Consider the following 54684-nt stretch of genomic DNA (forward strand, 5'->3'; position numbering starts at 1 on the left):
TGTTCACCATTGCCTGACCAGTGCTTCTGATGGCTGCCCCCTTGATACGTGTGGTAGCCCGGAGGGAGGTCGGTGGGATGACACGAAACCCGCACCAACAACGGACCCGGACACATGACCGGGTAGTCGGGGTCATCCTGCTGATCTGCCCGTCCGGCGAGGACATGCTTTTAAGCTTTTGATCTTTGAAGCCCGCATCCTCAAACACCAAACGCCGGTGGCCCCAAGTACAGGGACCACCGGCGTCAGAGGTTCGCAGAAGTCAGAGTCAGTCAGCGTCGACCAACCAGCGTGTCAACCAACCAGCGAGTCAACTAACCAGTCAGTCGTCATCCAGAGCGGTCAACACCCAGGGACCGTCATCAGTGATGGCCACCGAGTGCTCCCAGTGCGCGGCCCGCGAGCCGTCAGTCGTGATGACGGTCCAGCCGTCGTCCAGCTCCACCGTCCGCTCACTGCCGAGCGTGAGCATCGGCTCGATGGCGATCGCCATCCCGGGCTTGAGGCGTGGCCCCTTGCCGGGCTTGCCGTGGTTCGGCAGGAACGGGTCCATGTGCATCTTCGTGCCGATGCCGTGGCCGCCGTAGCCCTCGACGATGCCGTACTCGATCCCGTGTTCCTCGCCGGCCAGGATGGTGGCCGACTCGATCGCGAACGAGATGTCGCTCAGCCGACTGCCGGCGACCGCCGCCTCGATGCCGGCGACCATGGAAGCGCGGGTCGCCTCGGACAGCTTCAGCTCGGCGTCCGTCACCGCGCCGACCGGCAGGGTGATCGCCGAGTCGCCGTGCCAGCCGTCGAGGATGGCGCCGCAGTCGATCGAGATCAAGTCACCCTCGGCCAGCACCTGGGTGCGGCTGGGGATGCCGTGGACCACCTGCTCGTTCACCGACGCGCAGATGGACGCCGGGAAGCCGTGGTAGCCCTTGAACGACGGGATGGCGCCGGCGTCGCGGATGCTCTGCTCGGCCAACTCGTCCAGCTCGGCGGTGCTGACGCCGGCCTTCGTGTGCGACGCCAGCAGCGCCAAGGTGCGCGCCACGACCAGCCCGGCAGCCCTCATGGCTTCGAGCTGGCCGCGGCTCTTGATCTCGATCATGCGGTCCCGACCGGGGACGACCCGACGCAGCGCATCGACAAGTCCACCGCTCACTTCAGGTCGCGCAACGCGCGGAGGGCGCGCTCGCTGATCTCGTCGACCTCGCCGACCGCGTCGATGCTCACGACGATGTCGGAGTAGTAGTCGAGCAGCGGCGCGGTCTCCGTCCGGTACACCTGCTGGCGGTGCCGGATCACGTCTTCCTTGTCGTCCGTGCGACCGCGGGCGAGCAGGCGCTCGACCACGACGTCCTCGTCGATCCGGAACTCGAGCACGGCGTCCAGCGCGTGGCCGTCCGCCGCCAGCATCTCGCCGAGCACGCCCGCCTGGGCGGTGTTGCGCGGGAAGCCGTCGAGCAGGAAGCCGTTGGTGGCGTCCGGCTGCGAGAGCCGGACGCGCACCATCTCGTTGGTCACCTCGTCCGGCACCAACTCGCCCGAGTCCAGGTACTCCTGGACTTCCTTGCCCAGATCGGTCTGCTCGCTGATGTGGGCGCGGAACAGGTCCCCGGTGGAGATGTGCGGCACGCCGAGCTCGCGGCTGAGCGTTTTGGCCTGGGTGCCCTTGCCCGCACCGGGCGGGCCGACGAGAACGAGTCGCACTAGCGGAGGAACCCTTCGTAGTTGCGCTGCATGAGCTGGCTCTCGATCTGCTTCACGGTGTCGAGACCGACACCGACCATGATCAGCACCGCCGTGCCGCCGAACGGGAAGTTCTGGTTCTGGCCCTGACCGGTGAGGTCGAGGAACAGGTTCGGCAGGATGGCGACGATGCCCAGGTAGAGCGAGCCCGGCAGCGTGATCCGCCCCAACACGAAGCGGAGGTACTCGGCGGTGGGACGGCCCGGCCTGATGCCCGGGATGAACCCACCGAACTTCTTCATCTCGTCAGCACGCTCGTCCGGGTTGAACGTGATGCCGACGTAGAAGTACGTGAAGAAGACGATCAGCAGGAAGTACAGCGCGATGTGCACCGGGCTGGACTGGCTCACCAGGTGCGTCGCGACGAAGCTTTCCCACCAGTTCGGCGCCCCTCCGTCGGTGGAGGCGGTCAGGCGCGAGATGAGGTCGGGCAGGTACAGCAGCGACGAGGCGAAGATGACCGGGATGACACCGGCCTGGTTCACCTTCAGCGGCAGGTAGGTCGACGTGCCGCCGTACATCCGGCGGCCGATCATGCGCTTCGCGTACTGGACCGGGATGCGGCGCTGGGCCTGCTCCACGTAGATGACGCTCGCGATGATCAGCAGGGCCGCGACGCAGACCAGGAAGAACGTCAGGCCACCGCGGTCGAGGATGATCTTGCCCTCGATCGGGATGCGGGCCGCGATGCCGGTGAAGATCAGCAGCGACATGCCGTTGCCGATCCCCTTCTCGGTGATGATCTCACCGAGCCACATGATCACGCTGGTGCCCGCGGTCATCACGACCACGAGGACGACCAGGTTGAAGATGCTCTCGTCGGGGATGACCGGCACTTCGCAGTTCTGGAACAGCTGGTCGCGCACGGCCAGGGCGATGATGCCCGTGGACTGCAGGACCGCCAGCGCGATGGTCAGGTAGCGGGTGTACTGGGTCAGCTTGCCCTGACCCGCCTGCCCTTCCTTCTTCAGCTGCTCGAACCGCGGAATCACCACGGTGAGCAACTGGATGATGATGCTCGCCGTGATGTACGGCATGATGCCGAGCGCGAAGATCGACAAGTTCAGCAGCGCGCCACCGCTGAACAGGTTGATCAGGGAGTAGATCCCCTGCTGGTCGACCGACTCGACACACTGTTTGACGTTCTTGAAGGAGACGCCCGGCGCGGGCATGGTGGCGCCCAACCGGTACACCACGACGATCCCGAGTGTGAAGAGGATCTTCTTGCGTAGGTCCGGCGTCGCGAGAGCCGAGCGGAATGCGCCGAGCACGCGAACCTCCATCAGCGTTGCCGCCCCACTGGGGTCGGCATCCTGCGGTGCCGGCTGTGTTGCCGGCACAGTCTTGCGGACATGCCGTCGACCATCGCCGACGGTGGCGGAAGCGACGGATAGCCGCGACCGACCCGGAGGGCATCCGGGTTCAGCCCGCGACTTTAACAGTCGCTTGGCCGATCGCCGTAGTCAGTCTTCCCTCACACTTCGTACCCGATCGACCACGACCGCCGGCAAGCCCCCGAATGGATCAAGTTCGGCTGGTCGCCAGCACGCCCGCCATGCCGAGCAGGACGGCCGCCGTGCCCTTGTCCAGCCGGGCCTTGGCACGCCGCGTCAGCCCTGCCTTGCGGATGCCCGCGCCCAGCGCCACGTAAGCCGTCCCCGCCAACGCCTCCGCGGCCAGGTAGACCGCGCCGAGGGTGGCCAGCTGCCACGGGATCGGGCCGCGGTCCGGGTCGACGAACTGCGGCACGAACGCGGTGAAGATCAGCAGCGCCTTGGGGTTGGTGATCGCCACCAGGAACTCCTTGCGCAGCGGAGTGCCCCTGCGCACCGGGGTCTCGACGTTCTCCCTGGTAGTCAGGATGCGCACGGCCAGGTAGACGAGGTACGCGACACCGGCCCACTTGATCACAGTCAGGGCGGTGTGGCTGGCGGCCAGGACGGGACCGAGCCCCGCGACGACCGCGCCGACCATCAGGGAGAAGGCCGCAAGGCGGCCCAGGAGCGCCGTGGCGGCCCGCAACGGGCCGTGGTGGACCCCGTGGTGCATGCCCAGGAGGTTGTTGGCGCCAGGGGTCAGTGCGACCAGGACCGAGGCGCCGAAGAAGACCGCGAGCCACATGCCTGCACGCTAACCCGCCCGCCAACCCGTTTTACGCCCTGCGCGAACGCCCGTCTCAGCAGCCCCGGGCACGCCTCCCGCACGGCGGGACACCCCCGTCGAACCGCCGGCAACCGTCAAAAACCCGCGGACGCGAAACGGCCCCGGAGCGGGAGGCTCCGGGGCCGTTCGGCAGTGCTGTCGTGCGTCAGAGCACGGTGGTGGTGCCACCGGCGGCGGCGATCTTCTCGACCGCGCTGCCGGAGAACTTGTTCGCCACGACGTCGAGCTTGACGCCGTCCAGGTCACCGTTGCCGAGGACCTTCACGAGCTCGTTCTTGCGCACCAGGCCCGCGTGGATGAGAGCGTCCACGTCCACCCGACCACCCTCCGGGAACACCCGGGCGAGGTCGCCCACGTTCACCACCTGGTACTCGGTGCGGAACGGGTTGCGGAAGCCCTTCAGCTTCGGCAGGCGCATGTGCAGCGGCATCTGGCCACCTTCGAAGCGCGGGGAAACGTTCTTCCGCGCGCCGGTGCCCTTCGTGCCGCGACCGGCCGTCTTGCCCTTGGAGCCCTCACCGCGACCGACACGGGTCTTCGCGGTCTTGGCGCCGGGGGCCGGACGCAGGTCATGGATCTTGATGGTCACGACTGGACCTCCTCGACGACCACCAGGTGGCGCACGGTGTGGATCAAACCGCGCACCTGCGGCGTGTCCTCGCGGACCACCGACTGGCGGATCTTGCGCAGACCGAGGGTCCGGAGGGACTCGCGGTGGTTGCGCTTGGTACCGATGCTGCTCTTGACCTGCGTCACCTTGAGCTCAGCCATGGTCACACCGCCCCTGCACGGGCACGGAGCATGCCGGCGGGAGCCACATCCTCGAGCGGCAGACCGCGACGGGCGGCCACCTCCTCGGGACGCTGGAGACCCTTCAGGGCCGCCACGGTGGCGTGCACGATGTTGATGGCGTTGTCGGAGCCCAGCGACTTGCTCAGCACGTCGTGGACGCCGGCGCACTCCAGCACCGCGCGGACCGCACCACCGGCGATGACACCGGTACCGGCCGAGGCCGGGCGCAGCAGCACGACACCGGCCGCCTTCTCGCCCTGCACCGGGTGGGGGATCGTGCCCGCGATGCGAGGGACGCGGAAGAAGTTCTTCTTCGCCTCCTCGACACCCTTGGCGATCGCCGCCGGGACTTCCTTGGCCTTGCCGTAGCCGACACCGACCATGCCGTCACCGTCGCCGACCACGACCAGCGCGGTGAAGCTGAAGCGACGACCACCCTTCACGACCTTGGAGACGCGGTTGATCGCAACCACGCGCTCCAGGTGCGGGGTCTTCTCCTGGGCCGCTCCGCCGCGGCCACCGTCACGGCGGTCGCGGCGCTCTCCGCGCTCGCCCCCGCCGCCTTCGCGACGCGTGCGTCCTGGCATCAGGCGTCCCTCTCAATTCGGTTCATGTGCATTGTCAGAACTCCAGCCCCGCCTCGCGAGCGGCATCGGCCAGAGCGGCGATCCGACCGTGGTAGGCGTTGCCGCCGCGGTCGAAGACCACCTTGGTGATCCCGGCGTCCTTGGCACGGGCGGCGGCCAGCTGGCCGACCTTCGCCGCACGGGCCTTCTTGTCGCCGTCGATCGACCGGACGTCCGCCTCGACGGAGGACGCCGCGGCCAGGGTGTGGCCGGCGAGGTCGTCGATGATCTGCACGGTGATGTGCTTCGACGAGCGGTGCACGACCAGGCGCGGGCGCTCCGCCGTGCCGCTGACCTTCTTGCGGAGGCGGAAGTGACGGCGCGTCTTGGCGATGCGGCGAGTGGTCGAGATGTCCTTGCCCACCGGCTTGCGCTTCGTTGCAGTCTCGCTCATGTCACTTACCCGTCTTTCCGACCTTGCGGCGGATCTTCTCGCCCGCGTACCGCACGCCCTTGCCCTTGTACGGGTCGGGCTTGCGGAGCTTGCGGATGTTGGCGGCGACCTCGCCCACGAGCTGCTTGTCGATGCCGGCCACGGAGAACCGGGTCGGGGTCTCCACCGCGAAGGTGATGCCCTCGGGGGCCTCCACCTTCACCGGGTGGCTGTAGCCCAGCGCGAACTCCAGGTCGGAACCCTTCAGCGCCACGCGGTAACCGACGCCGTGGATTTCCATCTTCTTCTCGTAGCCCTGGGTCACGCCCACGACCATGTTCTGCACCAAGGTGCGCGACAGGCCGTGCAGCGAACGGCTGCGACGCTCGTCGTTCGGGCGCTTCACCTCGAGGGTGCCGTCGTCGGCCTTCTCGATGATGATCGGCTCAGCGATGTTGAGCGACAAGGTGCCCTTGGGCCCCTTCACGCTCACAGCCTGGCCGTCGATGTTCACGTCGACCCCGGAGGGGACGGTGATCGGCAGTTTTCCGATGCGCGACATTGCCTAGTCCCCCTTCCTCACCAGACGTAGGCGAGGACTTCTCCGCCCACGCCCGACTTGTTGGCCTGGCGGTCGGTCATCAGACCGCCAGAGGTCGAAATGATCGCGACGCCCAGACCGCCCAGCACCTTCGGCAGGTTGGTCGACTTCGCGTACACGCGCAGGCCCGGCTTCGACACGCGGCGGAGGCCGGCGATGCTGCGCTCCCGGTTCGGGCCGTACTTCAGCTCGATCACCAGGTTCTTGGCCACGTCGCCCTGCTCATCGCGGTAGCTCGCGATGTAACCCTCGCGCTTGAGGATCTCGGCGATGTTGGCCTTCAACTTCGAGTGCGGCATCACGACCTTGTCGTGGTAAGCCGAGTTCGCGTTCCGCAGACGCGTCAACATGTCTGCGATCGGGTCGGTCATCGTCATGGTGACCTGGTCAACCTTTCTCGCTGCGGTTCCCCAGCCAGGGTCCGAGCCGGCCTTGCGGCCGGCTGGTCGTGGACGGGCCTACAGCGAAGTGATGAGTCTAGAAAAACCTGCCGCCGAGCCGGACTTACCAGCTGGACTTGCTCACACCGGGCAGCTCGCCCCGGTGCGCCATCTCGCGGAGGCAGATGCGGCAGAGGCCGAACTTGCGGAACACCGAGTGCGGGCGACCGCAACGCTGGCAGCGGGTGTAACCCCGCACCTTGAACTTCGGCTTGGCCGCGGCCTTGTTGATCAGAGCCTTCTTGGCCATGGTCAGTTCTCCTTGAACGGGAAGCCCAGGAGCTTCAGCAGCGCCCGACCCTCGTCGTCGTTGGTCGCGGTCGTCACCACGGTGATGTCCATGCCGCGGGGACGGTCGATCGCGTCCGGGTCGATCTCGTGGAACATCGACTGCTCGTTGAGGCCGAACGTGTAGTTCCCGTTGCCGTCGAACTGCTTGCCCGAGAGGCCGCGGAAGTCGCGGATACGCGGCAGCGCGATCGTCAGCAGGCGGTCCAGGAACTCCCACATCCGGTCGCCGCGCAGGGTGACCCGCGCGCCGATCGGCATGCCCTCGCGCAGCTTGAACTGCGCGATGGACTTGCGGGCCCGACGGACCTCGGGCCGCTGGCCCGTGATGATCGACAGGTCCTTGACGGCGCCCTCGATCAGCTTGCCGTCGCGGGCGGCGTCGCCGACACCCATGTTGACGACGACCTTCACCACGCCCGGGATCTGCATGACGTTGGCGTACTCGAACTGCTCGCGCAGCGAGGCGACGATCTCCTCGCGGTAGCGAACCTTCAGCCGCGGCAGCGTCTTCTCAACGGTGGTCATCAGATGTCCTTCCCGTTACGACGGGAAATGCGGACCCGCTTGCCCTCGTCGTTCGTCCGGTAGCCCACGCGGGTCGGCTTGCCGTCCGAGTCGACCACCATCACGTTGGACACGTGGATGGAGGCCTCCTGCGTCACGATGCCGCCCGACTGAGCGCCGCGCTCGGTCTGCGAGATCCGGGTGTGCTTCTTGATGCGGTTGACGCCCTCGACCAGGACGCGGTTCTCAGCGGGGTAGGCCATGATGACCTTGCCGCGAGCACCCTTGTCCTTGCCGGCGATAACCACGACGGTGTCGCCCTTCTTCACCTTCATGGTCAGAGCACCTCCGGCGCCAACGAGATGATCTTCATGAACTTCTTGTCGCGCAGCTCTCGACCGACCGGGCCGAAGATGCGGGTGCCCCGCGGCTCGTTGTCGTTCTTGATGAGCACCGCGGCGTTCTCGTCGAACCGGATGTAAGAGCCGTCGGGACGGCGCTTCTCCTTCACGGTCCGGACGATGACCGCCTTGACGACGTCGCCCTTCTTGACGCCGGCACCCGGGATGGCCTGCTTCACCGTCGCGACGATGATGTCCCCGATGCCCGCGTAGCGGCGGCCCGAGCCACCGAGAACACGGATGCAGAGGATTTCCTTCGCACCGGTGTTGTCGGCGACGCGCAGCCGCGACTCCTGCTGGATCACTTACCTGCTCCTTGACCATTCCTGGCCCGCCAGATTTCCGACCTGACGGGCTCGGTCGTACGACTGGCTACTTGGCCTTCTCGAGGATCTGGACGAGGCGCCAGCGCTTGGTGGCCGACAGCGGCCGCGTCTCCATCAGCAGGACGCGGTCGCCGATGCCGGCGGTGTTCTGCTCGTCGTGCGCCTTCACCTTGGTGGTGGAGCGCATGACCTTCGAGTACCGGCGGTGCTTCTTGCGGTCTTCGACCGCCACCACGATCGTCTTGTCCATCTTGTCGGACACGACGTAGCCCTCGCGGACCTTGCGGTCGTTGCGAACCTCGGTAGTCACTTCGTTGTTCTCGCTCATGCCGCACCCTCACCAGTGGAAACCGCGTCGGGAGAGGCCGAGAGGCCCAGCTCCCGTTCCCGCATCACGGTGTAGATCCGGGCGATCTCGTGCCGGACCGTGCGCAGGCGGCGGTTGTTGTCGAGCTGCCCGGTGGCCATCTGGAAGCGGAGGTTGAACAGCTCCTCCTTCGCCTCCCTCAGGCGCAGCACGAGCTCTTCCTCGGTGAGCTCACGCAGCTCGGAAGCGGTGGTACCCGCTGCCATCAGAACTCACCACCCTCACGCGTAACGATGCGGCACTTCATCGGGAGCTTGTGGATCGCGCGGCGGAGCGCCTCGCGGGCCACAGCCTCGTTCGGGAAGCTCATCTCGAAGAGCACCCGACCCGGCTTGATGTTGGCCACCCACCACTCCGGCGAACCCTTACCGGAACCCATGCGGGTCTCGGCGGGCTTCTTGGTCAGCGGGCGGTCCGGGAAGATGTTGATCCAGACCTTGCCACCACGGCGGATGTGCCGGGTGATCGCGATACGAGCCGACTCGATCTGCCGGTTGGTCACGTAGGCGGGCTCCAGAGCCTGGATGCCGTACTCGCCGAAGGTGACCCTCGTGCCGCCCTTGGCAGCACCGGACCGTCCGGGGTGGTGCTGCTTGCGGTGCTTAACCCTGCGCGGGATGAGCACGACTCAGCCCTCCGTCTTCTCTTCGGTCGGCGCGGCGGCCTGGTCGCCCGCAGCGGCCCGGCCGGCCTCGGTGCTCGTCGCGGTGGTGCCGCTGGCGCCGGAACGACGTGCCCTGTTCGGGCGGTCGGCGCGGTCGCGGCGCGGTGCGCGGTCGGCCGCCGGAGCGGCGTCACGCTCACGCTTGGCGCTGATGCCACCGACGATGTCGCCCTTGTAGATCCACACCTTCACGCCGATCCGGCCGAACGTGGTGCGGGCCTCGAAGAAGCCGTAGTCGATGTCGGCGCGCAGCGTGTGCAGCGGAACCCGGCCATCGCGGTAGTGCTCGGAACGGGACATCTCGGCACCGCCGAGACGACCGCCGCACTGCACGCGGATGCCCTTCACCTGGGGCGAGCGCATGGCCGACTGGATGGCCTTGCGCATCGCGCGGCGGAACGCCACGCGGTTGGACAGCTGCTCGGCCACGCCCTGCGCGACCAGCTGGGCGTCCGACTCCGGGCTCTTCACCTCGAGGATGTTGAGCTGCACCTGCTTCTTGGTGAGCTTCTCCAGCTCACCGCGGATGCGGTCGGCCTCGGCGCCGCGGCGGCCGATGACGATGCCCGGCCGAGCGGTGTGGATGTCGACGCGGACCCGGTCACGGGTGCGCTCGATCTCCACCTTGGAGATGCCGGCCCGCTCCATGCCCTTCGAGAGCAGCTTGCGGATCTTGACGTCCTCGGCCACGTACTCGGCGTACTGCTTGTCGGCGTACCAGCGGGACTTCCAGTCCGTGGTGATACCAAGTCGGAAGCCGTGCGGGTTGATTTTCTGGCCCACTACCGAGCCCCCTTCCTGTCAGCGCCGGCCTTCGCGCTGGTCTTCTTCGGACGGCTCTCCACCTCGACGGTGATGTGGCTCGTCCGCTTGCGGATCCGGTACGCACGGCCCTGGGCACGCGGGCGGAACCGCTTGAGGGTCGGACCCTCGTCCACGTAGACCTTCGACACCCACAGGGTGTCGGGGTCCAGGGACAGGTTGTTCTCGGCGTTGGCCACGGCGCTCTGCAGCACCTTGCGGACCGGCTCAGATGCCGCCTGCGGCGCGAACTGGAGCACGGCCAGGGCCTCGCTGGCGCTACGACCCCTGATGAGCTCGACGACGCGACGCACCTTCATGGGCGTGTCACGGACGTAGCGAGCCCGAGCCACGGCGCGCGGGAACTCCGGCGCTTCGGCTTCGTTACGGGCGTTCATCGCTGCTTCCCCTTGCTCTTCCTCTAGTTCGTCGCCTAGCGACGGCGCGACTTCCGGTCGTCCTTGATGTGGCCCTTGAACGTGCGGGTCGGGGCGAACTCGCCGAGCTTGTGCCCGACCATCGCCTCCGTCACGAACACCGGCACGTGCTTGCGGCCGTCGTGCACCGCGATCGTGTGGCCCAACATGTCGGGGATGATCGTCGACCGGCGTGACCAGGTCTTGATGACGGTCTTCTTGCCCGACTCGTTGAGGACGTCCACCTTCTTGAGCAGGTGGTCGTCCACGAAGGGGCCCTTCTTAAGGCTGCGAGGCATCCTTCACTCCCTCCCTGCTCAGCGCTTCTTACCGGTGCGACGACGCCGGACGATGAGCTTGTCGCTTGGCTTGTTGCGGCGGCGGGTGCGACCCTCGGGCTTGCCCGCCGGGTTCACCGGGTGGCGACCACCGGAGGTCTTGCCCTCACCACCACCGTGCGGGTGGTCGACCGGGTTCATCGCGACACCACGCACCGTGGGCTTGCGGCCCTTCCAGCGCATGCGGCCTGCCTTGCCCCAGTTGATGTTCTGGTGCTCGGCGTTGCCGACCTCGCCGACCGTGGCGCGGCACCGGACGTCCACGTTGCGGATTTCGCCCGAGGGCATCCGCAGCTGGGCGTAGGGGCCGTCCTTGGCGACGAGCTGCACGCTGGCGCCCGCGGACCGGGCGATCTTCGCGCCGCCGCCGGGGCGGAGCTCGATCGCGTGGATCACGGTGCCGACCGGGATGTTGCGCAGCGGCAGGTTGTTGCCCGGCTTGATGTCAGCCTTCGGGCCGTTCTCCACCATGTCGCCCTGCTGCAACTTCGACGGGGCGATGATGTAGCGCTTCTCGCCGTCGAGGTAGTGCAGCAGCGCGATGCGCGCGGTGCGGTTGGGGTCGTACTCGATGTGAGCGACCTTGGCCGGCACGCCGTCCTTGTCGGTGCGGCGGAAGTCGATGAGGCGGTACGCCCGCTTGTGGCCGCCGCCCTTGTGCCGCGTCGTGATCTTGCCCGAAGCGTTGCGGCCACCGCGGCCGTGCAGCGGACGGATCAGCGACTTCTCCGGCGTCGTCCGAGTGATCTCGGCGAAGTCGGAGACGCTCGCACCGCGACGACCGGGGGTCGTCGGCTTGTACTTGCGAATGCCCATCTCTACGCAGTCCTCGTCGTCATCAGGCGGCCGGGCCGCCGAAGATCTCGATCGGCTTGCTCTCGGCGGACAGCGTCACGATGGCGCGCTTGGTGTCCTTGCGCTTGCCATAACCGGTCCGGGTCCGCTTGCGCTTGCCCTGGCGGTTGAGCGTGTTGACGCTGACGACCTTGACGCCGAAGACCTTCTCCACGGCAATCTTGATCTGGGTCTTGTTCGAGCCGGGAGCCACCACGAAGGTGTACTTGTTCTCCTCGAGCAGCCCGTAGGACTTCTCGGAGATGACCGGCGCGAGCAGGATGTCCCGGTGGTCGGGGATCACTTCGCGGCCTCCTCGTCGGCGTCGGACGACGTCGCGGTGGCCTCGGCGGAACCCTGCCCGTGCTGGGCCTTGCTCGCCAGGAACACGTCGAGCGCGTCCTTGGTGAACACCACGTCGTCGTTGACCAGCACGTCGTAGGTGTTGAGCTGGTCCGGCGCGATGATGTGCACGTGCGGCAGGTTGCGCAGGCTGACCCACGAAACCTCGTCGGTGCGCAGCAGCACGGCCAGCACGCGGCGGGCCTCGGTCACCGACTCCAGCACCTTGCGGGCCGACTTGGTCGACGGCGTGTCGCCCTCGACGAAGCTCGTCACCACGCGCACCTGGCCGGCACGCGCCCGGTCGGAGAGGGCACCGCGCAGGGCGGCGGCCTTCATCTTCTTGGGGGTGCGCTGGCTGTAGTCGCGCGGCTGCGGGCCGTGGACGACGCCACCACCGGCGAACTGGGGCGCGCGGGTCGAGCCCTGACGGGCGCGGCCGGTGCCCTTCTGCCGGTACGGCTTCTTGCCACCGCCGCGGACTTCGCCGCGCGTCTTCGTGGAGTGCGTGCCCTGGCGGGCCGCGGCCAGCTGGGCCACGACGACCTGGTGCAGCAGCGACACGTTCGCCTGCGCGTCGAAGATCGCGGCGGGCAGCTCGACGGAACCGTCGGTCTTGCCCTCCGGGGTGCGGATCTCAACGGAAGTCATGATCAGGCACCACCCTTCGCAGCGGTCTTGATGAACACGGTGCCGCCCTTGGGACCAGGCACGGCGCCCTTGATGAGCAGCAGACCGGACTCGGCGTCCACGCGGTGCACCTTGAGGTTCTGGGTGGTCACCCGCACGTGGCCCATCCGGCCCGCCATCCGCAGGCCCTTGAACACGCGGCCGGGCGTGGCGCAGCCGCCGATGGAACCCGGCGAGCGGTGCTTGCGCTGCGTGCCGTGGCTCGCGCCCAGGCCCTTGAAGCCGTGGCGCTTCATGACACCCGCGGTGCCCTTGCCCTTGCTGGTGCCGACCACGTCGACCACCGTGCCGGCCTCGAAGACCTCGGCGGTGATTTCCTGGCCGACCGTGTACTCGGACGCATCCGTGGTGCGCAGCTCCGCCAGGTGGCGGCGGGGCGTGACGCCCGCCTTGGCGTAGTGGCCCGCGACGGGCTTGTTGACCTTGCGCGGGTCGATCGCGCCGAAGGCCAGCTGCACGGCCGAGTAGCCGTCGTTCTCCTGGGTCCGAACCTGGGTGACCACGTTCGGCTCGGCCTTGACGACGGTAACCGGAACGATCCGGTTGTTCTCGTCGAAGACCTGAGTCATGCCGAGCTTGGTGCCCAGGAGGCCCTTAACCTGCCTGTCAGACATGGGTCTCGTTACTCTCCGCCCCAAATGGGATCAACACTGCCGCGTCCAACGCTTACTGGATGTTGACGTCGACGCTCGCCGGCAGGTCGATGCGCATGAGCGCGTCCACCGTCTTCGGCGTCGGGTCGAGGATGTCGATCAGACGCTTGTGCGTGCGCATCTCGAAGTGCTCGCGCGAGTCCTTGTACTTGTGCGGCGAGCGGATGACGCAGTAAACGTTCTTCTCAGTGGGCAGCGGCACAGGCCCGACGACCCGAGCGCCGGTGCGCGTCACGGTCTCGACGATCTTGCGCGCGGACGCGTCGATCGCCTCGTGGTCGTAGGCCTTGAGCCGGATGCGGATCTTCTGTCCCGCCATGATGGCTTGCCGTTCCTCTGCTTCTAGTACCGCTGCGGTGCGGGCACCTTGCACGAGGTCACGGGACCTCCGGCGCGCTCCGCCCCCTATTCAGGATTGACACCGAGCGGTGTCACGGTGCCCGGTCCACGCGGTCGGGCGTGTCGCGCCCCAACGCACAGACCGGTCCCACTGATGAAACCTGTGGGATTGTCTTGCTCGATCAAACCCCACTCGTGGCGGGGCGGCCGAGTCCAAACTCGAACCGGCCGCCCCGACGAGCAACCCGTCAATGGTCGCACACGCGGGTGCGCAGACCAAATCGGGGGGTGAGAATTAGAGCCAGGTCACTTGATGATCTTGGTGACCGAGCCCGCGCCGACGGTGCGGCCACCCTCGCGGATGGCGAACCGCAGGCCCTCGTCCATGGCGATCGGCTGGATCAGCTTCACGGCCATGGTCGTGGTGTCGCCCGGCATGACCATCTCGGTGCCCTCGGGGAGGGTCACGACGCCGGTCACGTCGGTGGTGCGGAAGTAGAACTGCGGGCGGTAGTTGTTGAAGAACGGCGTGTGCCGGCCACCCTCGTCCTTCGACAGGATGTAGACCTGCGCGTCGAACTCGGTGTGCGGGGTCGTGGTGCCCGGCTTGATGATCACCATGCCGCGCTCCACCTCCTCGCGCTTCACGCCACGCAGCAGCAGCGCGGCGTTGTCGCCCGCGCGGCCCTCGTCGAGGAACTTCTTGAACATCTCGATCGAGGTGACCGTCGTCTTCTTCGAGGTCTCCTTGATGCCGACGATCTCGACCTCTTCGTTGACCTTGACGATGCCGCGCTCGATGCGGCCGGTCACCACGGTGCCACGACCGGTGATGGTGAACACGTCCTCGACCGGCATCAGGAACGGCCGGTCGACCTCGCGCTCGGGCTCCGGGATGTTCTCGTCCACGGCGTCCATCAGACCGATGAGCTTCTCGCCCCACTCGGCGTCGCCCTCCAGCGCCTTCAGCGCGGAGACGCGGACGACCGGCAGGTCGTCACCGGGGAACTCGTACTCGGAGAGCAGCTCGCGGACCTCGAGCTCCACGAGCTCCAGGATCTCCTCGTCGTCCACCATGTCGGCCTTGTTCAGGGCCACCACGATGTACGGCACACCGACCTGGCGGGCCAGGAGCACGTGCTCCTTGGTCTGCGGCATCGGGCCGTCGGTCGCCGCGACCACCAGGATGGCGCCGTCCATCTGCGCCGCACCGGTGATCATGTTCTTGATGTAGTCGGCGTGACCGGGGCAGTCGACGTGCGCGTAGTGGCGCTTGTCGGTCTGGTACTCGATGTGGGCGATCGAGATGGTGATGCCGCGCTGCTTCTCCTCCGGCGCCTTGTCGATCTGGTCGAACGGCGTGAAGGGGTTCAGGTCCGGGTACTTGTCGTGCAGGACCTTGGAGATCGCCGCGGTCAGCGTCGTCTTGCCGTGGTCGATGTGACCGATGGTGCCGATGTTGACGTGCGGCTTCGTCCGCTCGAACTTCGCCTTCGCCACTGGATTGTCCTCCTGGACTTCTATTGCTTAGCCCGGCGGGCGGGTAGCCGCCCGCCGGGCGTCACGTCAGGGTCGGTTGTGCGGACCCCGGGGCATCCCCCCGGAGAGCCCGCGTGGTGCTGCGGTGCTCCGGTTGGGGTTACTCGCCCGTAGCCTTCGCGATGATCTCCTTCGCGACGTTCGCGGGAACCTCGGCGTAGGAGTCAAAGGTCATCGAGTAGTTCGCGCGACCCTGGGTCCTGGACCGCAGGTCGCCGACATACCCGAACATCTCCGACAGCGGGACCAGTGCCTTCACGACACGGGCGCCGCTGCGCTCCTCCATGGCCTGGATCTGGCCACGGCGGGAGTTCAAGTCGCCGATCACGTCGCCCATGTAGTCCTCGGGCGTGGTGACCTCGACCGCCATCAACGGCTCGAGGATCGCCGGGCTCGCCTGGCGAGCGGCTTCCTTGAGCGCCATGGAGCCCGCGATCTTGAACGCCATTTCCGACGAGTCGACCTCGTGGTAGGCGCCGTCGACCAGCGTCAGCTTGACGCCCACCAGCGGGTAGCCCGCCAGCACGCCGTACTGCATCGCGTCCTGTGCGCCCGCGTCCACCGACGGGATGTACTCCCTGGGGATGCGGCCGCCGGTGACCCCGTTGACGAACTCGTAGAGCGCGCCGTCCTCGGTCTTCTCCAGCGGCTCCAGGTCGATGAGGACCTTCGCGAACTGGCCGGAACCACCGGTCTGCTTCTTGTGGGTGTAGGAGTACTTCTCCACCTTGCGGCGGATCGTCTCCCGGTACGCCACCTGCGGCTTGCCGATGTTGGCCTCGACCTTGAACTCGCGGCGCATGCGGTCCACCAGGATGTCCAGGTGGAGCTCGCCCATGCCGGCGATGATCGTCTGGCCGGTCTCCTGGTCCAGGTTGACCCGGAACGTCGGGTCCTCCTCGGCCAGCTTCTGGATCGCGGTGCCCAGCTTCTCCTGGTCGGCCTTCGTCTTCGGCTCGATCGCCACCTGGATGACCGGCTCGGGGAAGGTCATCGACTCCAGCACGATGGGCGCCTGCGGGTCGCAGAGCGTCTCACCGGTGGTGGTGTCCTTCAGACCGATGACGGCGTAGATGTGGCCCGCCATGGCCTCTTCGACCGGGTTCTCCTTGTTGGCGTGCATCTGGAAGATCTTCCCGATGCGCTCCTTGCGGTCCTTGGTCGAGTTGATGACCTGGGTGCCCGCGGCCACCTTGCCCGAGTAGACCCGGATGTAGGTGAGCTTGCCGAAGAACGGGTGCGCGGCGATCTTGAACGCGAGCGCGGCGAACGGCTCCTCGGTGTTCGGCGCGCGGAAGGCCGGCGTCTCGCCGTCCTGCAGCGTGCCCTCGACCGGCGGGAGGTCCAGCGGAGCCGGCAGGTAGTCGATCACCGCGTCGAGCATGGGCTGGACGCCCTTGTTCTTGAACGCCGAGCCGCACAGCACCGGGTAGCCGGCGCGGTTCTTGACGATCGCGCGGATGCCCGTCTTGATCTGCTCGACGGAGAACTCCTCGCCCGCGAGGTACATCTCCATGAGGGCGTCGTCGGTGTCGGCGACGGCCTCGACGAGCGCCTCGCGGTACTCGGCGGCCTTGTCGGCGAGGTCGGCCGGGATCTCCTCGACCGTGTAGTCCTCACCCTTCTGGACCTCGCCGCGCCAGGTCAGCGCACGCATCTCGACCAGGTCGACCACGCCGATGAAGTCGCTCTCCGACCCGATCGGGAGCTGGATCGGCAGCGGCTTCGCGCCGAGGCGCTCCTGGATCGTGCGGACGGTGAAGTAGAAGTCCGCGCCGAGCTTGTCCATCTTGTTGACGAAGCAGATGCGCGGAACGTCGTACTTGGTCGCCTGGCGCCAGACCTGCTCGGACTGGGGCTCGACGCCTTCCTTGCCGTCGAACACGGCAACGGCACCGTCGAGGACGCGGAGGTTGCGCTCCACCTCGACGGTGAAGTCGACGTGGCCCGGCGTGTCGATGATGTTGATCTGGTGGTTCTTCCAGAAGCAGGTCGTCGCGGCCGACGTGATCGTGATGCCGCGCTCCTGCTCCTGCTCCATCCAGTCCATCACCGCGGCGCCGTCGTGGACCTCGCCGATCTTGTAGCTGATCCCGGTGTAGAACAGGATCCGCTCGGTCGTCGTGGTCTTGCCCGCGTCGATGTGGGCCATGATCCCGATGTTGCGGACCTTGGCCAGGTCGGTGAGCACGTCCTGTGCCACGGGTGTCTTCCCCTGTCTTGAGCTAGCTGGTAGCAGGCTCACTAGGGCCGGGAGGCGCTCGGCGGGACAGCTCGGGGCTGCCCCGCCGGGCGGCACGTCACCAGCGGTAGTGGGCGAAGGCCTTGTTCGACTCGGCCATCTTGTGCGTGTCCTCGCGGCGCTTGACGCTCGCGCCCAGGCCGTTGCTCGCGTCGAGCAGCTCGTTCATCAGGCGCTCGATCATGGTCTTCTCACGGCGCTGCCGGGAGAAGGTGATCAGCCAGCGCAGCGCGAGCGTGGTCGAGCGGCCCGGCTTCACCTCGACCGGCACCTGGTAGGTGGCGCCACCGACGCGGCGGGACTTCACCTCGAGCGCGGGCTTGACGTTGTCCAGGGCGCGCTTGAGCGTGACGACCGGGTCGGTGCCCGTCTTGTCTCGGGCGCCTTCGAGGGCGCCGTACACGATCCGCTCGGCCACGGAGCGCTTGCCGTCGACCAGCACCTTGTTGATGAGCTGGGTCACCAGCGGAGAGCTGTAGACCGGGTCGGAGATCAGCGGCCGCTTCGGGGCCGGTCCCTTGCGGGGCATCAGCTCTTCTCCTTCTTCGCGCCGTACCGGCTGCGAGCCTGCTTGCGGTTCTTCACGCCCTGCGTGTCGAGGGAACCGCGAATGATCTTGTAGCGGACACCGGGGAGGTCCTTCACACGACCGCCGCGCACGAGCACCATCGAGTGCTCCTGCAGGTTGTGGCCCTCACCGGGGATGTAAGCCGTGACCTCGATACCGCTCGTCAGCTTCACGCGGGCGACCTTGCGCAGCGCCGAGTTCGGCTTCTTGGGCGTGGTCGTGTAGACGCGGGTGCACACACCGCGCCGCTGCGGGCTGCCCTTGAGCGCCGCGGTCTTCTGCTTGGCGACCTTGTCCTGCCGGCCCTTGCGGACCAGCTGCTGGATCGTTGGCATACGCCGGCTGCTTCTTCCCTTTACGTGCCCGCCGCGTGGGCGACGAGCCCTGTTTACTTGGTCCCTCTCTGCACCCGAGGTCGGGCGTGTCGCCGCTCTCGGCGGTGCCGAAAGTGCTACACAGCGCCCCAGGTCCGCAGGCGACATCCCAGGATGCCCCTACGCGTGGAGGTCACCGCGGCCGGCTTTCCAGCACCACTGGCGCGTAGGCACGCGGAGCGGCCCGACATGGGTCGGGCACGAGTACCAAAGATACCCCGCCTGGTTCCCACGGGTCAAAACGGATCCGCTGCCCACGCCTGATCGAGCGGACACGCGCCGCACGCAGATCAACTACGGGGGTGGATTTGTGACGGCCCTCGCAACCGTTCGCTCGGAAGAGAACCGGCCGCGGAGGCCGAGGAGCGACTCACGGGTTATCAGAACATGAATAGCCGGAAGGCGCAGGTCGGCGTGACGGCCGTTTCACCCGAACGGGTGAATTGGGCGGCCGCGGCGGCCGGGACCGGGCCGGAGCCGACGCAGGTCACACTGGACGGGTGAACTCCGAACTCATCGCGGGCATGGGCGCGCTGGTGGCCGCCGACGCCTCGCCCGAGGTGCTCGCGGTGCGCGGCGACGTCGTGGTGGTCAGGGTCGCGGACGTGGTGCTCAAGGCCCACGAACGGGGCACGGACCTGGGCGTGCTCACCGAGCGGCTCCGGCTGGCCGCCGACCCGCGGCTGGGCGAGCTCCTGCTCGCGCCCCGCTCGGCGCCCGCGGTGGTGCTCGGCCGGGTCGTCACGGCCTGGCCGATGGGCACGCCGGTGCCGCAGAGCGAGCCCGAGGACCTGCCCATGGAGGCGGCGGGGCGGATGCTGGCGGCGCTGCACCGGTTCACCGCGGCGGACTTCGCGCCGCCCGTGCCCCTGGCCGGCGCCCGGCCCCGGATGGAACGGGCGGTGCGCGACCTGGTGCTCGACACGCCGGCGGCCGACCTGGTGCGGCGGGCGTTCGCGACGTTGCCGGAGTTCGAGGACGGCGGCGGCACGCTCATCCACGGCGACTGGCACCTCGGCCAACTGGTGTGGCGGGACGGGTACCGACTGATCGACGTGGACGACCTCGGCGTGGGCGACCCGGCGTGGGACCTGGCGCGGCCGGCCGCCCTGCACGCGGCCGGCGTGCTCGACCCCGACGCCTGGGGACGGCTGCTCGGGTCGTACCTGGACGCCGGTGGCGCGGGCGTGCCGCGGGACGACCCGTGGTCGGTGCTGGACGCGCCCGCGCGCGCTTTGGTCGTGCAGATGGCGGCGCGTGCCCTTTCCGCTGCGCAGCGCGACGGAACGGAGTTGAACGACGCTCAAGAAGCGCTGATCGAGACGTGCGCCCGGATCGTGTCGGCGCACGAACCCATTCGGCGCGGCTAATATCGGATCATCGCGTCAAGAGCAGGAGGCTCACACGATGCAGTGTCCCAAGTGTCATGCGAACATGCGCACCTTCGACCGCATGGGCGTGCACATCGAGCAGTGTGATGGCTGCCGCGGGGTCTTCCTCGACTACGGCGAGCTGGAGGCCATCACCCGGCTCGAGCAGCAGATGGCTCCCCCGCCGCCGCCCGTCGCGCCGCCGCCCGCGCAGGTGCACTACGTCCAGCAGCCGGTCCAGCCGGGCTGGGGCGCCGCGCCCGGTTACGGCCACCACGGGCACCGGAAGCACCGCGGCCTGGGCGGGTTGTTCTTCTCGTCCTGATCTTCGTGGTGGTGGCCCCGCGCCGGTGGTGCGGGGCCACCGTTGTCACTACCGAAAATCCGGGTGATAATCGGTAGTGAACTGAGGAGGCCGTAATGTCCGTCGCCACCGAGGCTGCGCAGATCCGCGACCTGTTCGACCAGATCGAGGAGATCGAAGAGGTCGCGTCGAGCTTGTCGGAGGACGACGAGCGGCGGCGCAAGCTGCACGGCGTGGTGGCGAAGGCACTGCGCAAGGCGCCGCCGGTGCGCCCGGTGGTGGCCGGGGAGCTGCTGGAGCTGACCGAGAAGACGGTCAAGGCGTGGGCGCGCGAGGGCGTGCTGGCCATCCACAGCCAGGAGCCCCGGATGTTGTTGGACGCCGTGCGGCTGCACGAGGTGCTGCACGTCGTGTCGGACCTGAGGCGGGCGGGCAAGAGCCGCGCGTTGCTGGACGAGGTGCACCGGCGGTTGAGCGACGCCGCGCTGCTCGACCGCGCCGACCTCGCCACCAGCCTGGAGCAGCTGCACCGCGGCGAAGGACGCGTAGTTCGCTGATCACCGTCGTCGAAACGCCCGTCGCGGCCGGCCAGGCCGCGGGCCTGCGCGGCGCCGCCAGGGTCGCCTACGACAGGTTCCTGGACGAGCTGGCCCACAGCGGCTGCCTGGCGCTCGGCTACCGCGTCACGGGCCCCGAACCGCTGCCCCGCCTCTGCGTGAAGCACCTCCGCGGCGCCGACCGCGTGGTCGTCGCGTTCCCCTCGCCGCGGACGGCGTGGATCCTGCTCGTCGGCCCGCACGACGACGACCCCGGCCGCGACCTCTACGAAACGCTGTACGAACTGGCCGGCGTCCGCCCGAAGCTGACCGAGAAGCGCACCAAGCCACCGTGCTGCTCGGACGCCACCCCACCACTGGCCGACGCGGACCTGGTCGACGACCTGGTCGCCCGCGCCCGCTCCCTGGCCAAATCCCGCCGCCGCCTTACCTGACCCCCGCGTGTCGAACCTTCACGTCGCGCGTGTCGAACGCTCAGGTACCGCGTGTCGAACGCTCGGGTACCGCGTGTCGAACCTTCGGGTACGGCGAGTTGAACGCTCAGGTCGGTCGAGTCCCTCGCGTGACGCATGCGAAAGGCCCCCGGAGCGGGAGGCTCCGGGGGCCTTTCAGCGGACTAGCTGCTTCAGCGGTAGTCGCGGCCGAAGTCGTAGTCGTCCAGCGGGACGGCTGCGCCCGTGCCCGTGCCGAAGACGTCCGGCGTGTAGTAGCCGTCGTCGTAGCTCGGGATGGCGTACGCCGCCGCACGCGCTTCCTCGGTCGGCTGCACCTGGATGTTCCGGTACCGGTTGATGCCGGTGCCGGCCGGGATCAGCTTGCCGATGATCACGTTCTCCTTCAGGCCGATGAGCTTGTCCGAACGGCCGTTGATGGCGGCGTCCGTCAAAACCCTCGTCGTCTCCTGGAAGGAGGCCGCCGACAGCCACGAGTCCGTGGCCAGCGACGCCTTCGTGATGCCCATCAGCACCGGACGGCCGGCGGCGGGCTCGCCACCCTCGGCCACCACGGCCCGGTTGCCCGACTCGAACTCCGCGCGCTCGACCAGCGAGCCCGGCAGGAACTCGGTCGCACCCGAGTCGATGATCGTCACCCGGCGCAGCATCTGCCGGACGATGACCTCGATGTGCTTGTCGTGGATCGCCACACCCTGGGCCCGGTACACCTTCTGGACCTCACCCACCAGGTGCAGCTGGGCCTCACGCGGGCCCATCACGCGCAGCACCTCGTGCGGGTCGGGCGTGCCTTCCAGCAGCTGCTGGCCGACGCCGACGTGGTCGCCGTCCTGCAACGGGCCGGTGGCCGTGTTCGCGAGCCGCTGACGCTTGGACAGCTTCTCGAAGAGGATCTCCTCGGACCCGTCGTCCGGGATGAGGGTGATCTTCCAGAACCGGTCGCCGTCCTCGATGCGCACCCGGCCGTCGACGTCCGCGATGGGCGCCTTGCCCTTCGGCACGCGAGCCTCGAACAGCTCCTGCACACGGGGCAGACCGGTGGTGATGTCGTCACCGGCCACACCACCCTGGTGGAACGTGCGCATGGTCAGCTGCGTGCCGGGCTCACCGATGGACTGCGCGGCGACGATGCCCACGGCCTCGCCGACGTCGACCAGCTTGCCGGTCGCCATCGAACGGCCGTAGCACGACGCGCACACACCGACCGCGGACTCGCAGGTCAGCACCGAGCGGACCTTGACCCTGGTCACGCCCGCCTCGACGAGCGTCGCCAGCGCCGGGTCGCCGAGGTCGTCACCGCGGTTGAGCACGATGTTGCCACCGGCGTCCGTGATGTCCTCGGCGATGGTCCGCGCGTACACGCTGGTCTGCGCGAACTCGGCCAGCACGACCTTGTCGCCCAGCCGCTCGCCGACCGTCATGTTCACGCCGCGCGTGGTGCCGCAGTCGACCTCGCGGATGATGACGTCCTGCGAGACGTCCACCAGACGACGGGTCAGGTAACCCGAGTCGGCGGTGCGCAGCGCGGTGTCGGCCAGACCCTTGCGGGCGCCGTGCGTGGCGATGAAGTACTCCAGCACCGACAAGCCCTCGCGGAACGAGCTCTTGATCGGCCGCGGGATGTACTCGCCCTTCGGGTTGGTCACCAGACCACGCATGCCCGCCAGCGAGCGGACCTGGGTCATGTTGCCCGCCGCGCCCGACATCACGATCATGCGGATCGAGTTGTCCTCGGGGAAGTTGGCCTCCATGACCTCGGCGACCTCTTCGGTGGCCTTGGTCCACACCTTGACCAGCTCGTTGTTGCGCTCCGTGTGGGAGAGCTGACCGCGCTGGTAGCGCTTCTCGACCGCGTCCGCGAGCTTCTCGTACTCGTCCAGGATGCCCTGCTTGGCCTCCGGCACGAGCACGTCGGAGATCGCGACCGTGACACCCGACCGGGTGGCCCAGTAGAAACCGGCGTCCTTCAGCTTGTCCAGCGTCCGGGCGACGGTGACCATCGGGTACCGCTCGGCCAGGTCGTTGATGATCGTCGCCTGCCGCTTCTTGGGCATGACGTCGTTGATGAACGGGTAGTCCGGCGGCAGGACCTCGTTGAACAGCACGCGGCCGAGGGTGGTCTCGGCGAGCCACGCCTGACCGGGCTCCCAGCCCTCGGGCTCCTGGCCCTTCGGCGGGTTCTTGTCCGTGATCCGGATCTTGACCATGGACTGCAGGCCAAGGACCTTGCGGTCGAACGCCATCAGCGCCTCGGCGGGCGAGGAGTAGGCCTGGCCTTCGCCGAGGTCACCCTTCTTGTGCCGGGTCAGGTGGTACAGGCCGGTCACCATGTCCAGACGCGGCATGGCCAGCGGCTTGCCCGACGCGGGCGAGAGGATGTTGTTCGACGACAGCATCAGCACGCGCGCCTCGGCCTGCGCCTCGGCGGACAGCGGCAGGTGGACCGCCATCTGGTCACCGTCGAAGTCGGCGTTGAACGCTTCACAGACCAGCGGGTGCAGCTGGATGGCCTTGCCCTCGACCAGCTGCGGCTCGAAGGCCTGGATGCCCAGCCGGTGCAGCGTGGGCGCGCGGTTCAGCAGCACGGGGTGCTCGGTGATGACCTCTTCCAGCACGTCCCACACGGCGGGGCGCGCGCGCTCCACCATCCGCTTGGCGGACTTGATGTTCTGCGCGTGGTTGAGGTCGACCAGCCGCTTCATCACGAACGGCTTGAACAGCTCGAGCGCCATCTGCTTGGGCAGGCCGCACTGGTGCAGCTTCAGCTGCGGGCCGACCACGATGACCGAACGGCCCGAGTAGTCGACGCGCTTGCCGAGCAGGTTCTGGCGGAACCGGCCCTGCTTGCCCTTGAGCAGGTCGGACAGCGACTTGAGCGGCCGGTTGCCCGGGCCCGTCACCGGCCGGCCGCGGCGGCCGTTGTCGAACAGCGCGTCGACGGCCTCCTGCAGCATCCGCTTCTCGTTGTTGACGATGATCTCGGGCGCGCCGAGGTCGATCAGTCGCTTGAGGCGGTTGTTGCGGTTGATGACGCGGCGGTACAGGTCGTTCAGGTCGGACGTGGCGAAGCGGCCACCGTCGAGCTGCACCATCGGGCGCAGGTCCGGCGGGATGACCGGGACGCAGTCCAGCACCATGCCCTGCGGGTTGTTGCGGGTCGCCTGGAAGGCGGCCACGACCTTCAACCGCTTGAGGGCGCGCAGCTTCTTCTGGCCCTTGCCGCTGCGGATGGTCTCGCGCAGCACGTCGGCCTCGGCGTCGACGTCGTAGTCACCCAGCAGCCGCTGGATGGCCTCCGCGCCCATGGCGCCGGTGAAGTAGTCGCCGTAGCGGTCGTACAGCTCGCGGTAGAGCAGCTCGTCCGCGATCAGCTGGGCGCGCTCGAGCTTGGTGAAGGTGGACCAGATCTCGTCGAGCCGGTCCAGCTCGCGCTGGGCGCGGTCGCGGAGCTGGCGCATCTCGCGCTCGCCGCCCTCCTTGACCTTGCGGCGGACGTCGGACTTGGCGCCCTCCGCCTCCAGCTCGGCCAGGTCGGCTTCCAGCTTCTGCGCGCGGGCCTCGACGTCGGCGTCACGCCGGTTCTCGACCCGCTTGCGCTCGACCTGCATCTCGTTCTCGAGTGTGGGCAGGTCGTTGTGGCGCAGCTCGGTGTTCACGCCCACGATGACGTAGGCCGCGAAGTAGATGATCTTCTCGAGGTCCTTGGGAGCCAGGTCGAGCAGGTAGCCCAACCGGCTGGGGACGCCCTTGAAGTACCAGATGTGCGTGACGGGCGCGGCCAGTTCGATGTGGCCCATCCGCTCACGGCGCACCTTGGCGCGGGTCACCTCGACGCCGCAGCGCTCACAGATGATGCCCTTGAAGCGGACGCGCTTGTACTTGCCGCAGTAGCACTCCCAGTCCCGGGTGGGACCGAAGATCTTCTCGCAGAACAAGCCGTCCTTCTCCGGCTTGAGCGTGCGGTAGTTGATGGTCTCGGGCTTCTTGACCTCGCCGTAGGACCACTGGCGGATGTCGTCGGCGGTCGCGAGACCGATGCGAAGCTCATCGAAGAAGTTGACGTCGAGCACGTCTACTCTCTTCCCCTTTTTGGTTCGGTGCTGCTTGGGGTGCTGGTGGCTGGGTCACCGGGAGCACGCGGGGTGCTCCCGGTGACCGGCGAGCGTCAGTTGACGACGTCGTCCACGGACGGCGACTCGGTCCTCGACAGGTTGATGCCGAGGTTCGCGGCCGCGCGTTCGAGGTCTTCGTCGTCGCCGTCGCGCATCTCGATCGCGGCGCCGTCCGAAGACAGCACCTCGACGTTGAGGCACAGCGACTGGAGCTCCTTGAGCAGCACCTTGAAGGACTCCGGGATACCCGGCTCCGGGATGTTCTCGCCCTTGACGATGGCCTCGTAGACCTTCACGCGGCCGAGCACGTCGTCGGACTTGATCGTGAGCAGTTCCTGGAGCGTGTACGCGGCGCCGTACGCCTGCATCGCCCAGCACTCCATCTCACCGAACCGCTGACCACCGAACTGCGCCTTACCACCCAGCGGCTGCTGCGTGATCATCGAGTACGGGCCGGTCGAGCGGGCGTGGATCTTGTCGTCGACCAGGTGCAGCAGCTTCAGGATGTACATGTAGCCGACGGACACCGGGAAGGGGTACGGCTCGCCGCTGCGCCCGTCGAGGAGCACCGCCTTGCCGTTCTCCTTGACCATCCGCTCGCCGTCGCGGTTCGGGATCGTCGAGCCGAGCAGGCCCGTGATCTCGTCCTCCTTGGCGCCGTCGAAGACGGGCGTGGCGGTCTTGGTGCCGGGTTCGACGTCGTACAGCTCCGCCGGCAGGTTCTTCGCCCAGTCCGGGTCGCCGTTGATGCTCCAGCCCTGCTTGGCGATCCACCCGAGGTGGGTCTCCAACACCTGGCCGATGTTCATACGACGCGGCACGCCGTGCGTGTTCAGCACGATGTCGACCGGGGTGCCGTCCTCGAGGAACGGCATGTCCTCGACCGGGAGGATCTTGCCGATGACGCCCTTGTTGCCGTGCCGGCCGGCGAGCTTGTCGCCGTCCTGGATCTTGCGCTTCTGGGCCACGTACACGCGGACCAGCTCGTTCACGCCGGGGGGCAGCTCGTCGTCGTCCTCGCGGCTGAACACGCGGATGCCGATGACCTTGCCGTACTCGCCGTGGGGCACCTTCAGCGACGTGTCGCGCACCTCGCGCGCCTTCTCGCCGAAGATCGCGCGGAGCAGGCGCTCCTCCGGGGTCAGCTCGGTCTCGCCCTTGGGCGTGACCTTGCCGACCAGGATGTCGCCGGGCTGGACCTCGGCGCCGATGCGGATGATGCCGCGCTCGTCGAGGTCGGCCAGGACCTCCTCGGAGACGTTCGGGATGTCCCGGGTGATCTCCTCGGCGCCCAGCTTGGTGTCCCGCGCGTCGATCTCGTGCTCCTCGATGTGGATCGAGGTCAGGACGTCGTCCTGCACGAGGCGCTGCGACAGGATGATCGCGTCCTCGTAGTTGTGGCCCTCCCACGGCATGATCGCGACGAGCAGGTTCTTGCCCAGCGCCATCTCGCCGTTCTCGGTGCACGGGCCGTCGGCCAGCACCTGGCCCTCGTGCACCCGGTCGCCCTCGTTCACGATGGGCTTCTGGTTGATGCACGTGCCCTGGTTCGACCGGCGGAACTTGTGCAGGCCGTAGGTCTGCCGCGAGCCGTCGTCGGCCATGACCGTGACGTAGTCGGCGGAGATCTCCTCGACCGCACCGGTCTTCTTGGCCACCACGACGTCACCGGCGTCGACCGCGGCGCGCAGCTCCATGCCGGTGCCGACCAGCGGGGACTCGCTGCGCAGCAGCGGCACCGCCTGGCGCTGCATGTTCGCGCCCATCAGGGCGCGGTTCGCGTCGTCGTGCTCGAGGAACGGGATCATCGCGGTCGCGGCCGACACCATCTGCCGCGGCGAGACGTCCATGTAGTCCACGTCGGACGGGTCGATCTGCTCGACCTCGCCGCCCTTCTTGCGGACCAGGACCTTCTCCTCGAGGAAGTTGCCCTCGTCGTCGATCTTGGCGTTCGCCTGCGCCTTGACGTAGCGGTCCTCTTCGTCGGCCGTCAGGTAGTCGATCTGGTCGGTGACCCGGCCGTCGACGACCTTGCGGTACGGCGTCTCGATGAAGCCGAACGGGTTGACCCGCCCGTAGGAGGACAGCGAGCCGATCAGGCCGATGTTCGGGCCTTCCGGCGTCTCGATCGGGCACATGCGGCCGTAGTGCGACGGGTGGACGTCGCGGACCTCCATGCCGGCGCGCTCACGGGACAGACCACCCGGGCCGAGCGCGGACAGGCGCCGCTTGTGGGTCAGGCCCGCGAGCGGGTTCGTCTGGTCCATGAACTGCGACAGCTGGGACGTGCCGAAGAACTCCTTGATCGCCGCCACCACCGGGCGGATGTTGATCAGGGTCTGCGGCGTGATGGCCTCGACGTCCTGGGTCGTCATGCGCTCGCGGACGACGCGCTCCATGCGGGACAGGCCGACCCGGATCTGGTTCTGGATCAGCTCGCCGACGGTGCGCAGGCGGCGGTTGCCGAAGTGGTCGATGTCGTCGACCTCGACGGGCACCTCGGTGTCGCCGGGCTTCATCGACGTCTCACCGGCGTGCAGGCGGACCAGGTACTCGATCGTCGTGACGATGTCGTCCTCGGTCAGCACGCCCGTGGAGATCGGGGAGGCCAGGCCCAGCTTCTTGTTGATCTTGTACCGGCCGACCTTCGCGAGGTCGTAGCGCTTGTCCTTGAAGAACAGGTTCTCCAGCAGCGCCTGCGCGGACTCCTTCGTCGGCGGCTCGCCCGGACGCAGCTTGCGGTAGATGTCGAGCAACGCCTCGTCGGTGCCCGCGGTGTGGTCCTTCTCCAGCGTCGTCAGCAGCGTCTCGCTGAACGAGAAGCGCTCGCGGATCTGCTCGGTGGTCCAACCCAACGCCTTCAGCAGCACGGTCACCGGCTGGCGGCGCTTGCGGTCGATGCGGACACCGACGGTGTCGCGCTTGTCGACGTCGAACTCCAGCCAGGCACCCCGAGACGGGATGATCTTGACGCTGAAGACGTCCTTGTCGGTCGTCTTGTCGATCGCGGTGTCGTAGTAGACACCCGGCGAGCGGACGAGCTGGGAAACCACGACCCGCTCGGTGCCGTTGATGATGAACGTGCCCTTGTCGGTCATCATCGGGAAGTCACCCATGAACACGGTCTGGCTCTTGATCTCGCCAGTGGTGTGGTTGGTGAACTCCGCCGTGACGAACAACGGGGCGGCGTACGTCATGTCCTTGTCCTTGCACTCCTCGGTCGAGGCCTTGACCTCGTCGAAGCGCGGGTCGGAGAAGGAGAGCGACATCGAGCCGGAGAAGTCCTCGATCGGGGAGATCTCGTTCAAGACCTCCTCGAGGCCGCCCGTCGGCGCCTCGTCACCTTCGTCGACGCGGCGCTGGAACCACGCCTCGTCGCCGGTGAGCCATTCGAACGACTGGATCTGCAGGTCGAGCAGGTTGGGCGTCTGAAGCGGTTCGTGGATCTTCGCGAAAGAGACTCGCTTCGGCGCTCCGGGAATCCCCGACGTGGAGTTGGTCGCAGCAGTGGCCTTGGTCGCGCGAGAGATCGCCAAGATGCGTCCTTCCAGGGACAGGTAGCTGGCTAGTCAGCGGAACTAGCACGGCTGTCAAGGGTGCGGCGATGCCCGGCAATCCAGCTCTCGGCGAAGGGCAAACGGAAAGAGGGCAGCGCAAAGGAGCAGTCTAGCCACGCGCGCGGCAACTGTCGAGAGGCACCTGGAAGGACCTTTCTCGTGCTCACCGACAGAGTGACCCCGCCGACGCCCACAGTCAAGATGCCACGCGGCGATCACCCCACTGGCGCAAGGCGCGATAACGCGGAGTTACCGCTGTGACCTGCGAAAATACATGGACGTGAGCAACCGTGAACCTTTGGCGGGTGTTCAGACCCCGAAGGGAGACAGTGACGATCCCGTTCAGTTACCTGCTCAAAAATGTGGCGCAGATCACGTATTCTGAGGCTTGAAACCCGGTCCGGAGTCCTGAGTGGACGCCCGGAGCGGCCGTCCGGCCGCCACCGGGGTCAGCACTTGGCGGTTTCGGCCGCCTGGTCGCCGCTCTGGCCGAACATCTCCATGTTGTCGACCTTCCACCGGCCGTCGACCCGCTGCGCGCTCACCCGCATCGTCGCGGTGCCGCCGCCGCTCTGGTTGTCGGTGGTGCGCGTGGTGATCTGGTTGAGGAACAGCAGCACGGTGGCGTGGTCGCCGTCGAGCGAGGTCACGCCGCTGGACACGGCCTTCACCGTGACCACGAGCTTCTGCTCGGGCGCGAGCGTGCGCACCGGGCCGAAGACCGCGTTGTACTGGCACTGCGCCTTGCCGATGAGCAGCTCGTTGGCCGCCTTCTCGGTGGCGGAGACGTCGGCGAAGTTGTACGAGAACGCCTTCTCGATCGCCTCGCGGGTCTGCCCGACGACCTCGGTCGTGCCCGCGCTGTCCACCAGGGCCCGGTTGTAGCTGACGCCGTCGGCCCGGTTCTGGAACCACACGCCCAGCCCGACCAGGAGCGCGGCCAGCACGACCAGGGCGATCGGCAGGGCGGGGCCGGACGCGGCGAGTCGGGACGAGCGGTCCGCGGGCCGGTTGTGCCGGGCGGCCCAGGCGTCGGCGTCGGACTTCGCCCGGTGCGCGCCGTCGTCGGTCAGCACGCTGGGCGCGACGGCCTCGCCGGTGCGCTTGCGGCGGCCGGTCGGGCGGGGGCGGGGCGCGGGCTCGGAGGTCTCGCCCTCGGCCTCGTCGTCCTCGCTGGGCTCGATCAGGCCCGTGACCTCGGTCGGACGGGTGAGGTCACGGTCGGAGGGCAGGGTCTCGGTGCGTGCGGCGCTCGTGTCGATGGCCGCGGTGTCGAGGGCGGTCGTGTCGATGGCCGCCGTGGCATCGGTGCCGTCGACCTGCGCGTCCTCGACCGGCGTCGTGTCGGACGGTGCGGCCTGCTCGGGGCGTTTGCGCAGGCCGGCGACGCGCGGCCGGGTGGTCGGCGTGGTCGGGACGGGGCGGCGGCGGGGCGGTGGCACTGACGTCATCTCCTCGGGTCACGCGCCGCCGGGCGAGACCGGCCCCAGCGCGCTGAGCTTCCAACCGGCGTCGGTGCGGGTCAGGTCGGTCTGGTACCCGTTGACCTTCCTCACCGACTGCCCGCTCTCCGGCGTCACCGTGGTCTCCACGACCGCGATGAGGTGCGCCTTCCCGGCCCGCGCGTCGAGCTCGGTGACGGACGCGTCCAGCACCCGGCTCACGGTCACCGTCTTGGCGTCCTCGATCTGCTTGCGGCGCTTGTCCCGGCCGTCCTCGATCTCGGCGCGCAGCTCACCCGTGGACGAGTCGAGCCAGCGGGTGAGGTCCTCGTCCACCTTCTTGTAGTCGAGGGTGGTGAAGTTCGCGATCCCCACCTGCCCGACCCGCAGCACCTCTTCGCGCTCCCGCGAGAACGCCACCGAGTCGTTCGAGGACGCGCTCCACCACGACACCCCCGCCCACAGCGCGTAGCCGGCGGCCAGCACCGCGAGCGCGGCCGCGACCGGCAGCGTCCAACGTCGAACGTCCATCAGTCCCTCTCCTCAGCCCGGCAGACCGAGCAGCTGCCCGAGGCTGGTCAGCACCGGCGGCTCGGCGGCGGTCTGGCCCGCGGCCGGCTCCCGACCCGGCTGCGACGTCGCGTCACCGGCCGGCGTCGCCACCGGGATGCCACCGTAAGGCGCGTTCTGGGCACCCCGCACGCCGGTGGCGCTGCCGGGCGCCAACGCGCAGTACGCCTGCGTGTTGAACTCGGCCTGGGTGGTGTCGGTGCCCTGCCGGATCGTGGTCGTGTCGTAGCCGACCGTGCACGGCGGCGGGTCGAACACGTTCAGGGCCAGCCCGAAGTGCGCGCCCGTGCCGTCGCCCTTGGCCACGGTGAACCCGCCGCCGACGATGATCGGGTAGGTGACGGCGATCTGCTCCAGCCCGTCCAGCCGCGTGACCAGGATGTTCCCCGTGGTCAGGAGGTTGGCCAGCACCACGCCCAGGTTGGGCCCGGTCTCCCGGAGCAGCGCCGACACCTGCTCCGCGGCCTGCGGCGACACGCCGATGAGCCGCCGGAGGTCGGTGTCGGAGTTCTTCAGCTGCTCGGCGAGCGCCCGCAGGTCGGTGGAGAACGATCGGATCGCGCCGCCCTGCTCGGCCTGCGTGTTCAGCACCACCAGCCCGCTGTCGAGCAGCGCCTTCGTCTGCGGCAGGTGCTCCGTCGCCGCCTGGGTGAACAGCTTGGTGTTGTCCAGCAGCACCTGCAGGTCCGGCCCGGTGCCGTTGAACGCCAGGTCCAGCTCGTCGACCACGGTCCGCAGCGACTCGGTCGGCACCGACTTGGCGAACGCGTCGAGGTTGGTCAGCAGGTCGTCCACCGGCGGCGGCGTCTTCGTGGCCGACCGCGGGATGACCGACCCGTCCGCCAGGTACGGCCCGTCCTCGCCGCGCGGGCGCAGGTCGACGAACTGCTCGCCCACGGCGGACCGGTTGGCCACCACGGCTTCGAGGTCGGCCGGGATGGACGGCGCGCTCGGGTCGATGTCCAGGTCGACCTCCAGCCCGTCCCCGGTCAGCCTCATCTGCCCGACCCGGCCCACGGCGACGCCCCGGTAGGTGACCTCGGCGTTGGTGAACACGCCGCCGGAGTCCGCGAGCTGCATCGTCACCACGTACCCCGACGCGCCGAACACGCGGCCGAGCCCGACGTACCGCGCGCCGACATAGCTCACGCCGACCAGGGCGATCAGCACGAACGCGCCGATCTGGAGCTTGATCCGGCCCGAGATCACCGCCCACCTCCGAGCAGTCCGCCGAGCAGGTCGCCGAGCCCGGAGTCGCCCGACACGCCGGGCAGCGGCAGGTTCGGGAGGGGCAGCGGCAGGGACGGCGCGGTGCCGTCGACGCCGGGCAGCCCGGGCAGGGTGGGCAGCGGCGACTGCCGCGACCGGCCGAGGTTGTCCACGATCGTGCCCAGGTCCAGGTCGATGTCGGCGTACATGTTCGTGTAGTCGCCCTTTATGGCGTCCATCGCCGAGTCCGGGAACGGGTAGGTCAGCAGCAGCTCGAAGCCGTTGGGCAGGTTCGTGCCCGCCTCGGCGAGCTTCTGCAACGTCGGCGTCAGCGCCTTCAGGTCGGCCACGATGTCGTCCTTGGACTTGTGCACCGTGTCCACCGCGACGTCGGACAGCGCGTCGAGCGACTGCAGCAGCGTGACCAGCTGGGTGCGCTGCTCGCTGAGCACCTTCAGGCCCGGCTCCAGCCCGTCCAGCACGCCGGTGATCTGGTCGCGCTGGGCGTTCAGCGTGCCGCCGAGCCGGTTGAGCCCGTCCAACGCGCGGGTGATCTCGCCCTTGTGCGCGTCGAGGTCGCCGACCAGCACGTTCAGGTTGTGCAGCAGCGACCGGATCTGCGGCTCGTTCCCCTCCAGGGCCGCGTTCAGCTCCCGGCTGATGTCCTGGAGCTGGGCGATGCCACCGCCGTTGAGCAGCATGGACAGCGCGCCGAAGACCTCTTCGACCTCGGGGTTGCGGTTGGTCCGCTCGACCGGGATGACCGAGCCGCCGGTCAGGGAACCCTCCGCGCGTCCCTCGGCGGGCCCGGCCAGCTCGACGTACTTCTCGCCGAGCAGCGCGGACTGGCGCAGCCGGGCGACCGCGTTGCCCGGCAGCTTCACGTCGCCGTTGACCAGCACGGTCACCTCGGCGGTCCAGCCGTCCGCGCCCAGGTCGATCCGGTCGACCCGGCCGACGGGCACGTCGTTGACCTTCACGCCGGCCTGCGGCACCAGGTCCAGCACGTCCTTGAATCGCACCTTCACCTCGTACGGCCGGTCGCCGACGTCCGCGCCGCCGGGCAGCGGCATGTTGTAGACGCCGTCGAAGCCACCCGAGCCGCAGCCGGTCAGCACCAGCGCGCTCGCCACGAGCACCGCGAACCGCCTCACCGCGGCACCCCCGCGAGCGGCAGGGGCAGCGGCAGCTTGCCCTGGGCGAGGTCGGTCGCGACCTCCTGCGGCGTCTTCAACGGCACCGCGCCGCTGAGCACCGGCTCCAGTTGGCGGCACGCCTCGGCGAGCACACCCGGCACCCGGCCCGGCTCGACACCCTGGATGAGCTTGCAGATCAGCACGATCGGCGGCTGGCTCAGCTCGTTCAGGTCGGCCCGCGCGTCGAGCGTGCCGGAGGCCGCGTTGTAGGCGTTCTGGAGGTTCCCGAGGGCGAGCGGCCCGACGTCCAGCGCCTCCGCCAGCGACGCGCGCTGGTCGACCAGGATCTGGGTGATGCCGGCGAGCTTGTCGACGTTCGACTTGAGCACGGCCCGGTTGTCCTGGATGAAGCCCTGGACCTGGCCGAGCGCGGTGGCCAGCTCGTTCAGCGCGCCGCCCAGGTTCTCCCGCTCGTCGGCGAGGAAGCCGGCGACCTCGGCAAGCTGCCGGTTGAGGTCGCGCACCTGGCTGTCGTTCGCGGCCAGCATCCCGGTGAACTTCTGCAGGTTGTCCACGGTGCCGAACAGGTCGTCCTTCGAGCCGGACAACGTGCGGGTGGCGTCACCGAGCTGCTTGACGGTGTCGCCGAGCGCCTGCCCGTTGCCCTGGAGGTTGTTGGCCGCCGAGTCGAGCAGCTCGGACAGCGCGCCGTCCTTGTTCGCCCCGTTCGGGCCGAGCGCGGTGGTCAGCTTGTCCAGGCTCGCGTACAGCTCGTCCAGCTCGACGGGGGTGGCGGTGCGCTCGCGCGGGATGGTGGCGCCGTCGCCCATCACGTCGCCGCCGGTGTAGACGGGCGCGAGCTGCACGTACCGGTCGCTGACCACGCTGGGCGCGACCACGACGGCCTGCGCGTCCGCGGGCACCCGCACCCCGCGGTCGACCGACATCACCACCTTGACCAGCGCGCCCTGCGGCTCGACCTCCTCGATCGTGCCGATCCGCACGCCGAGCACGCGCACGTCCGAGCCGGGGTAGACGCCGACGGCCGCGCCGAACATCGCGGTCACCCGTCGGCTGTCGGCGCCGGCGAACACCCACCACATCGCCGCCGCGGCCACGATCGCGAGCACGCACGCGATCGCGACGGCCCGGACCAGGTCACGGCCCGCTCTCGTGGTCGCCACGTCAGTTCCCCCTCTGCACGCCGGGAGGGAGGCAGCCCTCTTCGTTGAAGCCGACCACGCCGAGGTTCACCGACGGCGGCAGCAGGCCGCAGATGTAGACGTCGAACCAGCGGCCGTTGCCCAGGGTGTTGGCGAACACCCGGAAGAACGGGCCCATCAGCGCCAGGCTGCGGTCCAGCGAGTCCTGGTTGCGCTGCAACATCGTGGTGACCCGCTCCAGCTGCTCCAGCGCGGGCCGCAGCTGCGCGGAGTTGTCGGCGACCAGGCCGGACAGCTCCTTGGACAGCTCACGGGTGCCCTTGAGCAGCGCCCCGATCGCGTCCCGCCGCTTGCGCAGCTCCTCCAGCAGCAGGTTGCCGTCCGCGAGCAGCTTCTCGAACTGCTCGTTGCGGTCGGACAGGGTCTTGGTGATCTCGTTCGTGTTGGCCAGGAGCCGGGCCAGCTGCTCGTCGCGCGACGAGATCGTCTTCGACAGCGCCGACAGGCCGTCCAACGCGCCGCGCACGCTCTCCGCGGAGCCCTGGAACGTCTCCGACAGCACCTGGAAGCTGTCCGCGAGCTGCTGGGTGTCGATCTGGCCGACCGTGGACGCCAGGCCGTTGAACGCCTCCTGCACGTCGTACGGCGACAGCGTGCGTTCCCGCGGGATCGGCTCGCCCGGGTCCAGCGGCTGCGCGCCCTGCGGGTCCAGGGCCAGGAACTTCTGGCCCAGCAGCGTCTTGATCCGGATCACCGCGGTGGTGCGGTCGCCGACCCAGGCGTCCTTCACCCGGAACGACACCTTCACCTTGTCGCCGTCCAGCTCGACCTTGGTCACCTTGCCGACCTTCACCCCGGCCACCCGCACCTCGTTCGACGGGATCAGGCCCGCCGCCTCGGTGAACTCGGCCGAGTACGTGGTGCCGCCGCCGATGATCGGCAGGTCGTCGGAGTAGAAGGTGGCGAGCAGCAGCAGGGCGATCACGGTGAGGCTCACCGCGCCGACCGCCACCGGGTTCCGCTGCGCCGCGTTCTTCGGGGTTCTCATCGGCGGCACCTCGGTTGCGTGACCGGCAGAGCCGTGATCGGGATCGGGTCGTTGATGATCGGCGGCACGGCGACCTGGCCGGTGCCCTCGCACAGGAAGAAGTTGAACCAGGACCCGTAGGACGCGGTCCGCGACATCGCCTCGATCTTGGTCGGCAGGTTCCGGATGACGCCCTCCACGATCGCCTCGTGGTCCCCCAGCGTCTTCGACACCAGGCCCAGGTTGGCGATGTCGTCCTTCAACGGCTGCCGCGACTGGTTGAGCAGGTCGGCCGTCGTGCCGGTCAGCTCGCCCATGGCGCTGATCGCGTCACCGATCGGCTCGCGGTCGCCCGCCAGGCCCGTCGTCAGCTCCTGCAACGTGGTGACCAGCGTGGACACCTGCTCGCTCCGCGAGTTCACGGTGTCCAGCACGGCGTTGAGGTTGCCGATGACCTCGCCGATCACCTGGTCGCGGCTCGCCAGCGTGGACGTCAGCGACGCGGTGTGGCGCAGCAGGCTGTCGATCGTGCCGCCCTCGCCCTGCAACACCTGGATGATCTCGTTGGACAACTGGTTCACGTCGTCCGGGTTCAGCGCCTGGAACAGCGGCTTGAAGCCGTTGAACAGCACGGTCAGGTCGAGCGCCGGCTTCGTGCGCTCCAACGGGATCACGTCGCCGGGCTTGAGCGCGGACGCGTCGCCCACGCCGTGCTCCAGCGCGATGTACCGCTGGCCGACGAGGTTGCGGTACTTGATCGTCGCGGTGACGGACGCGGGCAGCGTGCGGTCGCCCTCCAGCGAGAACTCCACCTCCGCCAGCCGCCGGTCGACCACCCGGATCCCGTCGACCTGGCCGACCCGGACGCCCGCGATGCGGATGTCGTCGCCCTCGTTCAGCGCGGTCACGTCGGTGAACCGGGCGGTGTAGCCGGTGGCGCCGTTGAAGTTGACGTTCGAGATGGTCACCGCGAGCAGCGTGGTCGCCAGGACCGTGATCGTGGCGAACACGCCGAGCTTGATCAGCGGCGCGGCCAGGGACCTCATGCCGTCACCTCCGCTCCCCGGTACAAGGGGCCGAGCAGCAACGCGGTGAAGCTCGGCATCTCGCGCTTCTTCAAGCCGAACTGCGGTGCGAGCAGCGCGGCCAGGAAGTCCTGCTCCTCGGGCGAGTTCGCCAGCGACGGCACGCCGCCGAACGACGACACGACCGTGCCGTCCTCCCGGATCGTGCCCGTGTTCGGCGGCAGCACGCCGTCGGTGGCCGAGCGCGCGGGCGCCGGCGACGACGAGCCGTCCTTCACCGGGCCCTCCGGCGGGTACTGCGGGAACGGGTCCGGCCTCGGCACGATGTCGTAGCAGCGCGGGCCGCGCTTGTCGGCGTACTCCGGGTCGTCCTTGCCCGGCTCGTACTTGCCGCGGTTGGCGGTGATCTCCAGCGTGATGTGCAGGCCCGGCTCGTCGGTGCCCTTGCCGAACACCTGGTCCATGATCGGCCTGAACTCCGCGAGGCCCTTGAGCAGGCAGGGGTACTCGGGCGAGTACTTGGCGAGCAGCTCCAGCGTCGGCCTGCTGACGTCGGCGAGCTGGATCAGGTTGTTCTTGTTCACCGCGAGGAAGCTGTTCAGGTCGAGCGACGTGGTGGTGAGCGTGCCGTACAGGGCGAGCAGGTTGTCGCGCTGCTCGACCAGCGTGCGGCTGGTGACCGTGGCGTCCGACAGCGCCTGCACCAGGTCGGGCGCGGCGTCGGCGTAGACGTTCGAGACGTCGGCGAGGCGGCTGATGCCGTCCTTCAGCTTGGGCAGCTGCGGGTTGAACTCGCCCAGGTAGGCGTCCAGCTGCACCAGCGTCTCGCCCAGCGGCTTGCCCCGGTTCTCCAACGCCTGCGACATCGCGGTCAGCGTGGTGGCCAGCTTCTCCGGCTGCACGGCCTGCAGCACCGGCATCAGGTCGTCGAGCACGCGTTCCAGCTCGATGGCGCTGCTGGAGCGGTCCTGCTCGATGACGGCGCCCCCGGTCAGCGGTACCTCGCGTTCGTCGGGCAGCACGAGGTTCACGTACCGCTCGCCGAACAGGGTCTTCGGCAGCAGGCGCGCGGAGACGTTGCGGGGGATGTGCCTGGCCTGCTCCGGGTCGAGCGCCAGGTCGAGCTCGGCGCCGTCGCCCGAGGTCCGGATGCCCTTCACCTGGCCGACGATCATGCCGCGGACCTTGACGTCGGAGTCGATCAGCAGCTGGTTGCCGACCCGGTCGGTCTTCAACGTCACCTTCACGACGTCGGTGAACGCGTCGTTGTACAGCGCCACCGTGACGGAGAGGAAGAGGGCGATGACCGCGATGAACGCGACGCCCAGGAGCCTGCGCCTGATCATCCCGCGATCCTCACCGTCGTCGTGGTGCCCCAGATGGCCATGCTCAGGAAGAAGTCCAGCAAGCTCGTCGTGACGATCGCCGTGCGCACCGCGCGGCCGACCGCGACACCCACGCCCGCCGGGCCGCCGCTGGCCCGGTAGCCGTAGTAGCAGTGCGTCAGGATGATCACCACGGCGAAGACCAGCACCTTGCCGAAGGACCAGAGCACGTCCACCGGTGGCAGGAACAGGTTGAAGTAGTGGTCGTAGGTGCCCGCCGACTGCCCGTAGAACTCGACCGTGATGAACCTGGCCGCCAGGTACGACGTGAGCAGGCCGATCACGTACAGCGGGATGATCGCGATGAAGCCCGCGATGATCCGCGTGGTGACCAGGTACGGCAGGCTGGGGATGCCCATGACCTCCAGCGCGTCGATCTCCTCGGAGATCCGCATCGCGCCGAGCTGCGCGGTGAAGCCGGAGCCGACGGTCGCGCTCAGCGCCAGGCCCGCGACCAGCGGCGCGATCTCGCGGGTGTTGAAGTACGCGGACACGAAGCCCGCGAACGCCGACGTGCCGATCTGGTTCAGCGCGGTGAAGCCCTGCAGGCCGACGACCGTGCCGGTGAACACCGACAGGCCCACCATCACGCCGATCGTGCCGCCGATGACGGCCAGCGCGCCCGAGCCGAAGCTGACCTCGGCCAGCAGGCGCAGCGTCTCGCGCAGGTAGCGGGTCAGCGTGCGCGGGATCCAGCAGATCGCCCGGACGTAGAACCACAGCTGGTCGCCGAAGTTGTCCAGCATCGCCAGCGGCGCGTTCGCCGCCTTGCGGAACCGGTCGGTGCTCGTGGCCATCTCAGCTCCCCTTCGCCGGGACGACCTGGAGGTAGATCGTGGTGAGCACGAAGTTCACGAAGAACAGCAGCAGGAACGTGATGACCACGGCCTGGTTGACGGCGTCGCCGACGCCCTTCGGCCCGCCCGCCGGGTTCAGGCCGCGGTAGGCGGCCACGATGCCCGCGATGAACCCGAAGATCAGGGCCTTGATCTCGGAGATCCACAGGTCCGGCAGCTGCGCCAGGGCGCTGAAGCTCGCCAGGTAGGCGCCGGGCGTGCCGTCCTGCAGGATCACGTTGAAGAAGTAGCCGCCCATCACGCCGACCACGCTGACCATGCCGTTGAGCAGCACGGACACCAGCATCGCGGCCAGCACGCGCGGCACGACCAGGCGCTGGATCGGCGAGACGCCCAGCACCTCCATCGCGTCGATCTCCTCGCGGATCTTGCGCGAGCCGAGGTCCGCGCAGATCGCGCTGCCGCCCGCGCCCGCGATGAGCAGGGCCGTCACGATCGGGCTGGCCTGCTGGATGATCGCCAGCACGCTCGCCGCGCCGGTGAACGACTGCGCGCCGATCTGCCTCGTCAGCGAGCCGATCTGCAACGCGATGACCGCACCGAACGGGATCGACACCAGGGCCGTCGGCAGCACCGTCACGCTCACCACGAACCAGCACTGCTGGATGAACTCCCGCAGCTGGAACGGGCGGCGGAACGTGTTGCGCACGACGTCGATGCCCAGCGCGAACATCCGCCCCGTTTCGCGCAGCGCGCCGACGCCGGGGAACGTCGCCGGTGAGCTCACAGCACGCCCCCCTGCCGGGGCCACGGGCTCGGCGTGATCGGGTCGGCGGTGATCGGGCCCGTCCGGTCGCCCGCACCGGCCAGCACCCGGTAGTGGCGCTGCTCGTCGGGCGTGAGGCTGGCGATGATGCCCTCCTGCGCCTCGGGCGGCAGCGTGTGCAGGATGCTCATCACCCGGTCCTTGCGCCGGCGCACCGCGCCACGAGGCGGCAGGCCGGGCGTCGGCTCCAGCTGCGGCACCACGCCGCGCACGTCCTCGTCCGGCGGGCCGTCGGCGTGCCCCGCTTCGCGGTGCGCCAGCTCGGCGGCCATCGTCGCCTGGTCCTTCTCCTCCGACATGCCGATCGGGCCGATGCGGCGGCCGTTGAGGAACTGCTCGACCACCGGCTCGTCGCTGGTCAGCAGCACTTCGCGGGGACCGAACATGACCAGTTCGCGGCGGAACAGCATGCCGAGGTTGTCCGGGACGGTGCGGGCCACGGTGATGTTGTGGGTGACGATCAGGATCGTCGCGTCGATCTGCGCGTTCAGGTCGATGAGGAGCTGGCTGAGGTACGCCGTGCGGACCGGGTCGAGGCCGGAGTCCGGCTCGTCGCACAGGATGATCTCGGGGTCCAGGACCAGGGCGCGGGCCAGGCCGGCGCGCTTGCGCATGCCGCCGGAGATCTCGCCGGGGAGCTTCTTCTCCGCGCCGACGAGGCCGACCATCTCCATCTTCTCCAGCACGATCCGCCGGACCTCGGCCTCGGTCTTGCGGGTGTGCTCGCGCAGCGGGAAGGCCACGTTGTCGAAGAGGTTCATCGAGCCGAACAGCGCGCCGTCCTGGAAGAGGACGCCGAACAGCTTCCGGATCTCGTAGAGCTTGTGCTCGGAGCAGCGGACCAGGTCCACGCCGTTGATGACGATCTTGCCCTGTTCCGGTTTCAGCAGCCCGACCAGGGACTTCAGGAAGACGGACTTGCCCGTGCCCGACGGGCCGAGCATCACGCTGACCTCGCCCGGTGGGAGGGTGAGCGTGACGTCCCGCCAGATGGTCTGCTTGCCGAAGGACTTGGTCAGGCCCTCGACGACCACCTCGACGCCCATCGCACCTCCAGGTCAGCGGCCGGCTCGCCCGACACCGGGCAGGCCGGTGTCATACGGGTGCAACGAGGCCGCACCGTCGTGGTTACTCACCAGTTGGGTTAATGCGGTCTCGGGTGGGTAACGGTGTGAGCAGGGTCATGCCGCCACCCCTCCGGCCCCCGATGGTGGGCCACGCGCGACGACGCGGTCAAGATCACCGGCCGTAGACAGCACGAAGGCGGACACCCGGATCGGGTGCCCGCCTTCGCGGAAGCGGTAGCGCTAGATCACTTGAGCGAGATCTTGGCGCCGGCAGCCTCGAGCTTCTCCTTGGCGGCGTCGGCGACGTCCTTCGCCACGTTCTCCAGCAGCGGCTTCGGAGCGGCCTCGACCAGCTCCTTGGCCTCCTTCAGGCCCAGGCCCGAGACGACCTCGCGGACGACCTTGATGACCTGGATCTTCTTGTCGCCGGCGCCCTCGAGGACGACGGTGAACTCGTCCTTCTCCTCGACCTCGGCGGCGGCGGGGCCGGCTGCGCCGGGGGCCGCGACGGCGACCGGAGCGGCGGCGGTGACCTCGAAGGTGGTCTCGAACTCCTTCACGAAGGCCGAGAGCTCCAGGAGGGTCATCTCCTTGAACGCGTCGAGCAGCTCGTCGGTGCTGAGCTTCGCCATGATGGCGGTCCTTTCTCTTTCAACGCCCGAACTGCGGCCGGGACGCGGAGTTTCTGGGTGTGATCAGCTTTCGGCCGGAGCGTCGGCCTCGGCGGCGGCAGGCGCCTCCGCGGCCTTCTTCTCCACCAGGGCAGCAGCCAGGCGAGCGACCTGGGAAGCCGGGGCGTTGAACAGACCCGCGGCCTTGGCCAGGTTGCCCTTCATCGCGCCCGCCAGCTTGGCGAGCAGCACCTCACGGGTCTCGAGGTCCGCGATGGCGGTGACCTCGTCGACCGAGAGGGGGCGGCCGTCCATGTAGCCGCCCTTGATGACCAGGGCCTTGTTGTCCTTCGCGAAGTCACGCAGGGCCTTGGCCGCGTCGACCGGTTCGCCTTCGACGAAGGCGATGGCGGTCGGGCCGACGAGCAGGGCCTCGAGGCCCTGGACGCCCGCGTCCTCAGCGGCACGCTTGACCAGCGTGTTCTTCGCAACGGTGTACGTGGTGCCCGCGCCGAGAGCGCGACGCAGCGTCGTGAGCTGCGCCATGGAGAGGCCGCGGTACTCGGTCACGACAGCGGCCGAGCTTCCACGGAACTTGTCCGTGAGCTCGGCGACGGCCGAAACCTTGCTGGGCTTCGCCATGATCGCCTCCTCTCTGGGCTAGTGACACGCCGGTCGAGAGGGCCGCGCAAAGCAAAAACGCCCCTGCGCAGCAGCACGGGGCGTGACGGGCGTGCGAACACGCCTGGACCTACCTCGTTCTCCTGCGCGGGCCGCCCGCTTCGCGGGACCTTCGCTCCCCGTCACGTGGACAGGGACGACCAGCGGTCTTTGGTGAACCGTCGACAACACTAGCAGGGGAGCTGACAGCGGCCCAAATCGGCCATGATGTGACGCGTGACCGAAGAGCCGCCACGGAACCCGCCGCCACCGGACATCGACCCGGAACAGCTCCGGCAGTTCCAGGAGTTCCAACGGTTCCAGGAGTTCCAGCGCTTCCAGCAGGCGCAGGGCGCCAACCAGCCACCAAGCCTGCCCCCCGGTGCCACCCCACCACTGGGCCTCCCCTCCGGCACCACCCCACCGGGCCTCCCGCCAGGTGGCAGCCCACCGCAGGGCATCCCACCGATCGCGCCACCACCTCCCGCCCCGCGGCGCAGGCCGCTGTGGCAGGTCCTGCTGCGCAGCAAACTCGTCCGCCGCCTCGTGTACCTGGTGGTCGTGCTGCTCGTCGCCTCGTACTTCTACGAGCAGTACTTCGGCGGCGACGACCCCGGCGACGTGGCGCAGGACAGCGGCGGCGTGGAGAACAACGTCATCGCGCCGCCCAACCCGTACGGCATCAACGGCACGATCGGCCAGTTCTACAAGCACGTCGGCACCGGCGACGGCGGCCGGGCGTGCGCGTACTTCAAGAGCGACGGGCCGCAGAAGGCGTTCGCGGAGGCCTTCGGCGCGTCGGACTGCGCGGCCGCGGTGACGAAGTTGAAGAGCCAGGTGACCGACGTGAGCACCTACCGGCAGCTCCGCTTCCCCGAGACGATGGTGACCCCGCCCCAGTCCGGCTCGGTCGAGGTCAGCTCCTGCGCGCTGGAGGTGCGCAGCGGACCGAAGCTGGGCAAGTTCGTGCTCACCAAGCAGACGAGCGGCGCCTGGGCGATCACCGGTTATGAGGCCGAGCCCAGCTGCCCGTGACGACGCGAAGCGCCCCCCGGCGGGAGGCCGGGGGGCGCTTCGGGTGGTTCGGCTGAACCTCGGTCAGACGGTGACCTCGTCGGACAGCAGGTTGCGCGTCCGGTTCGGGTCGACCGGGATGCCCGGGCCCATCGTGGTCGAGACGGTGATCTTCTTCAGGTACCGCCCCTTGGCCGCGGACGGCTTGGCGCGCAGGATCTCGTCCAGCGCGGCGGCGTAGTTCTCGACCAGCTTCTCCGGGTCGAACGACACCTTGCCGATCACGAGGTGCAGGTTGGCCTGCTTGTCCACGCGGAAGTTGATCTTACCGCCCTTGATCTCGTTCACGGCCTTGGTGACGTCGGGCGTCACGGTGCCGGTCTTCGGGTTCGGCATCAGGCCACGCGGGCCGAGGATGCGGGCGATGCGACCGACCTTCGCCATCTGGTCGGGCGTGGCGATCGCGGCGTCGAAGTCGAGCCAGCCACCCTGGATGCGCTCGATCAGGTCCTCGGAGCCGACCGCGTCGGCACCGGCGGCCTCGGCCTCGGCGGCCTTGTCACCGGTGGCGAAGACGATCACGCGGGCGGTCTTGCCCGTACCGTGCGGCAGGTTCACGGTGCCGCGGACCATCTGGTCGGCCTTGCGGGGGTCGACGCCGAGCCGGATGGCGACCTCGACGGTCGCGTCCAGCTTCACCTTGGAGGTCTCCTTGGCGAGCTTGGCTGCCTCCAGCGGCGAGTAGAGCCGCTCACGGTCAACCAGCTCAGCAGCGTTCTTGTACGCCTTGCTGCGCTTCATGCTTCTGTCCTTAAAGTGGATCAGTTGTGGTCCCGAGCCAGCGCGTGGCTCTCCCACGACTACGAAAGAGAGAAAGGTCAGCCTTCGACGGTGATGCCCATGGAGCGGGCGGTGCCGGCGATGATCTTCGCCGCCTGGTCCACGTCGTTGGCGTTGAGGTCGACCATCTTGGACTGGGCGATCTCGCGCACCTGGTCCATGGTCACCTTGGCGACCTTGAGGCGGTGCGGCTCGCCCGAGCCCTTCTCCACACCGGCGGCCTTGAGCAGCAGCTTCGCGGCCGGCGGGGTCTTGAGCTTGAAGTCGAACGAGCGGTCTTCGTACACGGAGATCTCGACCGGCACGACGGTGCCGCGCTGCGACTCGGTCGCGGCGTTGTACTGCTTGCAGAACTCCATGATGTTGACGCCGTGCTGACCCAGCGCGGGACCAACGGGCGGCGCGGGGTTAGCGGCCCCGGCCTTGATCTGCAGCTTGATGATCGCTGCGAGCTTCTTCTTCTTGGGTGGCATCTCGGTTCCTTTATTGCGGTGTCCGCGCGCGGCCCTGCCAGCCGCAGCGTGGCTGCCGGCTCCCCCTGTTCAGGGGAGCCGGAGTCTTGTTGTCCTGGTCAGATCTTGGAGACCTGGCTGAACGACAGCTCGACCGGGGTCTCGCGGCCGAAGATAGACACCAGGACCTTCAGCTTCTGGCCGTCGGCGTTGACCTCGCTGATCGTCGCGGGCAGCGTGGCGAACGGGCCGTCCATGACGGTGACCGACTCGCCGACCTCGAAGTCCACCTCGACGGTCGACTTCGCGGGGGCCGTGGCGCTCTTCTTGCCGGCGGCGGGCTTCTGCTCGACCTGGGGCAGCAGGAACTTCAGCACCTCGTCGATGGTCAGCGGCGACGGCTTGGACGTCGCGCCGACGAAACCCGTCACGCCCGGCGTGTTGCGCACCGCGCTCCACGACGCGTCGTTGAGTTCCATCCGGACCAGGATGTAGCCGGGCAGCACCTTGCGCTGCACCTGCTTGCGCTGGCCGTTCTTGATCTCGGTGACTTCCTCGGTCGGCACCTCGACCTGGAAGATGTAGTCCTCCATGTCGAGGGTCTGGATGCGCGTCTCGAGGTTCGTCTTGACCTTGTTCTCGTAGCCCGCGTACGAGTGCACGACGTACCAGTCGCCGGGCGCGCGCCGCAGTGCTTCGCGCATCTCCTCGGCGGGGTCCGCGGGCTCGGCGTCGATGTCGACGACGGCGGCCTCGACGTCACCACCGGACTCGACGTCACCGCCCGACTCGACATCGCCACCGGACTCGACATCGCCACCCGACTCGGTGTCGTCGTCGGACTCGGCCTCGACGGGGGCGGACTCCTCGGTCTCCTCCGACGCCTCCGCCTGCTCGACGTCCTCGACGCCACCGTCGAAGTCCCGCTCGTCGGTCAGGTCGTTCAGCTCCTGGGCGTCAACGCCGCCGTTCTCGGAGGTCACTGTGGGTCTCGCTTCCTCTCATGCATCACATGTCCGCCGCCACCCGGGGCGGCAGGTGATCGGCTCAGCCGAACACCCTGAACATGCCCCAGGCGAAGGCCGAATCCAGGCCGAACACCAACGCCACCATGAAGGCCACGAAGACCAACACGACTCCGGTGTAGGTGATCATCTGCTTGCGGGTCGGCCAGATGACCTTCCGCAGCTCGCTGACCACCTCGCGGACGTACCGGACGATGCGGGCGAAGAAACCGACCCGCTTCTCCGAATCCGCCCGCGAACGCGTGGCACGGCCCTTCTTGGTCCCCTCGGCGTCGGAGTCGGCCTCGGCCGACTTCTTCGCCTCAACGGAGTCCTTGCGGCCCGCCGGACGCGCGGAACCACGGCGCTCGCGCCGCGCTGCGGCGGTAACCGGCCGGGACGCGCCCTCGCGCTCTTCCGGCTGGTCCTGCTCGCGGCCCTCGCTCATGCCGTCCTCCGCTCACCATCGCGCTTCGACGCAGGGGCGACAGGACTTGAACCTGCAACCTGCGGTTTTGGAGACCGCTGCTCTGCCAGTTGAGCTACACCCCTTTGGGCTCCGGCGACCCCGGATCCCCTGGCTGGAGACGCCCCGCACCCTCCTCACGTGGCCCGTGAGGCAGCGACTGGACGTTCCAAGACCGGAAGCATACGGCACCAAGTGCCCCTCCTTCCAACTGGCCCGGTCAGAGGGGGTGCCGGGCGCTTGCCCCGTTGTGCGATCTGCCACGATTGGCGGCATGGGCACGCCTGAGACGACCACCGGGACCAGTACCTCCGAGCACCCGCGGATCTCCCAGCGGATCGGCGGCATCGCCGAGTCCGCCACCCTCGCGGTCGACGCCAAGGCGAAGGCGCTCAAGGCCGCGGGCCGACCGGTGATCGGCTTCGGTGCGGGCGAGCCCGACTTCCCGACCCCTGACGCCATCGTCGCCGCAGCTCAGGCGGCGTGCGCGGACCCGAAGAACCACCGCTACACGCCCGCCGCGGGCCTGCCCGAGCTGCGGGAAGCCGTAGCCGCGAAGACCAAGCGCGACTCGGGCTACGAGGTCACCGCCGCGCAGGTGCTGATCACCAACGGCGGCAAGCAGGCCGTCTACCAGGCGTTCGCGACGGTCGTCGACCCGGGCGACGAGGTGCTGCTGCCGGCGCCGTACTGGACCACCTACCCCGAGGCGATCACGCTGGCGGGCGGCGTCCCGGTGCAGGTCACGGCCGACGAGTCGACCGACTACCTGGTCACGGTGGAGCAGCTGGAGGCGGCGCGCACCCCGAAGTCCAAGGTGCTGCTGCTGTGCTCGCCGTCCAACCCGACCGGCTCGGTCTACACCCGCGAGCAGATCACCGCGATCGGCGAGTGGGCGCTGGCGCACGGGCTGTGGGTGATCACCGACGAGATCTACGAGCACCTGGTGTACGACGGCGCCGAGTCGGTGTCGCTGCCGGTGGCCGTGCCCGCGATGGCGGACCGCACGATCGTGCTCAACGGCGTGGCCAAGACCTACGCGATGACGGGCTGGCGGGTCGGCTGGCTGATCGGCCCGACCGACGTGGTGAAGGCCGCCGCGAACCTCCAGTCCCACCTGACCTCGAACGTGGCGAACGTGTCGCAGCGGGCCGCGCTGGAGGCCGTGTCCGGGCCGCTGGACGCGGCGCACGAGATGCGCGAGGCGTTCGACCGCCGTCGCCGCACCATCGTCGACCTGCTGTCCGCGATCCCCGGTGTGGAGTGCCCGACCCCGAAGGGCGCGTTCTACGTGTACCCGTCGGTGAAGGCGTTGATCGGCAAGAAGCTGCGCGGGGTCGAGATCGGCGACACGGTCCAGCTGGCGGCGCTGATCCTGGAGCACGCCGAGGTGGCCGTGGTGCCCGGTGAGGCGTTCGGCACGCCCGGCTACCTGCGGTTGTCGTACGCGTTGGGCGACGACGACCTGAAGACCGGCGTGACGCGCATGGCCGAGCTGCTGGCCGAGGTCGAGTAGCACACAGTTTCGACGCTCCGTCACGAAAGGCACCTCCGATGGGGGTGCCTTTCGTCGTATTGAGACTCTTTCGCGTCACGGCGGGTAACTGTGATGTGTACCACTCTGACGGAGCGGAGGGGTCATGTCCGACCCACAGCGCAACGGCCTGGGCACCGCCGGGTTCGTACTCGGGCTCCTGGGCCTGGTGTTCAGCTTCATCCCGGTCGTCGGCGTGGTCGCGTGGCCGCTGGTCGTCGTCGGGCTGGGCCTGGGGCTGTTCGGCCTGGTCAGGGTCGTGCGCGGGCAGGCGGACAACAAGGGCGTCGCCATCGCCGGCATCGTGCTGTCCGCGATCGGCCTCGCCGTCTGCGTCGCGTGGGTGGCGCTGCTGGGCGGGGCCTCTTCCGACGCCGAGAACGCGCTCGACGACCTCCAAGCCCAGGCCGAGAAGGGCTCCGTGCTGGTCTACGAGGTGACGGGCGACGCGCCGGAGGCGACCGTCAGCTACTCCGCGCTCGGCGACGGCCGCACCGACGAAGAGGTCGTCGGCACGTTCCCGTGGACCAAGGAGTTCACCCTCATGGGCACGGCCCGCGGCGGGACGCTGGACGTCACGACCGGCGTGGACGGCGGCACGGTGACGTGCGAGGTGACCGTGGACGGCGTGGCGCGGAAGACCGCGACCGCGTCCGGCCCGAACGCGGTCGCGAGTTGCTCGGGTTTCTGACCTAACCCCTTTGGGTGACCGGTGTAACCGTCGGTAGAACGGGACCGATGGTCCATTCAGCCGAATCGATCTTCACCTGAAGGAGCGCGAGCAGATGGCGGAGTCCGACCCACCAGTGCGCCCGGGCCGCAAGTGGCTCGTGATCGGGGCCTCGGCGGCGCTCGTGGTGGGCGCGCTCGCGCTCGTCGTGCTGACCACGGCGCCGGAGCCGCCGGTCCGGGTCGTCTACCGGGTCAGCGGCACGGCGGAGCGGGCCACCGTCACCTACTCGACCTTCCGGGCCGGCGAGACGCGCCAGGAGGAGCTGATCGAGCTGCCCTGGCGGATGGAGCTGCTCGCCACCGGCGAGCCCGATCACGGCGTGCTGACCGTCACGATCGGGCCCGACGGCGGTGACGTGGCGTGCGAGGTGCTGGTGGCCGACGTGGAGCGGCGTTCGGCGACCGCCACCGGCCCGCACACCAGCGCGCTGTGCGGGTTCTAGGCGCCCAGCCGGACGATGGCCGACGCGCCGCCGAGCACGGACTTGCCCTCGAACGACGCCGTCACGTTGACCTTGACCGTCCCGTCGTCCAGGAGCTTGGTCACCTTCGCGGTGACCTCCACCAACGCGCCCTTGTCGTCGTCAGGCACCGGAACGGGCCTGCCGAACCGCACGCCGTACTGGACGACCGCGCCGGGGTCGCCCACCCACTCGGTGACGATCCGGACGGCCATGCCCATGGTGAGCATCCCGTGCGCGATGACGCCGGGCAGGCCGACCTCGCGGGCGAACCGCTCGTTCCAGTGGATCGGGTTGAAGTCGCCGGACGCGCCCGCGTACCGGACGAGGTCCGCGCGGGTGATGCGCAGGGACAGCGGCGGCAGCTCGTCGCCGACGGAGACCTCCGACGCGCGGATCACGCGCCCTCCCCTCGCACCACGAGCGTGCAGGTGCCGGTCGTGACGGCCTCGCCGTCCTCGGTGCTCACCTCGGCGCGCAGCGCCAGCATGTCGTTGCCCATCCGCGACGTGATGCCGTCCACGTGCAGCACGCAGGTGAGCCGGTCGCCCGCGACGATCGGCCGGTGGTGGGCGAACGCCTGGTCGCCGTGCACCACGCGGGTGTAGTCGAGGCCGAGGTCGGGGTCCTCGACCAGCACGTCGTTCGCCTTCAGCGACACGATGATCGCGAACGTGGGCGGCGCGATGACGTCGCGGTACCCGGCCGCGCGGGCGGCTTCGGGGTCGCGGTGCAGCGGGCTGGTCGCGCCGACCGCGTCGGCGAACTCGCGGATCTTCTCGCGGCCGACTTCGTAGGGCGGCGACGGCGGGTAGGAACGTCCGACGAACGACTGGTCGAGAGGCACGCGGAGCAGGTTATACGGGGGCAGGTCGCACGCGACGAGGCCCGCCCCGGATCCCGGGACGGGCCTCGTCGTGAGTCTGGCTACCGGCTCAGCGCGTTTCCTTGTGAGCGCGGTGGGTCTTGCAGTTCGGGCAGAACTTCTTGATCTCCAGGCGGTCCGGGTCGTTGCGCCGGTTCTTCCTGGTGATGTAGTTCCGGTGCTTGCACTCCTCGCACGCGAGGGTGATCTTGGGGCGTACGTCGGTTGCAGCCACGGAGTCCTTGCCTTCCTAGAGCTCGTCTGCCCCGACCCGACCGGGCGACCAGTGCGGGCTTACCGCCTGGCGGGGATCCAACTGAGTAGCGGTGGCCGGACTTGAACCGGCGACACAGCGATTATGAGCCGCTTGCTCTACCAACTGAGCTACACCGCTTTAGACAACACAGCCGCGATGCATGAGCACCGCGGCCAGTTGTAGAGCCCCTTTACGGAATCGAACCGTAGACCTTCTCCTTACCATGGAGACGCTCTGCCGACTGAGCTAAAGGGGCTTGCTGTTGCTCTTGCAGCGAGGAGAACTCTACAACAGGCGTGCCTCGGGACGGAAATCGGGGTGGCCTCTCAGTGGACCAAGGTGAGCACCGTCTCATCCCGGGCTCCCCTGACCTGGACCGTCCGCGCCCGCAACCAGGCCTCGAAGCGGTCCTCGGACAGCGGCCGGGAGATCAGGTAGCCCTGCGCCACGTCGCAGCCCATGCCCACGAGCTGGTCGCGCGCGGCGTCGTCCTCGACGCCCTCGGCGACGACCGTGAGCCCCAGCGAGTGGCCGAGCTCCACGATCGACCGGACCACCGCCATGTCGCCCAGGTCGGTGCCCATGCCCAGGACGAAGCTCTTGTCGATCTTCACCTCGTCCACCGGCAGCTGCCGCAGGTACGCCAGCGACGAGTAGCCCGTGCCGAAGTCGTCCACGGCGAGCACGACGCCCATCTGGTGCAGCCGCCGCAGCACGGGTAGCGCGCGCTCGGGGTCGGCCATCACGCCGGACTCGGTCAGCTCGAACGTCAGCAGCTCCGGCGGCACCTCGTGGCGCTTCAACGCCGCCGCCACGCGGTCCGGGAACTCCTCGTCGGCCAACGTCCGCACGGACAGGTTCACCGCGATGGACATCCGCAGGCCGCGGTCGATCCAGAGCCGCACCCGCGCCAGCGCCGTGTCCATGACGAAGTCCGTGAGCACGTCCACCAGGCCGGTCGCCTCGACCGCGGGCACGAACTCGTCCGGGTCGACGCGGCCGAACTCGGGGTGCTTCCAGCGCACCAGCGCCTCCGCGCCGACGACCTGGCGGCTCGGCAGCGCGACCTTCGGCTGGTAGTGCACGGAGATCTGGCCGTTCTCCAGCGCCGACCGGAACTGCGTCACCAGCTGGAAGCGGCGCAGGAAGATCTGGCCCATGCTCGGCGCGTACTGGCGCAGCGGCTCGTTGTCGCTGGTCGCCCGCACCGCCACGTCGGCGCGCTGCAGCAACGCGTCGGGGTCGGGGTCCTCGACCTCGCAGTCCGCCGTGGTGGCCCAGCCGACGACCGCGCCCGCCTCGACGGTGAGCCGGTCGACGGGGTAGGGCACGGACAGCGCGGCGCGCAGCCGTTCGGCGATCTCCTGGATCTGCTCGGCCTGCCGGTCCAGCAGCAGCGCGGCGAACGCGCCGCCCTCCAGCCTGGCCAGCGGCACCTCGGGCCCCAGCTCGTCGCGCAGCCTGCGGCCGGCGGCGACGACCATCCGGTTGCCCCACGCCTGGCCGAGCGCGTCGGAGACGGTGGACAGCACGTCGAGGTCGATGCGGACCACCACGGCCGTGTTCGCCTCGCGCATCGGCTCGTTGGCCGCCTCGCGGAAGCCGGGCCGGTTGAGCAGGCCGGTCAACGGGTCGTGGTAGGCGTCGTGGCGCAGCCGGGCGAGCAGGCGGCGGTTGTCCACCGCGGTGGACAGGTGGCTGGCCAGCGTGCGCAGGAGCTGGATGTCGGCCTTGCCGAAGCCGCGCCACCGGCTGAGCCGGTCGTGCACCTCGACCGCGCCGAGCAGCTGGGTCGCCCCGCGCAACGGCACGACCAGCGCTTCCTGCGCGTCACGGCGGACCAGTGCCTCGGAGACCTCTTCGCCCGCGTCCACGATGCGGAAGTACCGCACCTGGGCGCCGGGCAGTTGGAGCATGGCGTCCTCGCGCAGCACGCGCGGGTCGTCGCGGCGCATGCCCGGCGGCAGCGGCTCGCCCGCGACCAGCGTGCGCATCGGGGCCTGCGGGTCGGTGCGCAGCCGCAGCACGACCCGGTTGGCGTTCAGCTGCTCGCGGATGCGCTCGGCGATGAGCTGCCAGTCGTCGTCCTCGCCGCAGCCGTCGTCCTCCTCCTGGTTGGCGCCGCGCGGTCCGGTGACGTGGCGGCCGGAGCGGGCCACCCGCAACGAGACCTCGCTGAGCGCCTCCAGGTCGCGCTGCTCGCGCAGCAGACCCGAGTAGGCCAGGTAGATCGCCGTGATGCCGAGGAAGACCAGGCCGATCAGCAGGCCGCCCCACGGCGCCTTGTCGGCGATCTCGTAGCCGGCCAGGCCCGCGGAGGTGTTCAGCAGGGCCACCACGAGCGTCTGGAGCACCAGGCGCAGGCTCGGCGCGACCCGCATGCCCTTGCCCATGATCCGCAACGCGGTCAGGCCGAGCACGCTGGCCAGCAGGGGCACCGCGATCGTGCCGACGAACGCGCCCGCCCAGAACGGGCCTTCCGCGCCGAGGAACCGCTTGACGAGCTCGGCGACCGCGAAGGCCACCGAGATCTCCATGAACATCAGGCCCGCGTTGTAGACGGCGCGGTCGAGCACGCGGCGGCCGAGCAGCGTGCCCACGCCCGCGACCACGTGCGCGGCGAGCACGATCTCGAACGGCGCGACCAGCAGGCCGAGCACGAGCGGGATCTCGGTGAACGAGATGGTCCACGCCACGCCGCTGCGCACGTCGACGTTGATGGCCAGCTGCTCGGCGAGCAGGAACCCGATCACGAGCAGCGGGCCGGTCCACCACAGGTCGACGTCGGGGTCCGAGTCCGGCAGCCAGCTGCCGACCAGGAACGCGGACAGCGCGCCCGCGACGAGGAGCAGGACCGCGAACACGCTGAACGCGCGGTTCGTGGACCGGGTCGGCGCGCTGGGCGCCGTGGCCGACGCGTGGTCGGACATCCAGCCTCCTCGTCGGCCGTCGTCGCGGCAGGCCGGGTCGCGGCCTGCGGGCTCCGGGCGTGACTGAGGGGCCCCGAACACCGACCAGGACCCCTCCAAGGCTGCCAATGTACCCCGGTCGGGGGACGAAATGGCAGGTCGTGTAGCGGAACGCCACCAGAAGTAACAGATCGGATCACACGATCAGTCGGCCCCGGATCACCGTCACGGCCTGTCCGGCGAGCCGTACGCGATCTTGCTCCAGAGTGGTCCGGACCAGCCCTCCGCGGGCCGACGCCTGCTCGGCCAGCAGGTTCGCGCGACCGAACCGGGGCGTCCACCACGAGGCGAGCGTGCAGTGCGCGGAACCGGTTACGGAATCCTCCGGGACTCCGTAGGAGGGGTAGAAGCACCGGCTCACCACGTCGAGGCCCGGCCGGTCGCCCGGTGCGGTCACGATCACACCGCGGCCGGGCACCTCGGCGAGCGCGGCGAAGTCCGGGCGCAGCTCGCGGACCTCGTCGGCGGAGGCGGCTTCGACCAGGACGTCCGACACCGCCTGCGCGACGGCCTTCACCGTGACGCCCGGCAGGCCCGCGCGCAGCGGGGTGGTCATCTCGATCGGCTCCGCCGGGTCGGCCGGGAAGTCCATCTCCACCCAGCCGTCCTCGGCCGTGCAGGTGAGCACGCCGCTGCGGGTGGCGAAGCTGCGACCGCCGCCGAGCACGTGCGCGGTGGCCAGGGTGGCGTGGCCGCACAGGTCGACCTCGGCGACGGGCGTGAACCAGCGCAGCGGCAGCGGGTCGACGTGGTCTACCCGCACGAACGCCGTCTCGGCGTGCTTCATCTCGGCGGCGACGGCCTGCATCCACCGCTCGTCCGCCGGACCGTCCAGCAGCACCACGCCCGCCGGGTTGCCCGCGAACGCGCGGTCGGTGAACGCGTCGACCACGTAGAGATCCACGGCGGGCAATCTACGTCCAGAGCGGGTTAGCTGGCAGGTGTGGACCCGTTGCTGCCCGAGATCGCTCCCGTGGACGACCCGTACTCGTTCTCGGAACTGTCCCCGGACGCCCTGAACGCCTCGTGGGGCGCGCTGCGCACGCACTCCTTGCACTGGTACCCCGGCGCCGACCTGGACGACCTGCTGCGCCGGTGGCCGTTGAGCGGCGCTGGCGACCACGACACGGCCGCGCTGGTGACCGTGCCCAGCCGTGCCGTCGAGGCCGCGGAAGTGCTGGCGCGGCACGGTTTCGCGCCGTTGCTGGTGACCGCCGCCCGGCTGCCCGGCCGCGGCGTCGAGGGCGGTTCGACGGTGAAGGTCGTGCCGCTGGGGCCCGAGAACCTGGACGTGGCGGTGGAGCTGAACCTGGAGACGGTGCGGTTCGACAGCCGGTTCGGCATGGTCACCGCCCGGCCGTCCAGCGCCGAGCGGCTGCGCGAGCACATCGCGTCGCTGCTGGACCGGCCGGAGCCGTGCGGGTGGTTGGCGGAGCGCGACGGGGAGGTCGTCGGGTTCCTCTACTACGACCTGCCGGGGCACTCGGACTGGATCGCCGGGCGGACGTCCGTGCGGCCGGTCGCGTACATCGGGCTGCTGGGCGTGCGCGAGGACGCGCGTGGCGGCGGCATCGGCGCGGCGCTCGCGGACCACGCGCACGAGGCGCTGGACGAGGTGGGCGTCGGCGTGACGCTGCTGCACCACGCCCTGCCCAACCCCCTGTCCGCGCCGTTCTGGTACTCCCACGGCTACCGGCCGCTGTGGACGACCTGGCAGCGCCGTCCCGCCCGTTAGACCTCCAGCAGTTCCCGGCTCTCGTGCCGCAGGCCGTCGCGGATCTCGTCCAGCACCAAGCGGGCCTGCGTGGCCGCGACGTGCTGCGCCGCGCCGCTGCCGATCGCGTCGCGCAACGCCAGCCACACCGCGGCCTCGTCCTCCCGGACCGCGGTGAGCAGGTCGCGCTGCTCGGGGTAGGGGTGCAGGGCGATCTTCTCGGTGTGCGCCTTCAGCGTGGCCAGGGTCGCCCTCGGGACCTCGCCGGTCGAGGCGACCCGGTCGAGTTTCGCGGGCAGGTCGACCGAGGCGAGTTCGGACAGCGACAGCGGGCCGAAGTCGAGCACGGTGTTCAGGCCGTACTCCAGGTCGTCGGCGGCGTGGAGCAGTTCGCGCGCGTCGGCGACCCGTGGCGTCCGGCGGCGCCCGGCGGACCGGACGACCAGACCCAGGGCGACACCGGTCGCGAGTGCGGCGAGGGCGATGAGGATTTCGCTCATGTGTTCCAGTCTCGACGCCCCACCGGCCCCGCCCGGACCAACCGGCGACAACGGGTGCGATCGGAGCGCCGACCGGTCGCGGGTAGTTCGGTTGGGCTGAACGGAGCAACCGGTCGGCGTGGCGTCGTCGTCCGAACGGCGCAAGAGGGGACAGTGGGTGCTGCCCTCGTCCACCCGAGTGAA

The 54684-nt window shown here is 69.0% G+C and carries 63 protein-coding genes and 3 tRNA genes; 9 read left to right on the top strand and 57 right to left on the bottom strand.

What is annotated here, in order from left to right; translation table 11 throughout:
* Positions 1–322 precede the first annotated feature (322 nt).
* From map to rpsL, 29 genes are all read right to left on the bottom strand, one after another.
* Complete coding sequence (gene map, locus ADK67_RS05085) at positions 323–1099, bottom strand: type I methionyl aminopeptidase (RefSeq protein ID WP_053715219.1); 777 nt, start codon at positions 1097–1099, stop codon at positions 323–325.
* Positions 1100–1149: 50 nt separating this feature from the next.
* A complete protein-coding gene (locus ADK67_RS05090; RefSeq protein ID WP_053715220.1) occupies positions 1150–1701 on the bottom strand; it encodes an adenylate kinase in 552 nt (183 codons plus the stop codon).
* A complete protein-coding gene (secY, locus tag ADK67_RS05095; RefSeq protein ID WP_053715357.1) occupies positions 1701–3011 on the bottom strand; it encodes a preprotein translocase subunit SecY in 1311 nt (436 codons plus the stop codon). The genes ADK67_RS05090 and secY overlap by 1 nt, the downstream gene beginning before the upstream one ends.
* 253 nt (positions 3012–3264) lie before the next feature.
* Positions 3265–3861, bottom strand: coding sequence for a LysE family translocator (locus ADK67_RS05100; protein WP_053715221.1), 597 nt, complete (start codon positions 3859–3861; stop codon positions 3265–3267).
* Between the two features lie 187 nt (positions 3862–4048).
* The gene (gene rplO, locus ADK67_RS05105; RefSeq protein ID WP_053715222.1) at positions 4049–4492 is read right to left on the bottom strand and encodes a 50S ribosomal protein L15; all 444 of its coding nucleotides are present in this window, start codon (positions 4490–4492) and stop codon (positions 4049–4051) included.
* Positions 4489–4674, bottom strand: coding sequence for a 50S ribosomal protein L30 (gene rpmD, locus ADK67_RS05110; RefSeq protein WP_053715223.1), 186 nt, complete (start codon positions 4672–4674; stop codon positions 4489–4491). The genes rplO and rpmD overlap by 4 nt, the downstream gene beginning before the upstream one ends.
* Before the next feature lie 2 nt (positions 4675–4676).
* The gene (gene rpsE / locus ADK67_RS05115; protein WP_015105247.1) at positions 4677–5282 is read right to left on the bottom strand and encodes a 30S ribosomal protein S5; all 606 of its coding nucleotides are present in this window, start codon (positions 5280–5282) and stop codon (positions 4677–4679) included.
* A gap of 34 nt (positions 5283–5316) precedes the next feature.
* The gene (gene rplR / locus ADK67_RS05120) at positions 5317–5715 is read right to left on the bottom strand and encodes a 50S ribosomal protein L18 (RefSeq protein ID WP_053715224.1); all 399 of its coding nucleotides are present in this window, start codon (positions 5713–5715) and stop codon (positions 5317–5319) included.
* A 1-nt stretch (position 5716) separates the two neighbouring features.
* Entirely contained in the window at positions 5717–6256 is a 540-nt protein-coding gene (gene rplF, locus ADK67_RS05125) for a 50S ribosomal protein L6 (RefSeq protein ID WP_053715225.1), read from the bottom strand.
* Positions 6257–6273: 17 nt separating this feature from the next.
* Positions 6274–6672: a 30S ribosomal protein S8 gene (gene rpsH, locus ADK67_RS05130; protein ID WP_033428586.1), complete on the bottom strand. Its 399-nt coding sequence runs from the start codon at positions 6670–6672 to the stop codon at positions 6274–6276.
* Between the two features lie 127 nt (positions 6673–6799).
* Positions 6800–6985 (bottom strand): type Z 30S ribosomal protein S14, encoded by a 186-nt coding sequence (locus tag ADK67_RS05135; protein WP_053715226.1) that lies wholly within the window; start codon positions 6983–6985, stop codon positions 6800–6802.
* A 2-nt stretch (positions 6986–6987) separates the two neighbouring features.
* Complete coding sequence (rplE, locus tag ADK67_RS05140) at positions 6988–7551, bottom strand: 50S ribosomal protein L5 (protein WP_053715227.1); 564 nt, start codon at positions 7549–7551, stop codon at positions 6988–6990.
* Positions 7551–7865 carry a 50S ribosomal protein L24 gene (gene rplX / locus ADK67_RS05145; protein WP_053715228.1) on the bottom strand — a complete coding sequence of 105 codons (315 nt, stop codon included), beginning with the start codon at positions 7863–7865 and terminating at the stop codon, positions 7551–7553. The genes rplE and rplX overlap by 1 nt, the downstream gene beginning before the upstream one ends.
* A gap of 2 nt (positions 7866–7867) precedes the next feature.
* Complete coding sequence (rplN, locus tag ADK67_RS05150) at positions 7868–8236, bottom strand: 50S ribosomal protein L14 (RefSeq protein ID WP_033436721.1); 369 nt, start codon at positions 8234–8236, stop codon at positions 7868–7870.
* A 67-nt stretch (positions 8237–8303) separates the two neighbouring features.
* Complete coding sequence (rpsQ, locus tag ADK67_RS05155; RefSeq protein ID WP_053715229.1) at positions 8304–8585, bottom strand: 30S ribosomal protein S17; 282 nt, start codon at positions 8583–8585, stop codon at positions 8304–8306.
* Entirely contained in the window at positions 8582–8830 is a 249-nt protein-coding gene (rpmC, locus tag ADK67_RS05160; RefSeq protein WP_033428581.1) for a 50S ribosomal protein L29, read from the bottom strand. The genes rpsQ and rpmC overlap by 4 nt, the downstream gene beginning before the upstream one ends.
* Complete coding sequence (rplP, locus tag ADK67_RS05165) at positions 8830–9249, bottom strand: 50S ribosomal protein L16 (protein WP_053715230.1); 420 nt, start codon at positions 9247–9249, stop codon at positions 8830–8832. The genes rpmC and rplP overlap by 1 nt, the downstream gene beginning before the upstream one ends.
* Before the next feature lie 3 nt (positions 9250–9252).
* On the bottom strand, positions 9253–10071 hold the full coding sequence (gene rpsC / locus ADK67_RS05170; protein WP_053715231.1) for a 30S ribosomal protein S3: 819 nt from the start codon (positions 10069–10071) through the stop codon (positions 9253–9255).
* Positions 10071–10487: a 50S ribosomal protein L22 gene (gene rplV / locus ADK67_RS05175; RefSeq protein ID WP_053715232.1), complete on the bottom strand. Its 417-nt coding sequence runs from the start codon at positions 10485–10487 to the stop codon at positions 10071–10073. Before rplV ends, rpsC begins: the two co-directional genes overlap by 1 nt.
* Before the next feature lie 35 nt (positions 10488–10522).
* On the bottom strand, positions 10523–10804 hold the full coding sequence (rpsS, locus tag ADK67_RS05180) for a 30S ribosomal protein S19 (RefSeq protein WP_015105260.1): 282 nt from the start codon (positions 10802–10804) through the stop codon (positions 10523–10525).
* Positions 10805–10822: 18 nt separating this feature from the next.
* On the bottom strand, positions 10823–11659 hold the full coding sequence (gene rplB, locus ADK67_RS05185; protein ID WP_053715233.1) for a 50S ribosomal protein L2: 837 nt from the start codon (positions 11657–11659) through the stop codon (positions 10823–10825).
* Between the two features lie 22 nt (positions 11660–11681).
* On the bottom strand, positions 11682–11981 hold the full coding sequence (gene rplW, locus ADK67_RS05190) for a 50S ribosomal protein L23 (RefSeq protein WP_053715234.1): 300 nt from the start codon (positions 11979–11981) through the stop codon (positions 11682–11684).
* Entirely contained in the window at positions 11978–12670 is a 693-nt protein-coding gene (rplD, locus tag ADK67_RS05195; protein WP_053715235.1) for a 50S ribosomal protein L4, read from the bottom strand. The genes rplW and rplD overlap by 4 nt, the downstream gene beginning before the upstream one ends.
* 2 nt (positions 12671–12672) lie before the next feature.
* On the bottom strand, positions 12673–13323 hold the full coding sequence (rplC, locus tag ADK67_RS05200) for a 50S ribosomal protein L3 (protein ID WP_053715236.1): 651 nt from the start codon (positions 13321–13323) through the stop codon (positions 12673–12675).
* A 52-nt stretch (positions 13324–13375) separates the two neighbouring features.
* Entirely contained in the window at positions 13376–13681 is a 306-nt protein-coding gene (gene rpsJ / locus ADK67_RS05205; protein WP_003938093.1) for a 30S ribosomal protein S10, read from the bottom strand.
* 326 nt (positions 13682–14007) lie between these two features.
* Positions 14008–15201 carry an elongation factor Tu gene (gene tuf, locus ADK67_RS05210; RefSeq protein WP_053715237.1) on the bottom strand — a complete coding sequence of 398 codons (1194 nt, stop codon included), beginning with the start codon at positions 15199–15201 and terminating at the stop codon, positions 14008–14010.
* Positions 15202–15340: 139 nt separating this feature from the next.
* Positions 15341–17443, bottom strand: a complete 2103-nt coding sequence (gene fusA, locus ADK67_RS05215; RefSeq protein ID WP_053715238.1) for an elongation factor G — start codon at positions 17441–17443, stop codon at positions 15341–15343.
* A gap of 97 nt (positions 17444–17540) precedes the next feature.
* Positions 17541–18011 (bottom strand): 30S ribosomal protein S7, encoded by a 471-nt coding sequence (gene rpsG, locus ADK67_RS05220; protein ID WP_053715239.1) that lies wholly within the window; start codon positions 18009–18011, stop codon positions 17541–17543.
* Positions 18011–18385 (bottom strand): 30S ribosomal protein S12, encoded by a 375-nt coding sequence (gene rpsL, locus ADK67_RS05225; protein WP_030473471.1) that lies wholly within the window; start codon positions 18383–18385, stop codon positions 18011–18013. The genes rpsG and rpsL overlap by 1 nt, the downstream gene beginning before the upstream one ends.
* Before the next feature lie 539 nt (positions 18386–18924).
* Between rpsL and ADK67_RS05230 the strand changes: the two genes are divergently transcribed.
* The 4 genes from ADK67_RS05230 (at position 18925) to ADK67_RS05245 (ending at position 21089) form a co-directional block, all read left to right on the top strand.
* Positions 18925–19794 carry a phosphotransferase gene (locus tag ADK67_RS05230; RefSeq protein WP_082403230.1) on the top strand — a complete coding sequence of 290 codons (870 nt, stop codon included), beginning with the start codon at positions 18925–18927 and terminating at the stop codon, positions 19792–19794.
* A gap of 37 nt (positions 19795–19831) precedes the next feature.
* Positions 19832–20119, top strand: coding sequence for a TFIIB-type zinc ribbon-containing protein (locus ADK67_RS05235; RefSeq protein ID WP_082403231.1), 288 nt, complete (start codon positions 19832–19834; stop codon positions 20117–20119).
* A 95-nt stretch (positions 20120–20214) separates the two neighbouring features.
* Positions 20215–20655 (top strand): hypothetical protein, encoded by a 441-nt coding sequence (locus ADK67_RS05240; protein WP_053715241.1) that lies wholly within the window; start codon positions 20215–20217, stop codon positions 20653–20655.
* Between the two features lie 158 nt (positions 20656–20813).
* A complete protein-coding gene (locus ADK67_RS05245) occupies positions 20814–21089 on the top strand; it encodes a hypothetical protein (protein ID WP_053715242.1) in 276 nt (91 codons plus the stop codon).
* Between the two features lie 191 nt (positions 21090–21280).
* Here ADK67_RS05245 and ADK67_RS05250 read toward each other — a convergent pair whose 3' ends face one another.
* From ADK67_RS05250 to rplJ, 15 genes are all read right to left on the bottom strand, one after another.
* Positions 21281–25177: a DNA-directed RNA polymerase subunit beta' gene (locus ADK67_RS05250; RefSeq protein WP_053715243.1), complete on the bottom strand. Its 3897-nt coding sequence runs from the start codon at positions 25175–25177 to the stop codon at positions 21281–21283.
* 95 nt (positions 25178–25272) lie between these two features.
* A complete protein-coding gene (gene rpoB, locus ADK67_RS05255) occupies positions 25273–28755 on the bottom strand; it encodes a DNA-directed RNA polymerase subunit beta (protein ID WP_053715244.1) in 3483 nt (1160 codons plus the stop codon).
* Positions 28756–29225: 470 nt separating this feature from the next.
* Positions 29226–30227 (bottom strand): hypothetical protein, encoded by a 1002-nt coding sequence (locus ADK67_RS05260; protein WP_157619940.1) that lies wholly within the window; start codon positions 30225–30227, stop codon positions 29226–29228.
* Between the two features lie 9 nt (positions 30228–30236).
* Positions 30237–30749: a hypothetical protein gene (locus ADK67_RS05265; protein WP_053715246.1), complete on the bottom strand. Its 513-nt coding sequence runs from the start codon at positions 30747–30749 to the stop codon at positions 30237–30239.
* Positions 30750–30761: 12 nt separating this feature from the next.
* Positions 30762–31997, bottom strand: a complete 1236-nt coding sequence (locus ADK67_RS05270; protein WP_053715247.1) for an MCE family protein — start codon at positions 31995–31997, stop codon at positions 30762–30764.
* Positions 31994–33151 carry an MCE family protein gene (locus ADK67_RS05275; protein WP_053715248.1) on the bottom strand — a complete coding sequence of 386 codons (1158 nt, stop codon included), beginning with the start codon at positions 33149–33151 and terminating at the stop codon, positions 31994–31996. The genes ADK67_RS05270 and ADK67_RS05275 overlap by 4 nt, the downstream gene beginning before the upstream one ends.
* Complete coding sequence (locus ADK67_RS05280) at positions 33148–34317, bottom strand: MCE family protein (protein WP_082403232.1); 1170 nt, start codon at positions 34315–34317, stop codon at positions 33148–33150. The genes ADK67_RS05275 and ADK67_RS05280 overlap by 4 nt, the downstream gene beginning before the upstream one ends.
* Position 34318: 1 nt before the next feature.
* Entirely contained in the window at positions 34319–35344 is a 1026-nt protein-coding gene (locus ADK67_RS05285; protein WP_053715249.1) for an MCE family protein, read from the bottom strand.
* On the bottom strand, positions 35341–36369 hold the full coding sequence (locus ADK67_RS05290; protein ID WP_053715250.1) for an MCE family protein: 1029 nt from the start codon (positions 36367–36369) through the stop codon (positions 35341–35343). Before ADK67_RS05290 ends, ADK67_RS05285 begins: the two co-directional genes overlap by 4 nt.
* Complete coding sequence (locus tag ADK67_RS05295) at positions 36366–37694, bottom strand: MCE family protein (protein WP_053715251.1); 1329 nt, start codon at positions 37692–37694, stop codon at positions 36366–36368. Before ADK67_RS05295 ends, ADK67_RS05290 begins: the two co-directional genes overlap by 4 nt.
* Positions 37691–38530, bottom strand: coding sequence for an MlaE family ABC transporter permease (locus ADK67_RS05300; RefSeq protein WP_053715252.1), 840 nt, complete (start codon positions 38528–38530; stop codon positions 37691–37693). Before ADK67_RS05300 ends, ADK67_RS05295 begins: the two co-directional genes overlap by 4 nt.
* Before the next feature lies 1 nt (position 38531).
* Positions 38532–39263, bottom strand: coding sequence for an MlaE family ABC transporter permease (locus tag ADK67_RS05305; protein ID WP_231648028.1), 732 nt, complete (start codon positions 39261–39263; stop codon positions 38532–38534).
* Between the two features lie 50 nt (positions 39264–39313).
* On the bottom strand, positions 39314–40402 hold the full coding sequence (locus ADK67_RS05310; RefSeq protein ID WP_053715254.1) for an ABC transporter ATP-binding protein: 1089 nt from the start codon (positions 40400–40402) through the stop codon (positions 39314–39316).
* A gap of 266 nt (positions 40403–40668) precedes the next feature.
* Positions 40669–41055 carry a 50S ribosomal protein L7/L12 gene (rplL, locus tag ADK67_RS05315; protein ID WP_053715255.1) on the bottom strand — a complete coding sequence of 129 codons (387 nt, stop codon included), beginning with the start codon at positions 41053–41055 and terminating at the stop codon, positions 40669–40671.
* A 63-nt stretch (positions 41056–41118) separates the two neighbouring features.
* Positions 41119–41676 carry a 50S ribosomal protein L10 gene (rplJ, locus tag ADK67_RS05320; RefSeq protein ID WP_053715256.1) on the bottom strand — a complete coding sequence of 186 codons (558 nt, stop codon included), beginning with the start codon at positions 41674–41676 and terminating at the stop codon, positions 41119–41121.
* A 255-nt stretch (positions 41677–41931) separates the two neighbouring features.
* Between rplJ and ADK67_RS05325 the strand changes: the two genes are divergently transcribed.
* Complete coding sequence (locus tag ADK67_RS05325; RefSeq protein ID WP_053715257.1) at positions 41932–42729, top strand: hypothetical protein; 798 nt, start codon at positions 41932–41934, stop codon at positions 42727–42729.
* A 63-nt stretch (positions 42730–42792) separates the two neighbouring features.
* Here ADK67_RS05325 and rplA read toward each other — a convergent pair whose 3' ends face one another.
* The 5 genes from rplA to ADK67_RS05350 all read right to left on the bottom strand — a co-directional run bounded on the left by rplA (position 42793) and on the right by ADK67_RS05350 (position 45556).
* Positions 42793–43509: a 50S ribosomal protein L1 gene (rplA, locus tag ADK67_RS05330; RefSeq protein WP_053715258.1), complete on the bottom strand. Its 717-nt coding sequence runs from the start codon at positions 43507–43509 to the stop codon at positions 42793–42795.
* A gap of 77 nt (positions 43510–43586) precedes the next feature.
* On the bottom strand, positions 43587–44021 hold the full coding sequence (gene rplK, locus ADK67_RS05335) for a 50S ribosomal protein L11 (RefSeq protein ID WP_053715259.1): 435 nt from the start codon (positions 44019–44021) through the stop codon (positions 43587–43589).
* A 98-nt stretch (positions 44022–44119) separates the two neighbouring features.
* On the bottom strand, positions 44120–44983 hold the full coding sequence (nusG, locus tag ADK67_RS05340) for a transcription termination/antitermination protein NusG (protein WP_053715260.1): 864 nt from the start codon (positions 44981–44983) through the stop codon (positions 44120–44122).
* 64 nt (positions 44984–45047) lie between these two features.
* A complete protein-coding gene (gene secE / locus ADK67_RS05345; protein WP_053715261.1) occupies positions 45048–45452 on the bottom strand; it encodes a preprotein translocase subunit SecE in 405 nt (134 codons plus the stop codon).
* A gap of 31 nt (positions 45453–45483) precedes the next feature.
* Positions 45484–45556, bottom strand: a tRNA-Trp gene (locus ADK67_RS05350).
* Positions 45557–45744: 188 nt separating this feature from the next.
* Between ADK67_RS05350 and ADK67_RS05355 the strand changes: the two genes are divergently transcribed.
* The 3 genes from ADK67_RS05355 (at position 45745) to ADK67_RS05365 (ending at position 48179) form a co-directional block, all read left to right on the top strand.
* Positions 45745–46986, top strand: a complete 1242-nt coding sequence (locus ADK67_RS05355) for a pyridoxal phosphate-dependent aminotransferase (RefSeq protein WP_053715262.1) — start codon at positions 45745–45747, stop codon at positions 46984–46986.
* Between the two features lie 124 nt (positions 46987–47110).
* Positions 47111–47695 (top strand): MmpS family transport accessory protein, encoded by a 585-nt coding sequence (locus tag ADK67_RS05360; protein WP_053715263.1) that lies wholly within the window; start codon positions 47111–47113, stop codon positions 47693–47695.
* Between the two features lie 94 nt (positions 47696–47789).
* The gene (locus ADK67_RS05365; RefSeq protein ID WP_157619941.1) at positions 47790–48179 is read left to right on the top strand and encodes a hypothetical protein; all 390 of its coding nucleotides are present in this window, start codon (positions 47790–47792) and stop codon (positions 48177–48179) included.
* Here the strand turns inward: ADK67_RS05365 and ADK67_RS05370 are convergent.
* From ADK67_RS05370 to ADK67_RS05400, 7 genes are all read right to left on the bottom strand, one after another.
* Positions 48176–48598: a MaoC family dehydratase gene (locus ADK67_RS05370; RefSeq protein ID WP_053715265.1), complete on the bottom strand. Its 423-nt coding sequence runs from the start codon at positions 48596–48598 to the stop codon at positions 48176–48178. The genes ADK67_RS05365 and ADK67_RS05370 overlap by 4 nt on opposite strands.
* Positions 48595–49044 (bottom strand): MaoC family dehydratase N-terminal domain-containing protein, encoded by a 450-nt coding sequence (locus ADK67_RS05375; protein WP_053715266.1) that lies wholly within the window; start codon positions 49042–49044, stop codon positions 48595–48597. Before ADK67_RS05375 ends, ADK67_RS05370 begins: the two co-directional genes overlap by 4 nt.
* Positions 49045–49132: 88 nt before the next feature.
* The gene (gene rpmG / locus ADK67_RS05380) at positions 49133–49297 is read right to left on the bottom strand and encodes a 50S ribosomal protein L33 (protein ID WP_015105301.1); all 165 of its coding nucleotides are present in this window, start codon (positions 49295–49297) and stop codon (positions 49133–49135) included.
* 86 nt (positions 49298–49383) lie between these two features.
* Positions 49384–49456: transfer RNA gene (locus ADK67_RS05385), tRNA-Met, on the bottom strand.
* A gap of 45 nt (positions 49457–49501) precedes the next feature.
* Positions 49502–49574: transfer RNA gene (locus ADK67_RS05390), tRNA-Thr, on the bottom strand.
* Positions 49575–49644: 70 nt separating this feature from the next.
* Positions 49645–52248, bottom strand: a complete 2604-nt coding sequence (locus tag ADK67_RS05395) for an EAL domain-containing protein (RefSeq protein WP_053715267.1) — start codon at positions 52246–52248, stop codon at positions 49645–49647.
* 175 nt (positions 52249–52423) lie between these two features.
* Positions 52424–53191, bottom strand: a complete 768-nt coding sequence (locus ADK67_RS05400) for a PhzF family phenazine biosynthesis protein (protein ID WP_053715268.1) — start codon at positions 53189–53191, stop codon at positions 52424–52426.
* 39 nt (positions 53192–53230) lie between these two features.
* On the opposite strand from ADK67_RS05400, the gene ADK67_RS05405 reads away from it, so the two are divergent.
* Complete coding sequence (locus tag ADK67_RS05405; RefSeq protein ID WP_053715269.1) at positions 53231–54022, top strand: GNAT family N-acetyltransferase; 792 nt, start codon at positions 53231–53233, stop codon at positions 54020–54022.
* Here ADK67_RS05405 and ADK67_RS05410 read toward each other — a convergent pair.
* Complete coding sequence (locus ADK67_RS05410; RefSeq protein ID WP_053715270.1) at positions 54019–54501, bottom strand: hypothetical protein; 483 nt, start codon at positions 54499–54501, stop codon at positions 54019–54021. The two genes, ADK67_RS05405 and ADK67_RS05410, sit on opposite strands and share 4 nt — an antisense overlap.
* Between the last annotated feature and the right edge of the window lie 183 nt (positions 54502–54684).

The organism is Saccharothrix sp. NRRL B-16348, from assembly GCF_001280085.1.
Classification (GTDB): domain Bacteria; phylum Actinomycetota; class Actinomycetes; order Mycobacteriales; family Pseudonocardiaceae; genus Actinosynnema.

Bases quoted from the DNA above. Each gene is read 5' to 3' on its own strand.
- ADK67_RS05295 (WP_053715251.1), bottom strand. From the start codon at position 37,694: ATGATCAGGCGCAGGCTCCTGGGCGTCGCGTTCATCGCGGTCATCGCC.
- ADK67_RS05360 (WP_053715263.1), top strand. From the start codon at position 47,111: ATGTCCGACCCACAGCGCAACGGCCTGGGCACCGCCGGGTTCGTACTC.
- ADK67_RS05290 (WP_053715250.1), bottom strand. From the start codon at position 36,369: ATGAGGTCCCTGGCCGCGCCGCTGATCAAGCTCGGCGTGTTCGCCACG.
- ADK67_RS05135 (WP_053715226.1), bottom strand. From the start codon at position 6,985: ATGGCCAAGAAGGCTCTGATCAACAAGGCCGCGGCCAAGCCGAAGTTC.
- rplK (WP_053715259.1), bottom strand. From the start codon at position 44,021: ATGCCACCCAAGAAGAAGAAGCTCGCAGCGATCATCAAGCTGCAGATC.
- ADK67_RS05285 (WP_053715249.1), bottom strand. From the start codon at position 35,344: ATGAGAACCCCGAAGAACGCGGCGCAGCGGAACCCGGTGGCGGTCGGC.
- rpsE (WP_015105247.1), bottom strand. From the start codon at position 5,282: ATGCCAGGACGCACGCGTCGCGAAGGCGGCGGGGGCGAGCGCGGAGAG.
- ADK67_RS05310 (WP_053715254.1), bottom strand. From the start codon at position 40,402: ATGGGCGTCGAGGTGGTCGTCGAGGGCCTGACCAAGTCCTTCGGCAAG.
- rplF (WP_053715225.1), bottom strand. From the start codon at position 6,256: ATGTCGCGCATCGGAAAACTGCCGATCACCGTCCCCTCCGGGGTCGAC.
- map (WP_053715219.1), bottom strand. From the start codon at position 1,099: ATGATCGAGATCAAGAGCCGCGGCCAGCTCGAAGCCATGAGGGCTGCC.
- rpsG (WP_053715239.1), bottom strand. From the start codon at position 18,011: ATGCCCCGCAAGGGACCGGCCCCGAAGCGGCCGCTGATCTCCGACCCG.
- rpsL (WP_030473471.1), bottom strand. From the start codon at position 18,385: ATGCCAACGATCCAGCAGCTGGTCCGCAAGGGCCGGCAGGACAAGGTC.
- ADK67_RS05265 (WP_053715246.1), bottom strand. From the start codon at position 30,749: ATGGACGTTCGACGTTGGACGCTGCCGGTCGCGGCCGCGCTCGCGGTG.
- rplA (WP_053715258.1), bottom strand. From the start codon at position 43,509: ATGAAGCGCAGCAAGGCGTACAAGAACGCTGCTGAGCTGGTTGACCGT.
- secE (WP_053715261.1), bottom strand. From the start codon at position 45,452: ATGAGCGAGGGCCGCGAGCAGGACCAGCCGGAAGAGCGCGAGGGCGCG.
- ADK67_RS05410 (WP_053715270.1), bottom strand. From the start codon at position 54,501: ATGAGCGAAATCCTCATCGCCCTCGCCGCACTCGCGACCGGTGTCGCC.
- rplD (WP_053715235.1), bottom strand. From the start codon at position 12,670: ATGACTTCCGTTGAGATCCGCACCCCGGAGGGCAAGACCGACGGTTCC.
- rpsS (WP_015105260.1), bottom strand. From the start codon at position 10,804: ATGCCTCGCAGCCTTAAGAAGGGCCCCTTCGTGGACGACCACCTGCTC.
- rplB (WP_053715233.1), bottom strand. From the start codon at position 11,659: ATGGGCATTCGCAAGTACAAGCCGACGACCCCCGGTCGTCGCGGTGCG.
- rplX (WP_053715228.1), bottom strand. From the start codon at position 7,865: ATGAAGGTGAAGAAGGGCGACACCGTCGTGGTTATCGCCGGCAAGGAC.
- ADK67_RS05235 (WP_082403231.1), top strand. From the start codon at position 19,832: ATGCAGTGTCCCAAGTGTCATGCGAACATGCGCACCTTCGACCGCATG.
- rplE (WP_053715227.1), bottom strand. From the start codon at position 7,551: ATGACCACCGTTGAGAAGACGCTGCCGCGGCTGAAGGTTCGCTACCGC.
- rplJ (WP_053715256.1), bottom strand. From the start codon at position 41,676: ATGGCGAAGCCCAGCAAGGTTTCGGCCGTCGCCGAGCTCACGGACAAG.
- ADK67_RS05365 (WP_157619941.1), top strand. From the start codon at position 47,790: ATGGCGGAGTCCGACCCACCAGTGCGCCCGGGCCGCAAGTGGCTCGTG.
- ADK67_RS05240 (WP_053715241.1), top strand. From the start codon at position 20,215: ATGTCCGTCGCCACCGAGGCTGCGCAGATCCGCGACCTGTTCGACCAG.
- ADK67_RS05260 (WP_157619940.1), bottom strand. From the start codon at position 30,227: ATGACGTCAGTGCCACCGCCCCGCCGCCGCCCCGTCCCGACCACGCCG.
- ADK67_RS05355 (WP_053715262.1), top strand. From the start codon at position 45,745: ATGGGCACGCCTGAGACGACCACCGGGACCAGTACCTCCGAGCACCCG.
- rpmC (WP_033428581.1), bottom strand. From the start codon at position 8,830: ATGGCAGCGGGTACCACCGCTTCCGAGCTGCGTGAGCTCACCGAGGAA.
- ADK67_RS05395 (WP_053715267.1), bottom strand. From the start codon at position 52,248: ATGTCCGACCACGCGTCGGCCACGGCGCCCAGCGCGCCGACCCGGTCC.
- ADK67_RS05305 (WP_231648028.1), bottom strand. From the start codon at position 39,263: ATGTTCGCGCTGGGCATCGACGTCGTGCGCAACACGTTCCGCCGCCCG.
- ADK67_RS05100 (WP_053715221.1), bottom strand. From the start codon at position 3,861: ATGTGGCTCGCGGTCTTCTTCGGCGCCTCGGTCCTGGTCGCACTGACC.
- ADK67_RS05300 (WP_053715252.1), bottom strand. From the start codon at position 38,530: ATGGCCACGAGCACCGACCGGTTCCGCAAGGCGGCGAACGCGCCGCTG.
- rpmD (WP_053715223.1), bottom strand. From the start codon at position 4,674: ATGGCTGAGCTCAAGGTGACGCAGGTCAAGAGCAGCATCGGTACCAAG.
- rplC (WP_053715236.1), bottom strand. From the start codon at position 13,323: ATGTCTGACAGGCAGGTTAAGGGCCTCCTGGGCACCAAGCTCGGCATG.
- rplR (WP_053715224.1), bottom strand. From the start codon at position 5,715: ATGAGCGAGACTGCAACGAAGCGCAAGCCGGTGGGCAAGGACATCTCG.
- rplL (WP_053715255.1), bottom strand. From the start codon at position 41,055: ATGGCGAAGCTCAGCACCGACGAGCTGCTCGACGCGTTCAAGGAGATG.
- rplV (WP_053715232.1), bottom strand. From the start codon at position 10,487: ATGAACGCCCGTAACGAAGCCGAAGCGCCGGAGTTCCCGCGCGCCGTG.
- rpsQ (WP_053715229.1), bottom strand. From the start codon at position 8,585: ATGAGCGAGAACAACGAAGTGACTACCGAGGTTCGCAACGACCGCAAG.
- rpsJ (WP_003938093.1), bottom strand. From the start codon at position 13,681: ATGGCGGGACAGAAGATCCGCATCCGGCTCAAGGCCTACGACCACGAG.
- rpsH (WP_033428586.1), bottom strand. From the start codon at position 6,672: ATGACGATGACCGACCCGATCGCAGACATGTTGACGCGTCTGCGGAAC.